Source organism: Dietzia sp. IBK-p2-16D, assembly GCF_057773085.1.
This window is the reverse complement of the sequence record NZ_JBYMTL010000004.1, coordinates 113,696-171,366: the sequence shown is the minus strand read 5'-3', so window position 1 is coordinate 171,366 and position 57,671 is coordinate 113,696. Positions and strand designations below refer to the sequence as shown.

Genomic DNA, 57,671 nt, shown 5'->3' with positions numbered 1-57,671 from the left:
ACCGCAGGTCGAGCTCGTGGTGGTAGTCGAGCAGTTCGATCTCGGACAGGCGCAGCACCTCGGCCCCGCCGATGCGGAGCTTGAGCGGCAGCCAGTTGGGCAGGTTGACCAGGTCCTCGTTGTGAACCGGTACGCCGCCGAGCATGGTGGTCGCGCGGTTGTAGAGGCCGTGGACGTAGGTGCCCGGGTAGTGGACCCCGTCGCTGTCCTCCCATTCGGCGGCGCCGCGGGTGGACATGTACCCGTTGCCGGTCGAGGTGAGGGTCTCGCGCAGGCCCTCCTCACCGGGGTCGAACCCGTCGTAGGACAGCGAGAAGGCCTCGTCCTTGTCGTCCGGGGAGGCTGCTCGTCCGGTAAGTGAGGTGGTCACACGCCCGACACTAACCAGTTCGCCCGCCCGGGGACGACGGTCCGGCGAGACGGTTGCCGAGATCGTCATCCGGACGAGACCCGACGTTCACGGGTCTACGATATGATCCACGTCACAGTCGGGACGGTTCGGGGCCGCGCCGCGATCCCTCTTGTCGACCGTCTCCGTCGGACAGGGGTTCATCATGACCGTTCAGCTCATCGAGATCACCGAGGACGTCGCCGACCGGCTCCAGATCCTCACCACACCGACGGCCTGCCAGGTCGGCGATGCGCGCATGATCATCATCGATCTGCTCGGTTCCGGGCCGTCGTGGCCGTTGTCCGTCCTGGTCGATCACGTCTGTACCTCCTACGAGGCCCCGGACGGCGAACGCCTCATGGTCGACCTGCGTGACCGCGAGGGTCTGGCCGACCATGTCCTACGTGACGAGCCCGCACTGCGCCACGTGACGTGGGTCCGCGCCACGCGGCTGGCACTGCGGGAGCTGACCGACGCCGGCGAGGTGGTGTGGAGCCTGCCCTCCGACGACCCGGACGAGGTCGACCACCCGGAGGTCGAGGTGCTGATGTCCGGCGCCCAGCCGCGCGCTTTCCGCGTCTACGTCGGAGACCCACTGCCCGACGGTTCGGTCTCCTTGCGGTAGCGCACCGCCACCGCGAGCATCACCGCGCCGACCACGATGAACGACAGGACGCGGAACAGCCCCGGCAGGGTGGCCAGGTCGAGGAGGAGCAGCTTGGCCAGCGCGAGTGAGCCCAGGACGAAGCCCAGCCTGCGGGCGTCGGCGATGCGCGCCGTCGCGGTGAGGACCAACCAGGCGGCGCAGCAGATCCACAGCACCGTCACCACCAGGTGCGCGGCGAGGTATCCGTTCCGGGCCGCGCCGGTCAGGCCACCGATCACCACACCGGCGGCGACCACCATCACCGAGAGACCCGCCAGCGCGACGACGGCGCCCACCATCACCACGCGCGTCGATTCGCGGGGCAGGCGGCGGCGCGCCCACCACGTCACGGCGACCGCCAGCGCCGTGATCGCGAACGCGGAGACCACGTCCCAGTAGGTGAACTCCCGGACCGCGAGCCGTTCGCTCAGCGCGAGGTGCGGCCGGTTGACGGCCGCGTAGACGAGGACCGCGATCGCGGCCGCGGCTCCGGCCACCCAGTCCACCCACCGCCGCCCCCACAGGCCGGCCGCCACGACGTAGGCCAGGGCGCTCAGGGTCAGAGCGAACCCGGTCAGTTCCCGTCCGCCCAGTTCCACCCACGTCAGCAGTAGCAGCGCGCTCCCGACGACCCCGGTGACCGCGGAGAGCAGCACGTGGGCCCGGTCGCGGCCGGCACGGCCGGCGAGGACGGCGACGGCGAGGTAGGCCGCGGCGAGGACCAACCCGACCGGCCATCCGGGCCGGAGGAGGTGGGTGGCCGGCAGGAGGGCGAGGGGCAACGCGGTGGGGACGACGACGAGGGCGGCGTTCTCCAGTGCCGGACTGCGGCGGGCGGTGTCGAACCAGGCCACCCCCACGCCCACGGTGGCAAAGACGAGCGCGCTCACGATGAGCGCGATCTGGTCGCCGCGACCGAGGAGGGCCGCCTGCGAGAGGTAACCGGTGAGCAGGACCCCGGGCAGGACGGACCACACCACGCGGACGGCCACCCCGAGGTCGGCCGCGAGCACCGCGGTGGCGATGCCGACGATCGCGACGAAGACCGGCAGTTCGACGCCGGTGGAGATGAGGGGTGCCAGCAGCATCGTGCCGGCGGAGACCAGGCAGGCGAGCAGCCCGGAGGACCACCGCCCGGCGAGGGCCACCCCGCCGAGCGCGAGCCCCCCGACGAACATGTACGCGGCCGGGACGGGGATCCACAGGTAGAGCGTGGTGCTGGCGATGACGTCGAGCATCGCCGCGGCCAGGCCGGTCCCGACCAGGGCGAGGGCCCCGGGGTTGACCGGCGCGTCGGCCGTCGGTTCGGTTGCGGTCGTGGGCTCGTGGCGGGACTGCAGCCGCAGGCCGAGCCCGATGAGCACCGCCGCCAGGACCGCCGCGGCGATGACGCGGGCGAGTGGCGGGAACAGCCCGGCCTGGATGGCCACGACCAGCAGGAACGCGATCCCGGCGAGCATGACCGCTCCGCCGATCGCGGCGATGACGGTGGCGGCGGTGATACGCGGCGCCCGTCGCGGCGTCTGTCGTGACGCGGGCTCCGCGGGCTGCTGCCACGGCCGGTCGGGGTGCGCACGGCCCCCGGGCGGCGCGGGTGCCACGTAGTGCCCGGGGGGCTCGTTCCGCCCCGGCGGACGCCACGGCCCGCCCGGGTGTGGCGGAGCGGGCGTCCCCTGCGACGGGGCGCCCGCCCGCCACGGCGACTCCCCCTGTGGCGACTGCCCGGCCATCGCGGGACCGGCCTGGCGACCGAGCGCCGACAGCCCGGCGCGGACCTCCGCGACGTCCGCGCTGATGCGTCCGAGCCGGGCGTCGAGGTCGGCGAGAGCACGCTGCAGGTCGGGCTGCTGGGGGTTCACCCCTGAATCATCTCCCGCACGGGCCCGGGCGTCCACGGGCTCACCGACGCGGGCCCCGGTCCGCCGCGGTGCCGGCCGCAGCGTGGGCCAGTGCGACGAGGTCGTCCCCCGTCAGACCCGGGTAACCGTGGCACATGCTCCGCCACTGCGCGGGCACGGCCGTCGCGCCCCACCGCGCGCCCAGCAGGCCGCCGGCGATCGCGGCGACCGTGTCCGTGTCGCCGCCGATGCCGATGGCCGTGACCAGTGAGTCGGCGAGGTGACGCCCGGGATCCGCGGCGGGGATCGGCGTGTGGTGGATCGCCGACCAGGCGGACTGCAGTGCTGTCACCACCCAACCGTTGCGGCGGAACCGTTCGGGCGGCCCCTGTTCGGCCTCGTCGATGCAGGACGCCCAGTACTCCCGGTCGGGCTCGTCGAGGTGCTCCAGTCCGCCGCGGAGGTCGAGCACCTGCTCCCGCACGGCCCGGTCGATGGCCAACGACCACAGGACGCAGGCCTGTCCGGTGCGCGGATCGGAGTGGGTCAGGTCACTCACGCCCGCAGCGGCCCGGGCCACGGCGACGGGATCGCCGAGGTGCGCCAGGGCGACGGGGGCCGTGCGCATGAGGGAGCCGTTGCCGGCCGAGTGGTGACTCCGCCGGAAGTGCTCCCCGGCCGCCTCCCGCGCCGCGGCCGCCGTCGGCGCCGGTCCCGCAGCCCGCAGCACGGCGGCGGTCTGGTTGCCGATGTCCGGCGGACCGGAGTCGTACCAGCGGCCGAAGTTCCGGGCGACCTCCGACAGCGGTTCGTCATCGAGCAGGCCACGCCCCCGGGCGGCCACCTCGAGTACGCACCACGCCATGGAGGTGTCGTCTGTCCACTCCCCCGGCGCGAAACCGCCCAGGCCGCCGCCGATCATCCGGGGGCCGTCGGGGCCGAGCGGCGCCGAGCCGTACTCGTAGCCGGCGCCGAGAGCGTCACCCACTGCGGTCCCCAGCATCACGCCGGCGACCCGGTCGCCCCATGCCGATCCTGCGTTGTCCGTCATCACGCCGCCTTCCCTCCGAGCCGGTACGCCAGCTCATCCCTGTTCTGCTCGAGATCCCTCGCGAAGGCGCGCAGCATGCCTTCGAGGTTGTCCGCCGACAGGGGGCGGGTGGGAAGCGTGAGCCTCTGGAACACGTCGCGGCCACTGAGGTACCAGGTGCTCCACATCCCCTTGCCGTTGAGCAGGTCCACCTCGACGGCGGTGTTGCGCCGGCTGTAGACGCCCCGGACCACGAGGGCCCAGGCCTGGATGAGGCCTCCGTCGGGACTGAAGATGACGAACACCCTGGTCCCGGCGACGGTGAAGGACACGTCCCCGTCGTCGTCGATGGCCGGCTCCTGCCCGAACGACGTCCTCACCGCGTCCACCACCGTCGGACGCAGGACGTCCGGGCCACCCCGGACCCCGCCGGCGGCGCGACCGGTCGGTCCGCCCACCTCCTCGGGAGCCGGGCCCGCGAGCCCGAGGGCCCCGGCCAGTTCGACCGCACCGCGACCGTCCGCCCGCGCCGTGAACAGCTGCGGGTGTGGCAGCCGCAGGTCCTCGCGCGCCACGCGGACGATCGCCTCGGCCAGCGCGAACGCCCCGTCGGGGCCGGCGCTGACCACGACCTCCTCCGCCGCGGTACTGCCGGCGATCCCGCGGGTGACCCACATGAACCCCCGCTCGCGGTCCGCCCGGATGACGAGCTGCTGACTCCAACCCTCCGGACCCGGCGGCGCCACCAGCGCCAACGCCTCGCCGTCCCCGACGGCACCGATCCGCAGGATCAGCGTGTCCAGGAACATGCCCCAGGCGCACTCGGTGGCCTCGCTCATGTCGTCGTCTCGTTGCCTTCTCATGACCCCTCCACTTCTTTAGCACTCTCAACGCGCTAAATGTTAGCACGCCGATCGCGCTAAAGTGAAGACCATGTCCGATCTCGAGAAATTCCCCCGGCCCGCCGTGGCCGTGGACCTGGCGATCCTCACCGTGACGGGGGCCGGCGGCACCGACCCCGAGCTGCGGGTCCTCACCCAGCCGCGCACCGATCCGGACGGCCGCGCACTCCCCGGCGCCTTCCTCCGTGAGCGGACGACCGTCGCCGAGACCGCCGACCACGTCCTCCGCGAGAAGGTGAAGATCACCCCGCACGAGACCATCCGCCCCCGCCTGCTGCGACTCTTCGACGATCCGGATCGGGACGAGCGGACATGGGCCGTCTCGGTCGCGCACTCACTCCCCCTGCCCGAGTCCGCGCTGACCGGAGCGGACGGCGAGCTCACGAGGGTCACGGCCGACGGTCGGCTCGACGGCGTCTCCTCACTGCTGTTCGACCACGACGCGATCGTCGACGCCGCAATCCGCGACGTCCGCGAGCGCTACGAGATCCGACTGCGCTACGTCGACGTGGGTCCCGACCCCGACGGATTCCTGCCCGAACCGTTCACGCTGCTCCAGCTGCGCCGGGTGCACGAGGCGGTGATCGGCGAGGAGTTGCACAAGGACAACTTCGCCCGGCGGATGCGGCCGCACCTGGAACCAGTCGTGGACGACGACGGCGAGGTGGCCCTGTCCACGGCCCTACGCGGCCGCCCGGCCGCGCTCTTCCGACGTGCGCGCTGACCTGTCACGCACCACCCGGGACCGCAACACCAGGGTCACGCCGATCGCACTGATGGCCATCCCCACCACCGCGAGGAGGGTGATCGGGACACCGAACATGAGCCACACCCAGACCATGGTCGTGGGCGGGGTGAGGTAGAGCAGCACGCTGGCGACGGTGGCGCCACGGGTGCGGGTGACAAAGACGAAGAGGACGTACCCGCACAGGGTGGACAGGAACACCAACCAGGCCACCGCCGCCCAGAAGTCGGGGTCGGCCACGGGCGCCGCCTGGCCGGTCACCAGTGCCGCCGACATGAGGGTGATCCCCGCGACGACGGACTGCATGGTGATCGACTGCAGCAGCGTCTCGGTGGGCCGCAGACGCTGCGTGAGGACCGTGCCCGTCGCCAGGCTGAGCATGCCCGCCGCGGGGAACAGGTACGCCCACCACGGGGCGGCGCCCGCGTCGAGACCACCCGAGACCACCACCACGACGCCCGCCATCCCGAGGACCATGCCGACCCACATGCCGGCCGTCGTGCGCTCGCCCAGGACCCTGCCCGCCACCGTGGCCACGAGCAGCGGCTGGAGCGCGGCGATGAGCGCCGCGGTCCCGCCGTCGACGCCGCGGGAGACCCCCTCGAAGATCATGAACAGGAAGAACGCCTGACTGAACAGACCCAACACGGCCTGCCGCGTCCACGCCGCGCGATCGGTCAACCGCACACCCAGCGCGAGGCAGACCGTCACCAACAGCACGCCGAGGATCGAGAACCGCCAGCCCAACAACTGCAGCGGGGTGCCACCGGCCCGGATCCCGAGTTCCGCGCCGACGTAGCCCGAACTCCACATGAGCACCAATGCCACCGACGCCAGATGGCCGGCGTTGCGGCGGAGCGCCTCTCGCGCGGGCTGAGCCATCGGCACAGCCTAGGAAATGCGCGACCTCGTCGTCGTCGTACTCCGGCCCCCACCCCCGACCGGGCCGCGGCGCTCGGCTCACCCCTCCGCGTCGACGATCACCGTCCCCGCCTCGAGCCGGGTGTCCGTGGGTCCGGAGACCGTCCGGGTCTCGTAGTCGATCTCCAGCGCCTGGACCGATCCGAAGAGCCCCCCGGGGGACGGCGAGACCGCCCAGCCCAGCGCCCCGACCCCCCGCGCCGCCGGTGAGCCCAGCAACGCCGGCTCCACGACGAGGGTCCGCGACGCGCCGTCGAACCGGAACCGCGGGGCCGCCACCGCCTCCTCCAGCGACTGGCCGAGCAGCGCCCACCGGGTGAGGGTGTTGGCGAGGACACTCAGGATGTTCGCCCCGCCCGGCGTGCCGAGGCCCAGAACCGGCCGGCCCCGGCCGTCCAACACCAGGGTCGGGTTGGACCACGTCACCGATCGCCTGCCCGGCTCGGGCTGGTTCCGCGGGGAGCCCACCGTGTCGAACCGGCTGAGCTGGTCGTTGAGGAAGAACCCGCCGACCTCCGTCCCCGAACCCCAGAACTGGGTGAGGGTATTGGTCATCGACACCACCGTGCCGCTGCTGTCGACGACCGTGAGGTGGGTCGTGTTCCCCGGCTTCTCCAGGTTCTCACCCCTCGGCGCCGGGGGCACCGCGCCACCGACGAGCTCGGCGTTCCTGACCGGGTCGACCAGCTCGTCGACGGGCACCTCGGTGAAGGCCGGGTCGCCCAGCTCCGTCCGCACGGTCCGCTCGCCGATGAGCCACGCCTCGGAGAGGCGCCGGACGTACTCCGTCGACTCCGGGTCCACCTCCGAGATCCCCTGGCTCTCCAACACCTGCAGCATCTGGATGAGCGCGACTCCGGGCAGGGCCGGCGCCCCCGAGACCACCTCGTAGTCGCCCACCGGGCCCTGCGGGGGTTCGCTGCGCTGCACCGCGTACCGCTCCAGCGAGGTCGGGTCGATCCCCTCGATCACGGTGAGCCGGTCCGCGATCCGGCCGGTGTAGAAACTCTCCGGCCCCTCGTTCTGGAGTGTGCGGAGGGTGGCGCCGAGTTCGGCCTGGACCAGGGTGTCGCCGACCCGCAGCGGCACACCACCCGGAGAGAACTGCTCGAGACCTGAGACCGCAGCTGCTCCACCGACGGCGACCCTCGAGGTGAGCGCACCGGTGGCCGGAACGCCGCCCTCGGCCATCCGCGCGGCAGGCTCCAGCAGCTCGGCCCACTCGAGGGTGCCGTGCCGGGCGTGGAGCTCCGCCATCCCGGCGACGAAACCGGGGATGCCCGTGTTGGTCGGTGGGATGACGCCGTCGGCGGCGACGACCTCGCGGTAGTCGAACGCCTCCGGAGCCGCGTCCCGGGTCGCGACCAGAGCCGAGCCACCACCTCCCACCCCAGAGGCGTAGGGCTCGACGACCGAGACGGCGAACGCGGCGGCGATCGCGGCGTCCACCGCGGTGCCCCCGGCCTCGAGCATCTCCATCCCGGCCCCGGCGGCGAGCGGATGCCCGGCGTTCACTCCCTGCTGGGACAGCATCGCGGGTTCGGGTATGCGCTCCGGCTCAACGGAGGCCGGGTTATCCGGGGGACCCCCAGGGCTGTCATCGGTCCCCGCACATCCCGAGAGGGTCAGCGCCGCGGCGACCAGGGACCCGAGGAACCGATGCCCGACCCGCCGGGGTCGCCGTAGACCGTAGGTTCGCATCGCCGCACCCACTTCGCCCTCGCTCGTCAACGCCCGGACGCCGCCAACGCTAGGGGACCATCCCGGCGATGACCACCGTGGTCGGCGGCGCCGGGTGCCGGGTGACGCCCGGTGCCGCGCCGTTCCCGGTGGTATCCGCCGACGCGGAGTGTGAAGGACTTATTATTGTCCGGGTTGGTCGAGATCTCGGCCACCGCTCCCGACCCCCGATTTCCCGAACCCCCGAACCTCCGCTCCCCCGAACCGAAAGCGACTCCATGCCCGACACCCACGTCCCCCTCCGACTCTCCGACGCTCCCCGCGCCGATGACGGGTACTACGGCCCCGACAGCGTCTCCTGGCGGGTGTTCTCGGACCCCGCCTCGGGGCTCGGCGCGAAGAACGCGCTCTTCCTCCAGATGCTCGAGCCGGGCATGATGACCCACTTCGAGCGGGTGTCGTTGACCAGCGAAGGCGCCGATGAGATGGCCGCGAGGTTCGACCGCACGGCCGCCTACCTGCGGGATTCGGTCTTCGCCGACACCGCCCACGCGGATGCGGCGGCCACGCGCGTCGACCACCTCCACGAGCAGGCGAGTTGGACCGACCCCGAGACCGGCGAGGTGGTCAGCGCCAAGCAGCCCGAGTGGATGCGGTGGACGTGGTGGACGTACATCTGGTCCGCGGTGCGCGGCTACCAGGAGTTCGGGCCGGGACTGTCGACCTCCGACGCGAACCGCGTGGTGGTGGAGTCCCACCGCGGCGCGAAGCAACTGCACGTGCCGGGCCCCTACTTCGAGACCTTCGCCGAAGTCGACCAGTACGTCAGCGACGGCCTCAACACCAAGGCGTTGACCATCTTCGCGGCGATGGCCGGCCACTCGCTGCGCCACCCTGACGTAAAGGGGCCGGTGGCCAAGTGGGTCACCCGACAGATCCTCAACGGCGTGCTGTCGCTACTGCCCGAACAGGCCAAGCTGTTCTTCGCCGTGGAGGACCGCAGCGCCAAGGAGTTCGCCCGCGGCGCCCGGTTCACCAAGCTGGTCGCCACGCTGGCGCGGAAGAACCGGACCGCCGAGGACCTCATCGCGCAGGCAATCGGCGAGTCCGTCGCGGCGCCCTATCAGCGGGTGCGGGTCAAGAAGACCAGGGCCGCGGCATAGATCCCCATCCCCACGCTTTTCCAGGAACGCGGTCGGCCCGATGGGCCGGCCGCGTTTATGCTGTGCCCCATTTACATAGTGTGTGACACACACTAACGTGTCCGTCATGGTCGACGACGGAGACACGGCACTGGGCACCCACCTACAGGAGATCCGGCGGGGGTCGGTGGTCCTGGCGAGCCTGTTGGCCTGCCGGACGCCCAGGTACGGGTACGCGCTGCTCACCACGCTGGCCGAGGCGGGCATCGTCACCGAGGCCAACACCCTCTACCCGTTGTTGCGCCGCCTCGAGGGGCAGGGACTGCTCACCTCGACCTGGCGCACCGAGGAACCCAGACCCCGCAAGTACTACGAGACCACCGCGCTCGGCACCGAGACCGCCGAGCGTCTGCACTCCGAATGGCTGGCGCTGGGCGCCGGTTACACCGATCTGCGAAAGGCGGACGCGTGATGTCCACACTGACCGATCGCTACATCTCCGAGGTGGTCCGCCACCTCCCGGAGGACCAGCGCGGCGACATTTCCTCGGAGATCGCCGCGACCATCGACGACATGGTGGCCGCGGAACCCGACGCCGGGAACGGCGCCGGCGAGACGGCCGCGCGCGACTCCGCCGAACGCGCGGTCCTGACGCGCCTCGGCGATCCGGCCGAACTCGCGCGCCGCTACTCGGGCGCTCCCCGGTATCTCGTGGGCCCCGGGATCTATCCGGTCTGGGCACGGGTGCTGCGGTGGCTCCTCCCGGTGGTGGGCGTCATCGCGGCGCTGGCCGGCGGGATCCTCTACATCTCGACCACCCCGGAGCCGGAGCTCGGCGGCCTCATCGGCCAGCTCATCAGCTCCGTGGCCGGCGCCCTGCTGTGGGCCTTCGCGGCGTGGACGCTCGTGGTGGTGATAGTCGAACGGACCACCCCCGAGGGCGGACGGAGCCCGCTCACCACCCCCGCCTGGGACCCGGCACACCTGGACGGGCCCCGGGGCGGGGCAGAGACCCGCGTCGACGCGGTCGTGTCCCTGGTGATGCTGGCCATCCTGGCCGCCGTGCCGTTCGTCCCGTCGACGTTCCTGTACATCGGCCACCTCAACGGCGGCGAACCACTGGTGAACCCCGACATCCCCACCGGATGGCTCGCCGGGTACCTGCTGCTGCTCGGCGCGCTCGCACTCGTTCAGGTGTGGCGCCTGGTGCGGCCTGGCCACACCCGGGTCCGGCTCGGGGTCGAGGTGGCCGTCGACGTGGCCTTCGGCGCCTTTCTCACGGTCCTGGTCCTGGTCCAGGACCAGGTGATCCACCCCGACCTCGTCGCGACGGACCACGGCGGCACGGCGGCCACCGCGATCCGGTGGAGCCTCGTCGCCACGATCTGGGCAGTCGTGGTCTGGGACCAGGTCGAGACCCTGCGCGCCCATCGGCGGGACACCGCGATCGTCGCGTGAGCGCGGCACCCCGGAAAATGACGAACGCCCCCGTCCGCGTGGACGGGGGCGTTCTCACTGTGCGCCCGAAGGGACTCGAACCCCTAACCTCTTGATCCGTAGTCAAGTGCTCTATCCATTGAGCTACGGGCGCATTATTCTTCTGTCGTGCCAGATATCCGGTCACCCGGGTCTCCGGCATGGCGGAGGCGAGAGGATTTGAACCTCCGGTCCCCTTTGAGGAGGACAACTCATTAGCAGTGAGTCCCATTCGGCCGCTCTGGCACGCCTCCTGGAGGCTCTGCTGAGCCAACGAGGAATTACAGTACACACACGCCGGGCCGGTGCGCAAAACGGCCGGACACCGGGCCCGCAGAGGGTGGTCCTACCCTGTAGTCATGTCCCCCGACGTGCGCAGCGACCTCGACGCCATCCCCGCCTATGTTCCGGGCGCCTCCGTACCGGGCGCGGTCAAACTCGCGTCCAACGAGACCACCGCGGGCCCGCTGCCGAGCGTGGCGGCGGCCATCGCCGAGGCCGCGGCGGCCGCCAACCGCTACCCGGACATCACGGCCGGCGCGCTCGTCGACCGGCTCGCGGACTTCCTCGACGTGCCCACCGAGAACGTCACTGCCGGCTGCGGCTCGGTGGCGCTGTGCCAGCAACTGGTCCAGGCGGTGTGCGCACCCGGCGACGAGGTGATCTTCGGCTGGCGCTCCTTCGAGGCCTATCCGATCATCGCCCGGATCGCCCACGCGGTGCCGATCGCGATCCCCAACCGCGCCGACGGTTCGCTGGACCTCGACGCGATCGCCGCCACCGTGACCGCCCGGACCAGGTTGATCTTCGTCTGCACCCCCAACAACCCGACCGGCCCGGCGGTGTCCCGCGCCGAGCTCGCCCGGTTCCTCGACCGCATCCCCGAGCGGGTCACCGTCGCACTGGACGAGGCCTACTACGAGTACATGCGGTCGGACGACCCTGTCGACGGCGTCGCCGAGGCGATGGCGCGCCCCAACGTGGTCTCCCTGCGCACCTTCTCCAAGGCCTACGGCTTGGCCGGTCTCCGCGTCGGCTACCTGGTCGGACCCGTGAGCCTGGTGGTGCCGGTCGCGAAGATGGTCGTCCCGTTCTCCGTGAGCTCCCTGGCCCAGGCCGCCGGGATCGCCTGCCTCGAGGCCGGGGACGAGCTCCGGGCGCGCACTGACGCGGTCGTCGCCGAGCGCTCCCGGGTGCGGGACGCGCTGCTCGGGATGGGACACGCGGTCCCGGACACCCAGGCGAACTTCGTCTGGCTCCCACTCGGGGACGCCTCGGCCGATTTCGACGCCCACTGCCGCGATCACCTCGTCGTGACCCGGTGCTTCGCGGGCGACGGAGTGCGGGTGTCCATCGGAGATCCCGAGGAAAACGACCGGTTCCTCACCGCCGCCCGGCAATTCGTAACCAGAACGTGACGCTTCCGGCGGGGTCCCGTGACCTCGCAACGGCAGCATGGTCCGGGTTTGGGGGAGCGCTTCACGATGTCGCGTTCCCCGCATCGCGGGGAATTCCGGTCCCCGCAGCTGAGGAGACGGTGTGCTGCAGAAGAGTTCATGGAACATGGTGAACTCGGCAGCTGTCCGTACGTCCATTTCGGGGCGCGTGACCCTGATCGCGCTGGCGTTCCTCTCGGCACTGACCCTCGTCACCACCCTCGCCACCCCACCGCGCGCCGATGCCCAGACCGGGCGGACCAGCAGCCCGTGGAGCCCGGCGGCGGAGACACGGTCCGTCCGCATCCTGGGGATCGGCGAGTTCTCCGGCGCCCTGTCCCGCCCCGTGGGATTCCAGGGCGAGCTGCGCGACGGCTCGGGGAACGTCCGCCCGGCCGGCGGCGGGCCGCACCTCGCCGCCACGGTCGAGAAGCTACGCGCGCAGGCGGAGGACTCACTTCTGCTCGCCACCGGCGACTCGATCGGCGGGACCACCCCCGAGGCCGCCCTGCTGGGCGACCGACCGACCATCGAGTTCTTCAACCGGATCGGCGTGGACGGAGCCGGCGTCGGTCGACGCGAGCTCGAGAAGGGTGCCGCCCATGTCCGGTCCCTGGTCGCACCGGGCTGCGTGACCGAGCAGGACTGCCGGGTCGACCCACCGCTCCCGCCGTTCCGTGGGGCGGCGTTCCCGTTCCTGGCCTCCAACGTCATCCCGTCGCCCGAGTCCGCCCCGACCTTCCCGTTCTCCATCCACCGCGTCGGCGACGTCCGGGTGGGGGTCGTCGCGGTGACCGCTCCGTCCGAGTCCCTGCCGGAGACGGCCACCCGCCTGGCCGACCCGCTCCGCGCGATCGACGACACCGTGGAGTCGCTGCAGTTCCTGGGCGTGGAGGCGATCGTCGCCATGGTCCAGTCCGATACCGTCCACGCCAACCTGGACCCCGCGGCCTGTCCCGAGGAGCTCACCGAGATCGACCTGGTCAAGGAGCTCAACCCCGCGGTGGACGCCCTGATCATGGGAGCCTCCGGAGGCCCGGCCACCTGCCGCGTCTTCGACGCCGAGAACGACGAGCGGGTCGTCGTGGCCCCCGCGTCCCACGGCCGGTCCGTCACGGTGGTGGACCTGGCGGTCGACCCGTCGACCGGCGATGTGATCCGGCCCCAGACATCGGTGTTCAACCAGACGGTCAACCTCGACATCGCGCCCGACGCCGGGACCGAGGAACTCGTGCGTCAGGCGCAGGCCGCGGCGGCGCCGGAGGCCCGCGAGGTGATCGGCGCCGCCGACGAGGCGATCGAGCGGGACATGGACGCCGACGGCGAGTCCCCCCTGGCCGACCTCGTCGCCGACGGACAGCTCCACGCCACCCGCGGTCGGGGTGCCGAGCTCGCACTGTCCAACCCCGACTCCCTGCTCACCGACCTCGCCGCCGGCCGGCTCGACTACGCCACCCTGCACACCGTGCAGCCCTACGGTGACCGCCTGTACCTGGTCACCGTGAGCGGGGAAGAACTCCACGCGGCCTTCGACCACTTCGCCGACGACATCGGTCGCAACGGCCCCGCCGTCTCGTCGAACGTGCGCTACACCGTCGACCTCGGACGCCCGCCCGGAGACCGGGTGACGGAGATAGTCGTCGACGACGAGCCCGTCGACCCCCGACGCGAGTACACGGTCGTGGTGAACGAGTTCCTCTCCTCCCCCGAATGGGACGGCTCCGTCCTGGCCGAACGCGGGGATCGCCGCGAGGCCGGGTTGACCGACCTCGACGCACTGCGGCGGTACGTCGCCGAGAAGGGCCCGCTGACGGCCCCCGAGACCGACCGGGTCACCGTCATCGGTTGACGAGACGGCCCGGCCGGTCGGCCGGGGTCGTCCGACACGCCCGAGGGACCGGCTCGGGGGCTCCCCTCAGGGTCCCGCGACAGACAGTCAGTAAGATTGGTTTCACTCTCCGAGACATCTGTCGCGCCCGCCCCGAGCTACGTGCCAACCCGAGGAGAAAGCAAGGCTTTTCGCCTTATCGAATCCTGAGGAAGTGGTGGCCGTGTCGTCGCGAGGACAAGACGTGAGATCGAGACGTGCCGGTGTGGTCAGCGCAGTCCTGGCCGGTGCCGCGCTCGGCCTCGCCGGCTGCATGTCGACGGCAGCGGTACCGGTGGTCGAACCGACCTATGCGGGCTCAGTCCGGTTGGACGAGGTCACGGTCCAGCGATTCGAGTACCCGACCCGGGGTGGCGCCGCGGACCCGCAACAGAACTGGGCGGACCTGTACCTGCCGGCCGGGGCCCAGGAGGTCGATTCCATCCCGCTGGCGGTCCTCATCCACGGAGGGGCGTGGCAGGACCAACTGGGTGCGGACATCTTCGATCCCCTGGCGCGTGAGCTGGCGAGCCGCGGGATGGCGGTCTACAACATCGAGTACCGACGGGTCGGGTCCGGCGGCGGCTGGCCCGTCACGTTCCGGGATGTCGCGGACGCACTCGACCATGTAATCGAGGTCGACCGGCGGTTCCCGCAGCTCACCACCGACGACGAAGTCGTGGTGGGCCACAGCGCGGGCGCACAGCTCGCGGTCTGGGGCGGTACCCGCCATCTGCTCGAGGACGACGAGGTGGGCGCCAGTCCCGCCTTCCGGCCCACCCGCGTGGTCTCGATCGCCGGCCCGCTGGACATGGTCTATGCGGCGACCCACGGTGACGACAGGATCGTCACGGCGATAGGCGGCACACCCTCCCAGGTCCCCTCCCGGTACGCGATGGTGGACCCGCGGCAGAACATCGCACCCGACGTCCCCGTCATCGCTCTGCACGGCACGGCCGACACGATGGTCGCGCCGGAGAACTCGACCCGGTACGTGGAAGCCGTCCGGCGGGCCAACGGTCGGGCGCGCCTCGACCTCATCGACGGCGAGGACCACGTCTCGATCGTCTCGGGCGACTCCCCCGCCTACGCGCGGGTACTGGACACGATCTCGGACGCGTCTGCGGCCGACATCGACCGCGTCGCCGACTGAGCCCCCGCGTCCGGGCGCCCACTGCATGGGCGGAAGTGGAGGGATTTGAACCCCCGGTGCTGTTTAGGCACGCTCGCTTTCAAGGCGAGTGCATTCGGCCGCTCTGCCACACTTCCCCGCCGTCCGCCGCGACACGCACGACCGCGTGGTTCCACGTGGAACCCGCGTTGACGACGCCGTTCATCGTAGTGGACCGCGGGCGGGCGCACCCAGCCCGCCTGCCCTCCGGGCCCAACCCGGCTACCGTCGGAGGGCATGAAGGCGATCTCCTACGACAACGGACCCGACACCCTGCGCCTGACCGAGGTCGACGACCCGGTCGCCGGCCCCGGCGAGGTGCTCGTCGACGTCGCGGCCTCCGCGGTGAACCGCGCAGACCTGCTGCAGACCAGGGGCCACTACCCGCCGCCGCCCGGCGCGTCGGAGATCCTGGGCCTCGAGTGCTCGGGCCGGATCTCCGGGGTCGGCGAGGGCGTCGAGGGCCTGGCGGTGGGTGACGAGGTGTGCGCCCTGCTCGCCGGTGGCGGGTACGCGGAGAAGGTGGCCGTCCCGGCCGGACAGGTCATGCCCGTCCCCGCCGGGGTCTCGCTCCACGAGGCCGCGTCGCTGCCGGAGGTGGCGTGCACGGTGTGGTCGAACCTGGCCATGACGGGCGGGCTCGGCCGGGGCGTCCTCGCGGCGCAGGCCCGATGGGGCGATACCGACCTCGGCGCCCCGCGCGTGCTGATCCACGGCGGAGCCGGCGGCATCGGATCCCACGCGATCCAGGTCTGCCGCGCCCTCGGCGCTCGCGTGGCCACCACCGCCGGCGGGCCGGAGAAGGTGGCGATGTGCCGGGAACTGGGCGCGGACCTGGTGATCGACTACCGGGTCGAGGACTTCGTCGACCGGGTCGGGGAATGGACCGACGACGACGAGCGCGGCCGTGGCGTCGACCTGGTCCTGGACGTGATGGGCGCGAAGTACCTGGAGAAGAACATCGCCTCCCTGGCGCCGGACGGTCGCGTGATCGTCATCGGGCTCCAGGGCGGGGTGAAGGGCGAACTCAACCTGGGCAGGTTGCTGCCCAAGAGGGCCGGCATCCTCGCGACCAACCTCCGGGCCCGCCCGACCGACGGCCCCGGCGGCAAGACCGGCATCTGCCGGGAGGTCGTGGACCAGGTGTGGCCGATGGTCGCGGCCGGGGACGTCACCACCCGGGTCTCCCGCGAGATCCCGCTCGGCCGGGCTTCTGAGGCGCTCGCCCTGCTGGAATCCGGCGAGAGCCACGGCAAGATCCTGCTCACGGTCGACTGAGGGTCGCGCCGGTGGTCTAATCGGCACCGACAGAGGTCGGCGAGACCGATGAGCACGTGGCCGGCCGGGCTGTCACCGCCGATCGAAGGAGCATGCCGTGTCCACTGTCGCAGACCCGGGTGATTCCGCCGGCGCGTCCGCCGACGCCTCGTCCATGACCGCCCGCAGGCGGATCCCTGCGCCGGCGTCGGAGATCTTCGCGCTCCTCGCCGACCCGACGCGCCACAAGGAGACCGAACCCGGCGACTGGGTGCGCGACGCGGTCACCACCGAGCCCATCTCGGGCGTGGGCGACGTCTTCGTGATGAACATGTACATCGACGCCAGGGGCGGCCACTACGTCATGCACAACGTCGTGACCGCGTTCGACCCGGATCGGACACTTGAGTGGGAGCCGGGCCAGCCCGACGACACCGGGGAGGTCTCCACCGGCGGATGGCGCTGGCGCTACGACCTGACCCCCGTCGGCGAGTCGACCGACGTGGCCCTCCGCTACGACTGGTCGGCCACTCCCCCGGAGGTGATCGCCGAGATCGGCGGGATGCCGCCGTTCGGGCCCGGGTTCCTCGAAGCGTCGCTGGCGTCGCTCGAGTCGGCGCTACGGCGCTGACCCCGGCGACGGCAGGCGACCCAACACCTCGAGGGTCTCGTCGCACCAGACCACCCATGCCTGCTCGGCCTGGATGCCCAGCTTGAGCACCTGGTGCTGAAGGGCGCCGCGCACCTCGGCGGGGTCGCGGGACGCGAAGTCCTGCTCCTCGATCTCGCGGTACCGGCGCAGGCTCTCCAGCCGCAGTCGGCGGTGGTGCTCGAGGGAACGCCGCAACTCGCCCGTCCTGCCCGTGGCCGCCGCCGCGCGGGCCCGGACCGCGATGCTCGAGCGCATCGGTTCGGGCTCGTCGTCCTCGCCGATCCACCCCACCAGCAGGTCCCGGCCGTCACCGGTGACGGCGAACCGTCTGGGCTGTCCGCGCCGGGGCGGGCCCTCCTGCGGCAACTCCCGGATGAGGCCGGCGGAGGCCAACCGGTCGAGCTCGCGGTAGATCTGCTGGTGGGTCGCGGGCCAGAAGTACCCGATCGACTTGTCGAACCTGCGGGCGAGTTCGATGCCGCTGCCCTCCCGCTCGGTGAGCGAGGTGAGGATCGCGAACTTCAGCGACACCGGTTCAGCGCATCGCGGGCAGGCCCGCGGTGAGGGCGGCCAGCGCGTCGTCGTACTCGGACCGCAGTCGCTCGACCAGCGCGCGGACGGATCCGATCGAGTCCACCGCGCCCACACCCTGGCCGGCGCCCCAGATGTCCCGCCACGCCTTGGAGTCGGTGGTCCCACCTGAGCCGAAGTCCATCGCCGACGGGTCCGATTCCGGCAGGTCATCCGGATTGAGGCCAGCGGCCTCGATACTGCCCCGCAGATAGTTCCCGTGGATTCCCGTGAAGAGGTTGCTGTAGACGATGTCGCCGGCACCGCTGTCCACGATCATCTGCTTGTAGGCGGCGGTCGCGCGGGACTCCTCGGTCGCGAGAAACGCCGAACCGATGTAGGCGAGGTCGGCACCGGCCGCCTGCGCGGCGAGGATCGAGCGGCCGTGGGCGATGGCCCCGGACAGCAACAGCGGGCCGTCGAACCACTCCCGGATCTCCTGGACCAGCGCGAAGGGCGACTGGGTGCCGGCGTGCCCACCCGCACCGGCGGCGACGGCGACCAGTCCGTCCGCGCCCTTCTCGACGGCCTTGCGCGCGAACCTGTCGTTGATCACGTCGTGCAGGACGATGCCACCGTAGGAGTGGACGGCCTCGTTGACCTCCTCGCGGGCACCGAGCGAGGTGATGACGATCGGCACCTCGTGCTCGACCACGGTGGCCAGGTCCTGCTCGAGGCGGTCGTTGGAACGGTGGACGATCTGGTTGACCGCGAACGGCGCCACGTACCGATCCGGGTTCGCGGACGCGAACGCCTCGTTGCTCTCCTTGACCTGGTCGATCCATTCCGCCAGCACCGACTGCGGCCGCGCGTTGAGTGCCGGGAACGACCCGATCACGCCCGCCTGACATTGCGCGGCCACGAGCTCGGGGCCGGAGTAGATGAACATCGGCGACGCGACCACCGGAACGGTGAGCGGGCCGGCGAGTACGGAGGGAAGGGCCATGGGTAGTCCTTTCGGAACCGGGGCGGGCGGACTTCTCCCCCGAACGTACGGCCACTCCGGCCTTCATGCAACTAGTTGCACAAAGCGGTCGCGAAGTACCCGGGGGTGCGCGTAGCTCAGCGGTCGGACCGGAAGGTCTCCTCGACGACACTGACACCCGAGCCCGCCCGGGACTCCCACTGCCACTTCTCGCGGAACCGGACCCGGCCGTCGGCGAGGACCTCGATCACCGAGTCACAGACGCCGCTCGAGGTCCGGCCGTCCGAGCCGAGGTGGACGTAACGGAACTGCAGCTCAACCCCACTGCGGGTGCCCACCAGGTAGCCGCGGAGCACCTCACCGCCGCGGTACTCGGCCCACACCACGTCGCCTTCCTCGTGGTACGTGAACGTGGTCCGCGACCCCACCTCGCCCGTCCCGGTGTTGGACACTCCCACGAGTACGCGGCCGTCGAGGTCGACGTCCTCCGCGGGATCGCTCCCGGCGTCGCGCCGTCTCACCGAGAACCGGGCCGGTAGATCTCCTGCGCCAACCGCTCCGCGCCCGCCACGAGCTCGGTGACGGTGGCCGGATCGATGCCACCCGCGGCGGGCACCCCGGGATCGTCGGGGCCCGGGCCCTCGTCCGCCGCCACCGAACCCCACGGCGACCCCGCAGCGAGCAGCGACCCGTGCTTGACGTCGTAGTATTCCGACCCCGTCCGCAGCGCCACCCCGGAGGCGCCACGGGCCGCCGCGAAGAGATGCGGGTGGAATCGGGTGGTCAGCCAGACCTGCCCGGGCCTGGCGGGAAGACCCGAGTCCCACAATTCCTGGAACGACACGAAACGCGCGCGGGGCAACCGCAGGTCGGCCAGAGCGCGGCCGACCTCGTCGTCGTCGTCGCCCCGCCCGCCCGGTCCACCGTCGACGGTGGACGCCGCCTCCGCGCGGGCACACAGCATGTCCCACACCACCCGGTCCCCACCGGGGATCGACTCGACGACCGTCATCCGCTCCCCCGGGAACGCCCATGCGGCGAGGGTCCGCGCGACGGTGTCGGCGAGCAGCCCGGGATCGACCAGGTCGGACTGCGCGCAGAGCACCAGGTCACGGCAGGTGTCCGGGTCGGCCGAGTACACCGGGTGGTCACCGGATTCGACGCCACCCGCCGTGCACAGGGCCAGCCAGCCGTCGTCGCCCACGTGGCGGACCGGGACCCCCGCACCCGCGAGGAGGTCGAACGAGTCCGCGTCGCGGACGGTGACCAGGTCGTAGTCGCGCAACGCCCCCGCCAACCGTCCGGCGTCCCCGCACGGCACGAACCCCTGGCCCGTGGCCACCACGCGCGCACCGGACAGTCGGCCGGCCTCACCCGCCGCCGCCACCACGCCCAGGTGGTGGGGCCACTGGTCGTTGACGTAGCCGCCGCCGATCAGGTGGATGACCGACGCGCTGCGCAGCAGATCGACGCCCGAGGCGAGCGCGGGCCGCACCCCGGGATCGCCCACCGCGTGGCGGCAGAACCCGACCGCCGCGTCGGCCTCGGTGTGCTCGGAGGCCAGGCGCCACAGCGTGTCGGTGAAGAGCGCGTCCGGGTGCTCGGAATGGTGGAGGACCGCCGCCTGACCGGGCGTGTGACAGTCCACCACCACGGGTGTGCCGGGCAGCGCGTGCCGCAGGTAGCGCAACCACCCCGCCAACAACTGCTCGTCGCCGTGATTGGGGTGACCGGCCGGGGCGACGAGATACACGGGCCGGTGACTCTCCCGCGCCCGGCCCCACCGCGCGTCCGCGGCGGCGCGCGCGTCATCGAGCCGGCGACGGATCCGTCGCCGTAGACGGTCTGCGGGCGCGGCTCGGCGAGTCGGCGTCATGACGTCAACCCTGCCGCACCCCCGTGACGCGCCCCCACCCGGGTCGGCGGGCGGGCCGGTCAGATCTTGACGAGCATCTTGCCGACGTTGGCACCCTTCATCAGATCGAGGAACGCGTCGACCGAGTTGTCGATGCCCTCGACGACGGTCTCGTCGAAGACGATCTCGCCCGACGCGACCCACGGACCGACCTTCTCCGCGAACTCCTTGAAGAGGTGCGTGTAGTTGTTCACCGTGAAGCCCTGGAGGGTGAGCCCACGGGTGATGGCGTACCAGAGGTTGTCCGGCCCGGGCGTGCGCTCGGTGGCGTTGTACGAGCTGATCGCGCCACACAGCGCGAGCCGACCGCGGTCGTTCATCAGGTCGAGCGCGGCCTCGAGGTGGTCCCCGCCCACGTTGTCGAAGTAGACGTCGATGCCCTCACCGTCCTGGGTGCCGAAGTGCTCGCGCAGGAGCGTGCGGACCGGGCCTTCGCGGTAGTTGATCGCGGCGTCGAAGCCGTAGCTGCTCGTGGCCTTCTCGACCTTCTCCGCGCTACCGGCGGACCCGACCACCTTGGAGGCCCCCATGAGCTTGGCGATCTGGCCCACGGCCGACCCGACGGACCCGGCCGCGCCGGAGACGAAGACCGACTCGCCCGGCTGGAAACGTCCGATGTGCAGCAGACCCACATACGCCGTGAGACCGGTGGTCCCGAGTACCCCGAGGTACGCCGAGACCGGCACACCGTCGATCTCCCGCACCACCCGGAACTGCCGGCCGTCGGCCTGCGCGATGTCCCGCCAACCCAGATCGTGCTGGACCACCGCACCGACGGGGTGGGCGCCGGACCGCGACTCGACCACGCGCCCCACAGCGGCGCCGGTCATCGTCTGATCGAGTTCGAACGGCGGGATGTAGGAGCGCCCCTCGTTCATGCGCCCACGCATGTACGGGTCCACGGAGACGTACTCGTTCGCCACCCGCACCTCACCCTCGGCGAGCTCGGGCAGGTCCACGGAGACCGTGCGGAAGTTGTCGTGGGTCGGCCATCCGCGGGGGCGGCTCGCGAGCTGGATCTGTGTACTGGTCGTCATCTCTACTGTCTACGCGCACTCGCGGCGGGGCTGCCACCGGCCGAGGCTCTAGTAGGCTTCCCGATCGTGCAGGACCAGTCCCTTCCCGATCCCGCCTCGGCGACGCTCCCCGACGAGCGCGTCCGCGGCGAGATCGTCAATGACTCCCACACCTTCCGCCGGGCCGTCGCCGACCTGCGGCAGGGGCTCAGTCAGCGCGAGCTGTGGCTGTCCCTCGGCTGGCAGGACATCAAACAGCGCTACCGGCGGTCCACGCTCGGGCCCCTGTGGATCACCATCGCCACCGGCGTCATGGCCGTCGCACTCGGCCTGCTCTACTCGATCCTCTTCCAGATCCCACTCGCCGAGTTCCTCCCCCACGTCACCGTGGGACTCATCATGTGGGGCTTCATCTCCGGGTGCATCAAGGAGGGCTCCGAGGTCTTCATCGCCAACGAGGGCCTGATCAAACAGCTCCCCAGCGCCCTGAGCGTGCACGTCTACCGCCTGGTGTGGCGCCAGTTCCTCTTCCTGTGCCACAACCTGGTGATCTGGGTGGTGCTCATGGTGGTGTTCCCCCGGCCGCTCGGCTGGGACCTGCTGCTGTCCGTCCTGGGACTGGCGGTGCTCATGCTCAACGGCGTGTGGGTGGCCATGCTGTTCGGCATCCTCGCCACCCGGTTCCGGGACATCGCGCCGCTGCTGGACTCGATGGTGCAGCTGCTCTTCTACATGACCCCCATCGTCTGGACCACGCAGACGCTCTACGAGCAGGGCGGCGAGATCGCCGACCGCGCGCGCATCGCCGAGCTCAACCCGCTGTACCACTACCTGGAGATCGTCCGGGCGCCGATGATCGGCCAACCGGTCGACGCCTACCACTGGTGGATCGTCCTGGCCTGCACGGCCGTCGGTCTCGCGCTGGCGTTCGTGGCGCTGCGCCAGTTCCGCTCCCGAGTCCCGTACTGGGTGTAGGAGGTACAACCCATGAGCTCCGCTGCACCCACCCCCGGTGGCGTCTCCATCGACTGCGTGGACGCCTGCGTCGACTTCCCGATCTTCGACGCCAAGTCGCGGTCGTTGAAGAAGGCCGTCCTGGGTTCCGCCGGTGGCGCGATCGGCCGCAACGCGTCCAACGTCGTCGTCGTCGAGGCCCTGCGGGACATCACCCTCTCCCTCCGCGAGGGCGACCGCGTCGGCCTCGTCGGACACAACGGCGCCGGCAAGTCCACGCTGCTGCGCCTGCTGTCCGGGATCTACGAGCCCACCCGCGGCGCGGCCCGGATCCGCGGCCGCGTGGCACCGGTGTTCGACCTGGGCGTCGGCATGGATCCCGAGATCTCCGGCTACGAGAACATCATCATCCGCGGGCTGTTCCTCGGCCAGACGCGCAAGCAGATGAAGGCCAAGGTCGAGGAGATCGCGGACTTCACCGAACTCGGCGAGTACCTCGACATGCCGCTGCGCACCTACTCCACCGGCATGCGGGTGCGCCTGGCGATGGGCGTGGTGACCTCCATCGATCCCGAGATCCTGCTGCTCGACGAGGGCATCGGCGCCGTGGACGCGGAGTTCATGAAGAAGGCGCGCGTCAAGCTCGCCGACCTGGTCTCCCGCTCCGGGATCCTCGTGTTCGCCTCACACTCCAACGAGTTCCTGGCCCAGCTGTGCGACTCGGCGATGTGGATCGACCACGGCCGGATCCGCCAGCGCGGCAGCATCGAGGAGATCGTCACCGCCTACGAGGGCCCCGAGGCTGGCCGGTCCATCGGCGACTACATCGGCAGGATGCACCATGAGGGCTGACGGCGCGGGCGCCGACGCACGGCGGGTGGTGGCCGTCGTGGTCACGCACCGACGGCTGGAGCAGTTGCGCGCCTCGCTCGGGGTGGTGTGCGGCCAGACCCGCCCGGTCGATCACCTCGTGGTGGTGGACAACGCCGACGAGCAGGCCGTGCGCGAGCTGGTCGAGTCGCAGCCGGTGGAGGCCACGTACATCGGCTCCCGGCACAACCTCGGCGGCGCGGGCGGGTTCGCCCTGGGGATGCTCCACGCCCTGGCCGCCGGCGCCGACCTGGTGTGGTGCGCCGACGACGACGGCCGCCCGGAGGGCCCGGAGGTGCTGGCGACACTCCTCGGTTGCATGGATCGCCACGGCCTGGCCGAGGTCTCGCCGGTGGTGTGCGACCTCGACGATCCCGATCGCCTGGCGTTCCCTCTGCGACGCGGACTGGTGTGGCGGCGGTACCGCTCGGAGTTGTTCACCGGGGACGGCGGCGAGCCGGGCGAGCCGGGCGAGCCGGGCGGGAGCGCGGTTCCGACCGAGGACCTGCTGCCCGGCATCGCGTCGCTGTTCAACGGCGCGTTGTTCACCGCGGACTGCCTGGACCGGGTGGGCGTTCCGGACCTGCGCCTGTTCATCCGCGGCGACGAGGTGGAGATGCACCGTCGGCTCGTCCGTTCCGGTGTGCCCTTCGGCACCTGCCTGACCACCGCCTACCTGCATCCCCAGGGCTCGGACGAGTTCAAGCCGATCCTCGGTGGGCGGATGCACACCCAGTTCCCCGACGACCCGGTCAAGCGCCACTTCACCTACCGCAACCGCGGGTACGTACTCACCCAGCCCGGCAACCGGCGGCTCATCCCGCAGGAACTGTTGCGGTTCGGTTGGTACTTCCTCATCTCGCGCCGGGACCCCGCCGGATTCCGCGAGTGGCTCCGGCTGCAGCGGATGGGCGCGGGCGAGCGGTTCGTCAAGCCCGGCGGCTAACCCACGAAATCCGCTACTGCGAATCCGGATCGGCGATTCCAATCCGACTAGCGGATCCCGAGGCGGGGTAGCGGATTTTGGCAGGATGGGTCCATGACCGACTGGATCGCCCTGCAGGCCCTCGCCGCAGACCTCTATGACGAGGTGCTGCCCGCCGTCACCGACTGGGACGCCGCCACCCCGTGCAGCGACTGGACCGCGCGCGAGGTGCTGGCCCACGTGGTCGACGAACAACTGTGGGTGCCGGGACTGCTGGCCGGCGGCACCGTCGACGAGGTGGCCGACGATCTGGAGGACCGCCTGCGTCGGCTCCGGGAGGCGACCGGGCCGGAGCTGGTCACCGACTGGGACGCGATCCGTCCGCCGGTGGCGGCGGCATGGCGGGGAACCCCGGACGATGACGAGGTGCACCTGTCCTACGGGCTGGCGCCCGCGAAGCACTACCTGGCGCAACAGGTGTTCGACCTCGCCGTCCACGCGTGGGATCTCGCCGTCTCCCAGCGGATCGACCTGCGGTGGGGCGACGAGCTCGACCGGGCCGTGCTCGAGTTCGTCCGGGCGGACCTCGCCGACAACCCGGCCCCGGAACTCTTCGATCCCCCGGTGCCCGGTTACGACGAGCCGGACGCCCCCGCCCGGGACTCGGCGCTCGCGCTCACCGGTCGAGATCCGGGGGCGTGGCCCGTCAGGCCTCTCTGAGTGCGGCCATCGGGCACTTCTCGACCGCTTTGCGCGCCCGCTTCTGGTGCTCCTCGGGGACCTCGTCGACGATGACGCGCACCACCTCGTCGTCGTCCCCCAGCTCGAACACCGCGGGGGCCAGGCCCACGCACACCGCCTGCCCCTCGCAGCGGTCCGGATCCACGATGATCCTCATGACGTGCCTCCTCGTCGACGGCCACCTCCGAATTCGGGGCCGGAACCCTGAAGCTAGACAAAGTGTTGGCTTTTGTCCAGGAATCTCGCGATGTCGCGACAGATCGACACCCACCCCGAACTGACCCGTCGGTAAGTTAAGCTCGCCCCGTGCCGAAGACACTGCTGCACCGCTACACCTCGAGCCCCCGGGCGTTCCCCGTCCTCGCGTCGCTCTACCCACCCCTGCTCGGTTCGGGGATCCGCATCCGTCACGTCGCCCCGGACTGGACACGCGGGGAACTCGACATGCACGTGGCACCGTGGACGGCCAACACCAACGGCACCGCGTTCGGTGGCGCCCTGTTCGCCGCCACCGACGTGCTCTACGGGGCCCTGCTGTCGGGGCAGCTCGGCTCCGGGTACCAGGTGTGGACCAAGACGGCGACGATCGACTTCCGCACCCCCGGCCGTGGCCGACTCCGGTGCGTCGTGGAGGTGCCCCGCACGGAGGCCGACTCCATCCGCGGGCAGCTGACCGAGCGATCCCGCACGAGCATCGTGCACACCGCACTGGTCACCGATGCCCGCGGCACGACGGTAGCCGAAGCCCGGCACACCATGTCGATCGGAAAAAGGGTCCGACGACAGGACTGAGCCGGGCCTCACGGAGGCCGGCACCGGACCCTGACGGGGGGCTCCGATCGCCGGACGCGGGTAGGATGATCCGGTCCCCGGCCCTCCCCGGAAAGGAACCCCCGTTGGGAGCCACCCCGCTCGCATGGTCGTTGTCAGTCGGCCTCATCATCGCCCTGTTGCTGTTCGACTACTTCTTCCACGTGCGCAAGGAGCACATCCCCACGCTCAAGGAGTCGGCCATCTGGTCCGCGCTCTACGTGGGGATCGCCGTGGTGTTCGGGTTCGCGGTATGGATCTTCGGCGGCACCGACATGGGCGTGGAGTACTTCGCCGGGTACATCACCGAGAAGGCGCTCTCGGTGGACAACCTGTTCGTGTTCCTCCTGCTGCTCACCAGCTTCAAGGTGCCGCGCGCGGGACAGCAGAAGGCGCTGCTGTTCGGCATCGTGTTCTCGATCATCGCGCGGACCGCGTTCATCTTCGTCGGCGCTGCGCTGCTCAACAAGTTCGCGGTCCTGTTCTACGTCTTCGGCCTGTTCCTCATCATCACCGCCGGCCGGCTGCTCGCCGAGGACGACGAGGACGACGACGCCGACAACGTGGTGGTGCGCCTGGCCAAGAAGTTCATCCCGGCCACCGACCACTACGACCACGACAAACTGTTCACCATCGAGAACGGCAAGCGGGTCATGACGCCGATGATGATCGTCATGGTCGCGATCGGCGGCACCGACATCATGTTCGCGCTGGACTCGATCCCCGCGATCTTCGGCCTCACGCAGAACGTCTTCATCGTCTTCACCGCCACCACGTTCTCGCTGCTCGGCCTGCGCCAGCTGTACTTCTTGCTCGACGGACTGCTGGACCGGCTCGTCTACCTCAAGTACGGCCTGGCCGCGATCCTCGGCTTCATCGGCGTCAAGCTCATCCTCCACGCCCTGCACGAGAACAACCTGCCGTTCATCAACGGTGGAGAGCACGTGGACGTGGTGGAGATCCCCACGTTCCTCTCGCTGGGCATCATCGTGGGCGTCCTCGTGGTGACGGTCCTCGCCTCCCTGCTCAGCCCGGCCGGCAAGGCGTTGACGGTGCTCGGCAACCTCAAGCGACACTCGCACGACTACCTCAACAAGGACTTCACCGACGACCCGGTCGAGCGCGCGAAGCTGTGGAGCAAGATCATCGAGAACGAGGACAAGCTCAACACCATCGACCGCAAGTACTTCGGATCCGAGGGTGACGTCTGGGAGCTCGAGCAGCTCCTGCGGCGGGTCTGGGACGAGCAGGGACGCTACGAGAAGGCGACCGACTACACCCGCTGACGCTCACGCCGGCGGCCCCGGATTCCACCGGGGACCGCCGGACCACATCCCGTGGGGATCCGCCGCGCCGTGCCCCCGGAGCGGGAAACGGACCTCCGTCGACGGCCAGCGCACCCGCAGAACCGCCGCCGCGCGGTGGCCGACATCGGTGACCGGGGTGACCGGGGTGAGCGACGCGGGAGCGGTCGGCGGCGCGACGCCCGCGGGCGCGGGGGTGCCCGGTGGTGCGGTGTCCGCGGAGCCACCGCGGACGTCGATCACGGCCCAGCCGGCGCCCAGAAGGCGCGCCCGGTAGCGCTCCGCGGATCGTCCGGGTGTCGCCGCCCTCCCGCCCGGGGTGAACACCACGCACCGGGCCATCGGATCAGCCAGGGGCAAATCCACCGTGTAGTGCCCCATTCGAACGGTGTGCCCGTGTCCGAACCCGCCGAGCCCGGCCGCCGCCAGCGTGAGACGGGCCCGCGTCGAGGCGACTGATCCGGACAGCTGGTCCGCGGCCCGGACGACCTCTCTGAACCTCCTCGCGCCCCGGCCCGCCGGATGGTCGGCCACCCCTGTCAACTGGCCCGGCAGCTCGGGCACCATCGCGCACAGCCGTTCCACCGAGACGACCGCCTCCTCGAGGCCCAGGTCCCCCGCGAGGTCCCGGCAGGTCCGCAGCGGGGTGGTGACGCGCAATCCGTCGAGTTCCGTGACGGCTGACGCGGGCATCGAGCCGTAGCGGTACACCCGGCCCGGGCACGACCTGCGGGTGGACGGCAGCCAGATCTCGGGCAACGCATCCGGCGGCGTGGAGTCGTCTCCCCACAGCAGGGCGGCGCTGCGACCGCGCAGGACCCCGTCGGGCCAGGTTCGCGCCAAGGCCACGCTGCGGAGCCGGAGGTCGTCCGGCTGGTCGGCGCGGCGGTACATCCCGTGCCAGATCCGTTGGTACCGCGCGCGGTCGGCGGGGTCCGGTACCGCCCCGGCGAGTTCTGCGGTGGTCAGCGGGCCGCGCGGCAGTGCGCCACGTTCGCCACGTGCGCCCGGGGCGTCCCTGCGGACCCTGCCCGGTGGTGACAGGTCGCCGGCCGCGTCCGTACCGCGCGCTCCCGCATCGAGAACTGTGACATCGGGGGGTCCGGCATCGAGCACTCCGGCACCGTACTTGTCTGGGATCTCCATACCCCTCACTGTGGCGCACGGAACCGCCGGCACCGGGCCGCGAGAGCGTCATCCGAGCGGCCCCTGTGGAGAACGCCACACCCTGTGGAAGCCCATGACCCACCGCTGTTACATGCAGCTAACTAACTCGACTCATCGCCCCCAGAGGATGAATCCGTCACACCGGACCACAGACGGAGGAAAATAAGTGCAGAAGGAAATCGTCGTCCCCGCGGACATGGCCCACCTGGTGGAGCTGTTCAGCTACTCGCCGGCGGTGAAGGTCGGCAACCTGATCTACTGCTCGGGTCAGGTCGGGAGGGACTCGGAGATGAACGTCATCGACAGCAGTCTCGAGGACCACTTCGTGGCGGCCTGGGAGAACCTCGGCACCGTACTCCGGGCCGGCGGGTCGGACTTCGAGCACATCGTTGAGATGACCACCTACCACGTCGGACTCCAGGACCATCTACCCCTGTTCCTCGACGTCCGCAGCCGCTACATCCCCCGGACGGACGTCCCCACGGCGTGGAGTGCGATCGGTGTCAGCGAGCTGACGTTCCCAGGCCAGCTCGTCGAGTTGAAGGCGGTGGCCCTGGTGCCGTGATGGACCGGGGCACCACCCGCGGGGCTACACGCCGTAGAGGCGGGCCCAGTTCTCGCGGGTGGTGAGCTCGGGCTGCGCGGCGCGCCACCGCTCCTGGGCGGCCGGGGCCTCCCGGACGAACCGGGCGAGCAGCGACACCAGACGCTTCTGCAGCTCTGCGGACCGCGCCGGGTCGACCCTGCGGTGGTGCACCCCGGTCTGCGAGGCGTCGGTGACGTACACCTCGTCGAACAGCGAGACGTGCCACCACGCGGCGTCCTCGTACGGGATCGCCACCACGCCGCGGCGCTGCCGACCCAGCTTCTGCATGAGCAGCCGCTTGGCCAGCACCTGGTCCTCGCGGTCCTCGCGCGGGATCCCGACCTTTCGCTGGACACCGATCCCGGCGGGCAGGGCGTCCACGCCGAGCTTGGCGGTCTCCGGATACCGCACGCGCTCGGCACGGATCGCGGCCAACGCGGCCTGACCGCCGTCGTCCACCCCGTGGGAACCGTCGGGCCCGTCGAGGAACGCCTCGATCCCGCGCAGGCGCGTGGCGGCCAGGCCGTACTGCATGGCCGCGACGGCACGCAGGACGCTCCGGGCGAGGTTCTTGGCCATGCCCTTCGGGTCGATCCCCTGCCGGAGGGCGGCGGTGGTCAGCGAGTTGCGCAGGGAGAAGAACTGACCGAAGTCGTCGCCGTCCTTCCAGTAGAAGTCCGCGTGCCACACGGCCGCACCCTGCAGGGTGCAGGTCGGCATCCCCGCCTGGCGGCACCGCAGGCCGTACTCGATGTCGTCCCACTGGAAGAAGTACGGCATCGGCAGGCCGACGCGTTCCACGGCCTCGCCGGGGATGAGGCAGGACCACCACGCGTTGTACTCGGCGTCGATCCGCCGCTCCTGCCGACCCTCAACCACCGACTCGTCACGCAGCGCGAACTCGTCGGCGTCCAGCCCACCCCTAAGCTCGTCGAGCTGCGTGCGCTCGGCCGAGACCAGCAGGTAGTCGGGGTTGAACAAGTAGAGCATCTGGGCGCCCACGAGCATCGGTTCGCGGGTGACGGCGGCGAAGGCGAACAGACGCAGCACCGTCTCCGGCTCCACCCGGACGTCGTCGTCCATGAGCAGCACGTCCACCGGCCCCGGGGCCCCCGGCGTGGTGGCCTCGAACAGCCCGCGGCTGAAGCCTCCGGCGCCGCCGAGGTTGGGCTGACGCAGGTAGTGCAGCCGGTCGCCGAACTCCTCCGCCGCGTGCCGGAACGGATCGCGGGTCTCCACGAGATCGGTGCCCTGGTCCGTGACATAGAGGTCGTCGATCAGGTCCGCGACGAGGGGATCCGAGGCCAGCGAGTCGACGGTGGCCGCACAGTCATCCGCCCGGTTGAACGTGCAGATGGCCACGGCGGCGCGACGGGCGGGACTCGTCGTCGTCGTGCTCCACTCCACCTCCGACACCGTCGCCGGCGCGTCGACGGCGTGCACCTCCAGCCACATCGCGCCGCCGTCGGTGAAGGTGTCCACGGGCACGTGCAGCACCGCCATGCCGTCGCCGTTGTGGTGGACCACCTCCACGGTCCGCACGTGGGAGCCGATGTCGGAGGCGCGGACCAGGACGTCCACCTGGCCGGAGCTCTCCACCGACACCCGCACGGTCAGCTCGGTGACGACGGTCCAGCGCTGCCAGTACGAGGCCTCGAACCGTCCGAAGTAGGTGTTGGTGTCGACGATCGCACCGGCCTCCAGGTACAGCTCACCACGGGTGCGGCGAACCACCCCTCGCACGACCCTCGAGTACAGGTCGTCGTTGACCCACCGGCGCGGGCCGGAGAACAGGGTGCGCTGGAGCAACAGGTCACGGTCGGGCCGGTCGGCCCCGGTGTCGGTACCTGCGGCGGTCACGGTGGTGGCGTCCATGGGGCGATGCGCTCCTGGGAGTCGGTGGTGCGGCGGGGCGTCTATGCGGTGCCGTCCAGGCTAGTCCCCGTGCCCGGGCGCACCGCCTCGACGACCGGTGAGTCCGTGTTCGGGGGCTGATCGGGCGGCGTCACCGGGGGGATCCCGGGTGGGGGCGGCAGGGGCGGGTGGTCCGCGGGCACCGGCAGGACCTCGTACAGGCGGGCACCCGGGTTGGCCTCCACCAGGCGCAGGTTCGGGTTGAGGTGCAGCCCGATGAACCCGCCCGGCCGGCCCGGCCCGCCCACGGACCCCGTCCCGACGATCACCCAGCGCACGTCGTGGCGCAGCATCTCGCGGGTGACTGTCGGGTCGAAGCCGTAGCGGTTGACCGAGGTGTACAGCCTCATCCGGTCGGTGCCCACCTGGGCGTCCGGGTCGTCGGCCAGCGGAGCGCCGAACACGACCGGCACGCCGTGCACCGCGTACACCCAGGCGGTGCCGTCGAACGGGTCGTTGAGAGCGGCACCGCCGTCGTACCGCTCGCCCAGTGCGTCGAGGACGACGCGCTCGTCGGCGGTCACCGACGGCCCGTCCCCGTACCCCAGGTCCCGCAGCTTCCCCGCCAGCACGGCGTGGCCGGACGCCGCGAGCAGCGCGAGTACCGCCACCACCACGACCCCGGTTCGGGCCGCCGGCCGGCGCAGCGACCCGCGCGGCACCAGGGCCCGCACGCCCGCGCCGGCGAGCACCGCGGCGGGCAGGACCAGCAGCGCGGCGAACCGGTAGTAGTCGTCCCACCAGAAGCCGGTGAACGTCCGCACCCAGTCGCCCTGCACCGCCGCGGCCAGGACGTACAAAGTCCCGTAGGCGATCAGCGCGGCGACGGGGGCGGCGAGCGGGCGACGCCGCCGCGGGTCCACCACCGCCACCGCCAGTCCGACGATCACCGCCACGGCCATCCCCACGGAGGCGACCGCCGTGGGGCCGAGATCGAGCACCCCGGCCACCGCGCGCACCACGCCCACCTCCCGTGGCCACGAGAACCCGGCGAGCGCCTCGGTGGTCCCGGACGACACCATCGTCACCGACCAGCCCACATACGCCCCCGCCGGCGCCGCGGCCAGCGCGAAGCCGCCCGACACCGCCAGCCGCGGGCGCACGCCCGGCGCGGCGATCAGCCCCGCGACAGCCTGCGCGGTCAGCGGGATCGCCGCGGCCAGCGCGACCGACGGGTGCACCGACCACGCCCCGGCCATGCCCGCCCCCAGCAGCAGCGCATGTGCCGGCATCCGTGACCGACGGGCGGCGACGGTCTCCCCCAACAACAGCAGCCCGGGGATCACCGCGACGCCCAGGGCGAACGGGAGGACCGGGCCCCAGCCCAACACCCGGTAGGGGAACGCCCACGCCGACGCCGCCACCGCCGCGGAGGCCACCGCCGCGAGCCGGGAGCCGCCGCAGAGCCGCCCCGCCAGGACCGCCGCGCCCAGCACGAACACCACCCCGGTGGCCGCGGAGACGGCGCCCAACGCCTCCGGCAGGCCGCCGCCGGGCAGGCCGACCAGGAGCGAGGCGAACGCGTGGTAGGTGTCCGGATAGAAGAAGTGCGGGTTGGCGGGCTGGCTCACCGGCGCGAGGTCGGTGACGCCCGCCCGCCCGGTCTCGGCGATGAACCGGGTGGCGCCGCCGTGGAAGATCGCGTCCCAGTTCTGGGGGATGGCGCTGAGACCGCGGGTGGCGATGAGGACGTGGACGACCGGGACCGCGGCCAGGGCGACGACGACGAGGTCGACCATTCCCGGGCCCGGCCCGCCTCGGCGGGCATCGTCGTCGTCGTACTCCCCCTCACCGCGCCGCCACGTCCCCCGGTCGGTGACCCGGGCGGCGATACCCACTGCCGACGCGCAAGCCAGCGCGGCCAGGGCCGTCACCCCGGCGGAGATGAGGCCCCAGCGCAGGTCCGCCGCGGCGGTGACCGCGCACCCCACCGCGACCACGGCCAGCGACACCACCGGCCCGGCCGCCACCGCGTCCCGCCACCGGGTGCCGGCGGCCAGGCAGACCACCGCCCCCGGCAACACCACCAGCGCCACCGCGGCGAGCAGGACGAGCGCGACCGTCACGGTGCTCAGCGCACCCGGAAGATCACGGTCCGCTGGACGATGAAGTTGGTCACCGTCGCGACGCCCTGGGCGATGACGTAGCCGACCGTCGTGGCCCAGAAGGTGCCCCAGCCCAGGTCCTCGAAGACGGGCACCAGCACCATGAACAGGCCCCACTGGACGCCGAACATCACCGCGTACAGGCCCATCGTGGCCACGAACCGGGCCCGAGACGGCTCCGCCTGGAACGTCCAACGCCGGTTGAGGGCGTACGCGGTGAGCGTGCCCGCCACGAACGACAGCGCCTTGGCCGCGCCGTGGCCCAGGCCCGCGAGCATGAGCAACTGGAGGAGCCCGTAGTCGACGATCGCCGAGAGCACACCGGTGAGGAAGAACCGGATGACCTGCGTCTTCAGGTCGGTCGGGCGGGCCGGGTCGGACTCGTGCCGCGACTCCAGCGGATCGACGGCACCGCGCAGGGAGTCCAGCACGGTATCGTCCGGGACCTCGGAATCTCTGGGGGAGGAACTCACCAGCACAGGGTAGGCCCCGGCCCGAGCCCGTGAACATCGACACAGCGTCTTGTGCGGCGTCCGTGCCCGTGCCACACTTTCCTGATCGCGGGCACACCAGCCCGCTTCTGGTCGAACCGGGGACGGCACATCCGCCGACTGCGTTCGATACCGCTGGAGCGATTCGCTGCCGGCCACCCCATCTCACACGGCGCCCACACCACAAGGTCCGCGCCATCCCCGGGTAGCCGTCGTCGCCTCCACCCAACGCATCCGGGCAGGTCCCGTCATCCCGTCACCAGGTGACGTGACGGTTCCGCAGCCCGCTTCCCGATCAGGAGGAATCCCCATGTCGCAGTTCCGGAACCCCGCCATGAACAACGCGCCCACCGCGTTCTCGTACACGCCGACCGGCCGGGCCATCCCGCCGTCGTCGCCGCTGCGCACGCCGAACCGTCGCCCGGCCTCGCCGTCGTACACGCCCACCGGTCGCGTCGTCCTGTCGACGCCGACCACCCGCGGCTCCGCCTGAGCCCGAGCCCACCGCACCGCTCTCGCGCGCGGCGTCCGCCGTCGGCCCACCGGTCGGCGCGTGGGTGTCGCGCGCGGGTCGTCTCCCGGCTACAACCGGTCGGCGGCCACGAGCCTGGTGATCACGACCAGGGCGATCGCGCCGCACGCGAGGATCCCCGTCGAGACGAACAGTTGCATGACGCCGGCCTCCCACGGTCGGGCGCCGCCGAGCACCATGCCGACGAACGCCCCGGGGATCGTGACCAGTCCGATGGTGCGCGTCTGGTCCAACGACGGCTGCAGCGACGTGGCGGCGGACTCGCGGCACACCATCATCCGGGCGGGGATGTCGGTGAAGCCGAGCGACAGCGCGGCCTCCACCTCCCCGTGGCGGGTGACCAGTTCGTCGTGCGCGCGGCGACCCGCCAGACCCGCCACCGCCATGGCGTTGCCCAGGAGGATCCCCAGCACCGGGATGATCGACAATCCGTTGGGGCGGACCACCCCGGCGGCGAGCAGGCCGAGGACGATCAGCACCGGCGGCACCGCCACCGGCACCGCGCACCACAGTGCGTCGCGGATGGTCACCCGCGCCGACCCGGTCTGCGGAGAGCTGCGCTGTGCCAGCCGACGGGCCGCAGCCCACGAGGCGACGGACGCCATCACCACCGCGAACGCCACCACCAGCCACAACCGGTCGGCCACGTACCCGATCACCAGTGAGAGCCCCACGAGCTGCACGGCCGCGCGGATCGCCGTCCACGGGATCTCCCACTCCTGCCCGGTGCTCCCCACCCACGCCGCCGACGCGCCGATCACCACGAACAGGACGACCGCCACCGCGAGCGCCGGCCCGATCTCGATCATCGTCGCCCCCACGGGTCAGAGCCTACGACCGCCCGGGCGGAACCGGGAGGGGTCCGCGGGCGGGGTTGACGGGTCGACGATCCGGTGGCCGTGTCCGAGGGTGGCGATACCGTACGCGTATGAGGTCGCGGCGTCCCCTCCGTCCCGGCCGCGCAATCGCCGCGGCAGTCGTCTCGTCGGCCTGCGTGTTGGCCACCGTCCCGTCGGCCGCGGCCGATCCGCTGGCGGCGTTCCGACCGGTCCCGGCGCACGAGCGGACGCCCGAGCGGTACCTGCCCAGCCCGTCTCCGGACCCCTGGTACTCCGCACCGCCCGAGGTCGATCCCGCCACCGCCCCGGGCACGATCCTCGACACCCGAGCGGTGACGATCCCGCCGCACAACGTCCGCAACTTCGGCCGGGGCTGGCAGATGCTGGTCCAGAGCCGGGACTCCCATGACCGGCCGCAACAGATCGTGTCCACCCTCATCGAGCCGGCCACACCCTGGGACGGGCCCGGTCCGCGGCCGCTGGTGTCGTTCAACGTCACCATCGATTCCCTGGGCCTGACGTGCATGCCGTCGTACACGCTGCCGAACAAGCTGAACCTCGAACTGCCGCCGTTCCTCCAGATCCTCGCCGACCGCGGATACGGGCTCGTCGTGACCGACTTCCAGGGGCCCAAGGCCGCGTACGCGGCGGGCCGGGCCAACGGTCGGGCGGTTCTCGACGGGATCCGGGCGGCCCGGGCGTTCGTCCCGCCCGGTGACGCCGGTCCGCTGTACGGGGAGTCGCGGGTCGTGCAGGTCGGATACTCCGGCGGCGGAATCGCCACCGGCTGGGCCGCGCAGCTGCAACCCGTCTACGCACCCGAACTGACCGATGTCCTGGTGGGGTCGTCGGTGGGTGGCGTGCCCGCCGACTACTCGGAACTGTTCGACACGATGGACAGCAACATCGCCTCGGGGCTCTACCGGGCCGCGGTCCTGGGGATCGCCCGCGAGCACCCCGAGCTATATCCGCTGCTTAACGACGCCGGTGACGTGGCCGCACACGGGCTCCGCGACGCGTGCGCCGCCGCAAACACCGCAGGCGGACTGCTCCCCGTCCCGCTGAAGACGCTGACCCACACCGATCCGCGCACCGATCCGGCCGTGTCGGAGGTCCTGGCCCGCAACCGGCTGGGTACCGCCGACCCGGCGCGGGGCGCGGACCCCCGCGAGGTCCCGACCGGCCCGGTCCAGGTGTGGCACGGGGACGCCGCCGCGCCGATCGGTCCCGGCCCCGGTTCGTCGCAGGGCCCCGGTGACTCCTTCGTCCCCGAGTGGACGGCCCGGCGACTGGCCGACGAATGGTGTGCCGCCGGCGCGGACGTCGAGTACACGCCCGTGCCGGGCGAACACATTCTCGCCGCGTACACGGCGGTGGGCCCGGCGCTCGACTGGGTCGACGACCGCGCCCGCGGCGTGCCGTTCACCTCCGGCTGTCGCTAGCGGTGAGGCCGCAGCGTGCGTAACGCCGGGGGTGCCCCGAGCGACGATGGAGTATGAGAGTTCCATTACGGGCACGGGCGGGCGCGACTCTGGTCACAGTCGCATTTGCCGTGGGTGTGGGCGTCGGTACGGCCGGCGCCACCCCACCTCCGGAGAGTCCATGGGGTTCGGTCGGCGTCGCGGCGCTGGGGTCCTACGAGGCGGGCGCGGGTTCGCTCGACGCGGGATCGGCACTGGCGGGTTCGACCCGCGGCGGAGCGCTGGCGCCGGGGTTACAGCTGTACCGGGTGGCGGGTGTCGAGACGTTCTGTGTGGGCATCCTCGGCTACTACCGGACCTCGTGCCGGTGGGAGCGTCTCGAACGGATCGGGGCTCCGGCCGACGCCCCGGGTGCCAAGTACGCGGTCGCCGGCGTCGCCCTCCCCGAGACCGTCTACCTGGACGTCGAGGCGGGCACAGGCTGGGCGGGGGCGAACCCCCGCGAGTACGAACTCAGCCCCGGCAGCCGGCTGACTTCGCTGGACCGTCTGGCCACACTGCGCGCCACGCCACAGGTCCCCGTTCCGGGAGTGCCCGGGACCCTCGCCGGCGCGGTCGCCTTCGGCGAATACCCGTGGCCCTTCGGACCGATCACCCCGCCCCTACCCGTCAGCCGATAACGCGTAACCGTGGTCACGCCGGACCGTCAACAGGTGGGTTCGACACGGCTGAGCGGTACCCTCGACCGTGTGAGCACCGCCCATAACTCCGCCCCGGCCCAGTCCTCCCTGGACACCGAACTCAAGCGCCTCACCGGCTGGGGGCGCACTTCTCCCGCGATGAGCCACGTGCTCACCCCGCGTTCGGTGGAGGAGATATCGGCAGCCGTGGCCGCGGTCAACGACGCCAACGCCTCGAGTCCGGCCCACCTGCACCGCGGTGTGGTGGCCCGCGGGCTCGGTCGCTCCTATGGCGACAGCGCCCAGAACTCCGGCGGCCTCGTGCTGGACATGAGCCACTTCAACCGCATCCACGAGCTCAACGCCGAGAAGGCACTAGCCGTGGTGGACGCGGGCGTGAACCTCGACCAGCTCATGCGCGCCGCCCTGCCGTTCGGACTGTGGGTCCCGGTACTGCCCGGCACGCGTCAGGTCACCGTGGGCGGGGCGATCGGGCACGACATCCACGGAAAGAACCACCACTCGGCCGGCTCGTTCGGTAATCACGTCACGCGCATGGAACTGCTCGTCGCCGACGGCCGGGTGCTGACCCTGGAGCCGGGCGGCACCGCCGACGACCCGGATGGCACCCTGTTCTGGGCCACGGTCGGTGGCAACGGGCTGACCGGCGTGATCCTCAAGGTGTGGATCGCCATGACGCGCACCGAGACCGCCTTCTTCTTGGCGGACTCCGATCAGACCGGCTCGCTCGACGAGACGATCGCCCTGCACACCGACGGTTCCGAGTCGAAGTACACCTACTCATCGGCATGGTTCGACGCGATCAGCGCGCCCCCGAAGCTCGGCCGGGCCGCCGTCTCCCGCGGATCGCTGGCCACCCTTGCCGAGCTGGAGGAGTACGCGCCCAAGCTGGCGAAGAACCCGCTGGCCATGGACGCCAAGCCGCTGATCACCTTCCCGGACGTGTTCCCCAACGGCCTGGCCAACAAGTACACCTTCGGCCCCATCGGGGAGGTCTACTACCGGCTCGGCGGCACGTCCCGGAACCAGATCAAGACGCTGCCGGCGTTCTACCACATGCTGGACCTGTTCTCGGAGTGGAACCGGGCCTACGGGTCCAAGGGGTTCCTGCAGTACCAGTTCATCGTCCCGCCCGGCGCGGTCGAGGGTTTCAAGGAGATCATCGGCGACATCCAGCGCTCGGGTCACTACTCCTTCCTCAACGTCTTCAAGCTCTTCGGGCCGGGGAACCAGGCGCCGCTGTCGTTCCCGATGGAGGGCTGGAACGTCTGCGTGGACTTCCCCATCAACAGTCGTCTCAACGCGTTCGTCAACGAACTCGACGCCAAGGTCATGTCCATGGGCGGGCGCCTGTACACGGCCAAGGACTCCCGGGTGCCGGCCGAGCGCTTCCACGCCATGTACCCCCAGATCGACTCCTGGATCGCCACCCGCCGTGGGATCGACCCGAACGGCGTGTTCGTCTCCGACATGGGGCGTCGCCTCGAGTTGATCTGACGGGGGCGGTGGCCGCCCGCTCCCACTGCAGCGGGTCAGCCCCGAAACGTATCGGATCAGCCCCGATAAGGGTCTATACACACAGCCGGAATCGGGTGCACACTGAGGTGACACCCGGACGGCACGGGTCGCCCGGACCACGCCCCGGGAGTCGTCATGAGCCGTCACCACCACCGCCTCGCGCGGACCGTTGCCGTCGGCACCGTCGCCGCCCTCGCCCTCACCGGCACCGGTGTGGGCGGAGCGGGCGCGGACCCGATCACGGACAGCCTGGAAGCCCTCCCCGGGGCGCTGATCGGCGGGCCCTCTACCCTCGAGTGGGTCCCGTCGGGGCGGGCGATCCCGGTCACCTACACCAACGGCACGACGTCCCCCCAGACCTGCTGGTTCCGGTCGGCTGACGCGGCCGCCGTCCGGGCCGTGGAGGGCCTGGCGAACCCGGTCTCCGCGATCCCGCAGCTCGCTCGGGTCGTGGTGGACGTGGGCGACGGGGTGATCGGAGCCTCGACTGAACCCGACTCCCCCGTGTCGGTGGCCCCGGGTGTCTCGACCTCGTGGATCAAGCCGCTACTGCCCGGGCGCGCATACGGGATCTACGCGCGGTGCACCCTCGTCGACGAGCCGCAGACCATCGAGGTGACCTTCACCTACTACCCGTGAGCCGAGAGAGCACGCGGCTCCGTCGGGGGGTCTCGGTAGACTCCTGCCCATGATCAATGCCGTCGGCGTCCCCCAGACCCTGCTCCTCCTCGGTGGAACCTCAGAGATCGGCCTGTCCATCTGTGCCGAGTACCTGCAGCAGGGCCCGATGCGCGTGATCCTGGCCTGCCTGCCCGGCGACCCGGGGGTCGAGGACGCGCGCGCCGAGATGACGGCCGCCGGTGCGAGTGCGGTGGAGGTCGTCGACTTCGACGCCGCCGCCACCGAGTCCCACCCGGCCGCGTTCGAGCAGATCTTCGCCGGCGGGGACGTGGACGTGGCCATCGTCGCGTTCGGCCTGCTGGGAGAGAACGAGGAACTCTGGTCCGACCAGCGCAAGGCCGTCCAGATCGCACAGATCAACTACACCGGCGCCGTCTCGGTCGGTGTGCTCCTCGCCGAGCGGATGAAGGCCCAGGGTTACGGCCGGATCATCGCCATGAGCTCGGCCGCCGGGCTCCGGGCCCGCCGTTCCAACTTCGTCTACGGCTCCACCAAGGCCGGCCTGGACTCCTTCTACACCGGCCTCGGTTACGCGCTGGCCGAACACGGGGTCGACGTCCTGGTCATCCGCCCCGGCCAGGTCCGCACGCGCATGTCGGCACACGTCAAGGAGGCGCCGCTGACGATCAACAAGGAAGAGGTCGCCCGCATCGCGGTGAAGAAGGCGGGTGCGGGCAAGGGTGCGGTCTTCGCGCCGGCCGCGTTCGGCGGGGTCATGGCCGTGCTCACCCACGTGCCGCGCCCCATCTTCCGCAAGCTCCCCTTCTAGGGATGCCGGTGGCGCTACGGGGACTCGGTCTGGCCGGCGCGGCGACGCTGCTGGCCGCCGTCGTCACCGCGGTCGTCCTCGCCGGGTTCTCCCTCGTCTCGTTCCCCGCCTACGGCAACTCCAACGTCCTGCGGGCGCTCACGGTGGTCGGTCAGGCCGCGGCTGTCGCCCTGGTGGTGCTGGGGATCCTGTCCGCGCGCGCCGGCGAGCGGCCGGGGGGCCGAGCCGCTCTGGTCCGGCTGGGCAAGCTCGCGGCCCCCACCGGCTCGGCGTTGCTCGTGGCCGCCACGCTGGGGATCCCGCTGGCCGCCTCGCGGCTGTACCTGCACGGCGTGAGCGTGGACCAGGAGTTCCGCACCCAGTTCCTCGGTCGTTCGGCCACCTCGCTCGGGCTTCCGGACATGGCGTACGCCGACCTGCCCTCGTTCTACCCGTCGGGCTGGTTCTGGCTGGGCGGGCGTTTCGCGAACCTCGCCGGACTCGAGGGGTGGGCGGCGTTCAAACCGTGGTCGATCCTCTCGTTGGCGGTCGCCGCGGCGCTGGTCACGGTGCTCTGGACCCGCCTGCTGCGGACCGATCTCGGCGCCGCGGTGGGACTGGCCTCGACCTCGATCGTGCTGGCCTACGGAAGCCCCGAGCCCTACGGCGCGATCGTGGCGCTGTTCCTCCCGCCGGTGCTGATCCTCGCCTGGCACGCGGTCAACCCCACCGCGCGGCACGCCGGTCGCGGCGCGGCCCTGGCCACGACCCTGTTCCTGGGCGCATCGGCCAGCACATACACGCTGTACACGGGCCTGGCGGCGGGCACCGTCGTGCTCATGGCACTGGTCGCGACCGTCGCGGCCTCGGTCGCCCGCCGCCGTGCCGGCGGGCCCCATCCCACCCGCGGATCCTTCCCGCTCTGGCTGCCCGCGGCCCGGCTCGCGGTGATCGGCTTCGGCTCCATCGCGATCGCGCTCATCGTGTGGGCGCCTTACCTGCTCGCCGCCCTGCGCGGCACCCCCGAGGACTCCGGGACCGCGATGCACTACCTGCCCGACGCCGGCGCCCGCCTTCCGCTACCGATGACCGCGGGCGGCCTCACCGGCTGGGTGTGCCTGGCGGGACTGGTGTGGATCGTCGCCCGGGCGTGGACCTCGCGCCGGGCGCAGGCGCTGGGCCTGGGCGTGGTGGCCGTCTACCTGTGGTGCCTGGCCTCCATGGCGATCACCGTCCTGGGCACCACCATGTTGGGTTTCCGGCTCGAGCCGGTGCTCATCGGACTGCTCGTGGTGGCGGGTGTCTTCGCGATCGCCGACGTCGCCGGCCTCGCCGTGCGCGCGGCCGGGCGTCAGAACGGCGCCGACCGACCCGCGGCGGAGGCGGCCGATCGTCGTCGCCGGGCCACCGCGGTGGTGGGCGTCGTGGCCTCCCTGGCCGCACTGGCCCACGCGCAGGGCATCCCCGATCACCTGCACGAGGAGATCCGCCTCGCCTACACCGACACCGACGGTCACGGAGAGCGGGCGGACCGTTACCCGCCCGGGCCCGAGTCCCACTACGCCCGGGTAGACGAGGTCATCCGGGAGGCGTTCCCGGACCGCGACCGCACCGACCTCGTCGTCGTCAGCACCGCCGACGCCTTCCTCGCCTACCACCCGTACCTGGCCTACCAGGCCGTCACCTCCCACTACGCCAACCCCCTGGGGCGGTATGCCGACCGCAACGAGGCCATGGTCCGGTGGCAGGACGCCACCAGCGGCGCCGAACTGCGCGCCATGATGGACGAGACGCCGTGGCGCGGTCCCGACGCGATCGTCGCCCGCCCGTCGGGCGACGGGTACTCGCTGCGCCTGGCCGAGGACACCTACCCCAACGACCCCAACGTCCGGCGGTTCGGCGTCACCATCCCGGCCGAGGCCGTGGAGGGTCCCCACTTCGCGGTCCACGACGTGGGACCGTTCGCCGTGATCGTGGTGCGGTGATCAGGCGGTGACGATGCGGGGTTCGGGTGATGGTCGCGGGTCCGGTGACGGCGCGGTCGAGGGAGCCGTGACACGGGGCGACGACGATGACGGGCGCGACGACGAGGTCGGCGACGCCGGTCGTGGGCGTCCCCTCGGTCTGCACCCCTACCCGGGCATGGACCGCGACCGCCGGTGGGCGATCATCACCGGGTTCCTCGGAGCGTTCCTGGCGATCCTCGCCGGGGTACTGCCGGTCAACCAGGACACCACCCGCGTGCAGTGGACCGCCGGGCCCGACTACGCCTCGGTCACCGCACCGCTGGTCTCCGGGCGACCGCTCGACCTGACCATCACCGCTCCCTGCGCGCCGCTCGCACAGGTGCCGGAGAACACCATCGTGTTCTCGACCCTGCCGAAGGACGCCCCCGGGCGGATCTCCGACGGACTGGTGGTCCAACGGGCCGAGAACGCCGCGGGCAACCCCGTGATCGAGGTGGCGGTCCGCAACATCACGTTGCTGTCCGTGCCCCTCGCCACCCTGCGCGATCCCGCGTGCGAGACGCTGAACGTGCGTGCCGAGACCGGGATCCTCGTGGCCGAGTTCGCCGGTCTCGAACGGGACCCCGACGACGCGGATGACGCGGTGCGGGCCGCCGTGCCCGGCACCATGCGTCCGCAGGTCACCGGCGTGTTCACCGACCTCACGGCCGCGACCGCACCCGACGGGCTCGGCGAGTCGACGGTGGAGGTGACCGTCGACTCCCGCTACTCCTCCAGCCCCACGCTGCTCAAGCTGGTGCTGATGGTGATCGGCGTCCTGGCGACCCTCGCCTCCGTGGTGTTCCTCCACCGTCTCGACGGTATCGACGGGCGGTCGGGCCGGCGGTTCGTGCCGCGGTCGTGGTCGCGGTTGTCCGGGGTCGACGGCGTCGTGATCAGCGTCCTGGCCTTCTGGCACCTCGTGGGCGCCAACACCTCCGACGACGGCTACCTGCTGACCATGGCGCGCTCCGCCGGACCCAGCGGATACATGGCCAACTACTACCGCTGGCTCGGCTCCCCGGAGTCCCCGGTGGGCTGGTACTACGAGATCCTGCGGATCTTCGCCGAGATCTCCACCGCCAGTCCATGGATGCGCTTGCCCACCCTGGTGTGCGGGATCCTGTCGTGGCTCATCATCAGTCGCGAGGTCGTTCCCCGACTGGGTCGCCTCGCCCGCACCTGGCGCGGCCCCCGCTGGACCGGCGCCGCCCTGTTCCTCGCGTTCTGGATGGCGTTCAACAACGGGCTGCGGCCCGAGCCGGTCATCGCGCTGGGCGCACTGCTCACGTGGTCGCTGGTGGAGCGGTCCATCGCCACGCGCCGACTCGTGCCGGGCGTCGCGGCGATCGGTGTGGCCGCGTTCTCCCTCGGTGCCGGCCCCACCGGGTTGATGTGCGTGGCGGCGCTGGCCGCCGGTGCGCGCGAGTTCGTCCGGATGGTGCGCCGCCGAGCGCAGGTGGTCGGCTGGGCACCGATCCTCGGGCCCGTCCTGGCCGTGGGTCTGGCGTTGCTCTACACCGTGTTCGCGGACCAGACCCTGGCCGCGGTCCTCGAGGCCACCCGGATCCGCACCGAGCTCGGCCCGAGCCTGCCCTGGTACGGGGAGAAGGAACGGTGGGAAGCGTTGTTCGGGGTCTCCGCCGACGGCGGCGTGGCCCGGCGCTTCCCCGTCCTGCTCATGCTCATGTGCCTGGTGCTGGTCTCCGCAGTGATGCTGCGGCGCGGACGGATCCCCGGTGCGGCCGCGGGACCGTCCCGGCGGTTGCTCGGCGTGATCGCGGGATCGCTGCTGTTCCTGGTCTTCACGCCCACCAAGTGGACCCACCACTTCGGGGTCTTCGCCGGGCTGGCGGGAGCGCTCGCCGTGCTCGCCGTCATCGCCCTGCGCTCCTCGACGGTCTCGCTGAGCCGGAGTCGCTGGCTCGTGTGGGCGTCGCTGTGCCTCGTCGTCGGACTCGCCACCGCCACCAACAACACCTGGTGGTACGTGTCCGACTACGGCATCCCCTTCTCCGACACCTTCCCCGCCGTCGGCGGGGTCCAGGTGCAGTACGTCGCGTTCATCGGCGGATTCGTGTGCCTGCTCATCGCCGGCCTCATCCACTCCGGGATCCTGCCCGACGACCCCGGCGCCGCACTGCGCGTGCGGATCCGGCGCGCGGTGCCGTTCCTGCGTACGCACGCCGACACCCCCGCGTCGCGGCGGCGCGACGGGGGCTCCGGCGCCACGGCGCGTCCGCGCCGGGGAACCGGCATCGACGGCGCCCCGCTGACCGTCGTCGCGTTCTCCATCGTCGTGTTCGAGCTGGTCTCCGCGGTCACCGCCGTGTTCGCCCAGACCCCCGCCTACACGGTGGGCCGCGGCAACATGCGGGCACTGGCCGGCGAACCGTGCGCGCTGGCCGACTCGGTGCTGGTGGAGGAGGACTCCAACGACGGCCTGCTCCGAGCGGTCGGGGCGGGCCCGGAGATCTCCCTCGGCGCCGGCGTGGTCAACGGGTTCGCCCCCAACGGCCTGCCCGACTCCATCACCGTCGAGAGCACCGAGGCCTCCGGCTCCCTGGCGACGTCCGAGAGCGGCGAACGCGACCCCGGCGACGGCGTGGACGCCGGCACCACCGGCGGCCGCGGCGCCGTCACCGTCAACGGCTCCACCGTGGCCTTGCCCTTCGGCCTGGACCCGGACACCACCCCCGTCCTCGGCTCGTACCGACGCGGGCCCCAGGTCGCCGCCGAACTCACCAGCGCCTGGTACCAACTGCCCGCCCGCAGCCCCAACCGACCCCTCCTGGTCATGGCCGCCGCCGGCCGCATCGGAGGCGGGGACCTGCGGATCGAGTACGGGCGCCCCGGTCGGGTCGGCGCGACGGGGCCCACGGACTTCGAGGTCATGGGGTCCATGGCCCCCATCGACATCGGGCCCGCGCCCGCCTGGCGCAACCTGCGCATCCCCCTCGAATCGATCCCCGACGAGGCCGAGGTGGTCCGCGTGGTCGCCGACGACGGCAACCTCGACCCCGACTGGTGGCTCGCCGTGACCCCGCCTCGGAACCCGCGACTGCGCACCCTCGACGAGGTCATCGGCCACACCGACCCGGTGCTCGTCGACTGGGTGGTCGCACTGGCCTTCCCGTGCCAGCGGCCGTTCGTGCACAACGGTGGCGTGGCGGAGATCCCCCGGTACCGCATCCTCGCCGACCGGGAATCCTCCTCCGCGGCGAACTGGTGGCAGAGCGCCGGCGGCGGCGGACCGCTGCTGTGGACCACCCAGACCGTCGAGGCGATCACCGTCCCCACCTACCTCGACCACGACTGGTCCCGCGACTGGGGTTCGCTCCAGCGATTCGAGCCACTGGACCCGCAGGCGAGTCCCGCCGAGCTGGTCCGCGGGAGCGAGATGAGGTGGGGCTGGACCACGCCGGGTCCGATGAACTGATCGTCGCCTAGAATCGGTGGTCGTGTCAGATTCCTCACCGGACCCGTCCCCGGAAACTCCCCCGGCCACCGGCCCGGTGGCAGGCTCGGTCGCCTCCGACGCCCGCGTCGGACGCCTGCGCCTCATCGCCATCGTCAGCGGACTCCTGGGCACCCTGTGCTTCCTGTCCCTGCCGTTCCTGCCGGTCGCGCAGACCACCTCGACCGTCCAGTGGCCGCAGAACGGGTCGGTCGGCTCGGTCACGGCCCCGCTCATGGCGCACTCTCCGCAGCGGTTCACCGCCACCGCGCCCTGCGCCCTGGTCGCGGACCTGCCGCAGGACGGGGGCATCCTCCTGTCGACCGCTCCCGCCGGCGGCGAGGAGGCCGGTGAACGCGCCCTGTTCGTGCGCGCCTCCGCCGACACGGTCGACGTGGTCTCCCGCAACCGCGTGATCGTCTCCGCCCCGCGTGACCGGGTGGAGGCCGGTGACTGCACCCGGCTCAGCGTGGTCGCCGCCCCCACCTACGTGGAGGCCGCGTTCGAAGGCCTCGACGATCCCGCAGCCGCCCGCCGGGTGGACGCCGACGACCTGCGCCCGATGGTGGTGGGCGTCTACACGGACCTGCCCTCGGACACCGCCGTGCCCGCCGGCCTCGAGGCCACCGTCGAGGTCGACTCCCGGTTCACCACCGACCCCACCCCCCTGAAGTGGGCGGCGATGGTGATCGGCCTCCTGGCCACCGCCGTCGCGCTGTGGGCCCTGCACGCACTCGACCAGACCGACGGTCGGCGCGCCCGCCGCTTCCTGCCGCGCGGGTGGTTCAGGATCCGGCCGCCCGACATCGCCGTCATCGGCACGCTCGCCATCTGGCACTTCATCGGCGGCAACACCTCCGACGACGGCTACATCCTGTCGATGGCCCGCGCCGCCGATCCGGCCGGCTACATGGCCAACTACTACCGCTGGTACGGGGTCCCGGAGTCTCCCTTCGGCTCGCCCTACTACGACCTCCTCACGCTGTTCTCGCAGGTCTCCACGGCCAGCCCGTGGATGCGTCTGCCCGCCCTCGTGGCGGCCATCCTGTGCTGGCTGGTGATCAGCCGTGAGGTCCTGCCCCGACTCGGCCGCGCCGCGCGAACCACCCCGGTCGTCATCTGGAGCGCCGCCGCCGTCTTCCTCGCCTTCTGGATGGCGTTCAACAACGGACTCCGGCCCGAACCCGTCATCGCGCTGGGCGCCCTGCTCACCTGGGTCTCCGTCGAACGGGCGATAGCCACGCGCCGGATGCTGCCGTTCGCGATCGCGGTGATCATCGCCTCGTTCTCGCTGGCCACCGGCCCCACCGGACTCATGGCCGTCGCCGCCCTCATCATGGGTCTGCGCGCTGTCGTCCGCACCGTCGTGGTGCGCGGGGCCCGGATCGGGTCGTATCTCGCACTGATCGCCCCGGTGCTGGCCTCCGGCACGATGGTGCTCATCGTGGTCTTCGGCGTCCAGAGCCTCGCCTCCGTCCTCGAGGCCATCCGCGTCCGCGGCGAGATCGGGCCCAACCTGAACTGGTTCGAGGAATTCGTCCGCTACTACTACCTGATGATCCCCACGGTGGACGGCTCGCTCGCCCGCCGTCTGCCGGTGCTGCTGGTCCTGCTGTGCCTGGCCCTGGTCATCGGCACGATGCTGCGCCGCGGGAAGGTGCCCGGCGCCGCCTCCGGTCCCGTCTGGCGCCTGGTCGGCGTGGTCGTGGGTACGGCCTTCTTCATGATGTTCTCGCCGACCAAGTGGACCCACCACTTCGGTGTGTACGCCGGTATCGGCGGGGCGATCGCCGCGCTCGGCGCCCTCGCCATCTCCGCGTCCGCCGTCCGGACGGCCCGCAACCGGACGCTGTTCCTCGGTGTGATCCTGGTGGTGGTCGCGCTCGCGTTCGCCGGACCCAACGGCTGGTGGTACGTCTCCAGCTACGGCATCCCGTGGTGGGACAAGGCGCCCAGCGTCCGGGGGATCGACGCCGCCAGCGTGCTCCTCGCCCTGGCCGTGCTCACGTTCGCCTTCGCCGGCTGGCAGCACCTCCGCCGCGACTACACCGGCGACCGGGCGCCCCGGACCTCCGAGGGCCGCCGCCGCGTGCGGACCTTCGCCGCCGCCCCCATCGCGGTGGTCGCGGGTCTGCTGGTGGTCTTCTCGATCGCCTCGTTCGCCAAGGGCATCCACAAGCAGTACCCGGCCTACAACATCGCCGCCGGCAACCTGTCCGCGCTGGCGGGCGACCCCTGCATGCTCGCCGACCAGGTCCTCGTCGAGCCCGACGCCAATGCCGGCATGCTGGACCCGCTCGACGCCACCCCCCTGCCCGACGGGTCGATCGACCCCCGGGACCGGGCCGCGGCCATCGAAGCCGGGGAGAACACCGCGTTCACCCCGGACGGCGTCGCCCCGGACCTGTCCGCGGACGCGGTGGTGGCCGATCCCGGCGCCGCCAACACCACCTCCGAGCCCGGCGGCGGGCCGTCCGTCAGTACCGGCGAGAGCGCAGGCACCGCCGGTGGCCGCGGGGCCGAGGGCGTGAACGAGTCCACGGTGGCCCTGCCGTTCGGACTCGACCCCGCCACCACCCCGGTGCTCGGTTCGTTCTTCGTCGGCCCGCAGCGTGAGTCGAGTCTCGAGACCGGCTGGTACCGGCTTCCCGAGAACCGCGAGTCCCACCCGCTGATCGTCATCTCGGCGGCGGGTCGGATCGGCCGCTACGACGCCGACGGTCTCTACAAGTACGGCCAGGAGGTCGTGGTCGAGTTCGGCCGGTCCGGTGACGCCGGGGTCGACATGATCGGCGAGCCGGTCGTGCCGTTCGACATCGGACCCGCCCCCACGTGGCGCAACCTGCGGGTGGACATGCAGGACGCCCCCGCCGACGCCGATGTCATGCGGGTCCGGGTCGACGACAACGACCTCACCCCCGAGCAGTGGGCGGCCATCACTCCGCCTCGAGCGCCCGAGCTCGTGACGGTCCAGGAGATGGTCGGGTCGGAGTCGCCCGTCCTGCTCGACTGGGCGGTGAGCCTGCAGTTCCCGTGCCAGCGGCCGTTCGCGCACTACGCGGGCGTGGCCGAGCTGCCGGAGTTCCGGATCATGCCCGACCGTCCGCTCGCCGTGAGCGCCACCAGCACGTGGATGGCCTACGAGTCCGGCGGCCCGCTGGGCTGGGTCGAGACCGCTCAGCGTGCCCGTACGATCCCGTCGTACCTGCGGCATGACTGGAACCGCGACTGGGGGTCCATCGAGGCGTACACCCCGCTGGGCACCTACCAGGAGACCCCGCCGGCGCCGGCGGAGGTGACCACCGGGACCGAGACCCGCTGGGGTTGGTGGGAGCCCGAGGGGCCGATCCTGGTGACCGACCCGGAGCCGTGACCGGCGTCGGGTGACGGGCGCCCATCGCCGGTCGCGCCGACCGTCACCCGCACCGGGCTAGGGCTGGGGCAGGGGCCCGCCGAAGGCTAGAGCCGACGGCGAGCCCCACAGTCCGCCGGCTTACGCGGGCTCTCTGCACGGCTACGGCGGGGTTGTGCTGGGAGAATGGACCACTTAGGACGCATAGGTCAACGCCGCAGCGCGGGCGGGGCGTCGGTGGGGCCGTGGGCGGGCGGGGCCGGTGGCCATCGGCCGGATGGCGGGGCCCCGCCCGCGTCGATCACATCGGGGCGATTGGGTGCTTACGCGGCGGCTCGTTGCGGATCTTGTCCCTCAGCTGGTTCAGCGCACCGCGCAGCACGAGGCGGGTTTGCGACGGCTCGATCACCGCATCGATGTACCCGCGCTCGGCGGCGGTGTACGGGGTGGCGATGAACTCGTTGTACATGTCGATCAGCTGCTTGCGGAGCTTCGGCCCCTCCTCGGGACCCGCCTCCTCGATCTGACGACGCTGCAGCAGATCGACCGCGCCCTCGGCGCCCATCACGGCGATGCGCGCGGTGGGCCAGGCGAAGTTCAGGTCACCGCCCAGGTTCTTGGACCCCATCACGGCGTACGCGCCCCCGTAGGCCTTGCGGACGACGAACGTGACCTTGGGAACCGACGCCGCCACCACTCCGAAGCCCATCTTGGCCCCGCGGTGGATGATGCCGAGCTTCTCCTGCTGCACGCCCGGGAGATAGCCGGGTGTGTCCACCACGTAGACAAGCGGGATCGAGTACGCATCGCACAGCGACATGAACCGCGCCGCCTTCTCGGAAGCGTCGATGTCCAATGCGCCGGACAGGTGTAGCGGCTGGTTCGCGATGACCCCGACCGACTCGCCGTCGACCCGGGCGAAGCCCGTGATGATGTTGGACGCGAACTGCGCGGAGGTCTCCACGAACTCGCCGTCGTCGAACATCCGCAGGAGCACGTCGTGCATGTCGTACGCGGCGTTGTCCGAGTCCGGGATGATCGTGTCGAGGTGCAGGTCGGACTCCGTCGGCTCCGGCTCGAGGCCCGGGTTGATCCGGGGGGCCTTCTCCGCCGCCGAGGACGGCAGGTAGCTCAGCAGGTTGCGCACGTACATGAACGCGTCGTGCTCACTGACGGCCACGTGGTTGACGTTGCCGTTCTTGGCCTGCTGCAGGGCCGAACCGAGTTCGTCCATCGTGACGTCCTCGCCGGTGACCTGACGGATCACGTCCGGGCCGGTGACGAACATGTACGCCTGGTCCTGCACCGCGATCACGAAGTCGGTCGTCGCGGGGGCGTAGACGGCGCCGCCCGCGCACTTGCCGAGCATGATCGAGATCTGGGGGACGTACCCCGAGGCCGGGTACTGCCGACGCGAGATCTCGGAGTAGTAGGCCAGCGACGTCACGGCGTCCTGGACGCGGGCACCACCGGAGTCGTTGATGCCGATGATGGGGCACCCGACCTTGATCGCGAAGTCCATGATCGCGCAGACCTTCTTACCGAAGCCCTCACCGACCGACCCGCCGAACACCGTGTTGTCGTGCGCGTACACGGCCACCGGGCGGCCGTCGATCGTGCCGCGTCCGGTCACCACTCCGTCGCCGAACGGGTTGTCCGGGTTGCCGGGCGCCTTGGCGAGCTGCCCCATCTCCACGAAGCTGCCGGCGTCCAGCAACAGTGCGATGCGCTCCCGGGGCGGGGTGTGCCCCGCGGCGTCGCGGCGGGCCTTGGCCCGCTCGCTGCCCGGGTCCATGGCCTGCTCGGTCTTGACCCGCAGTTCCGCGAGCTTCTCCGCGGTGGTCTTCGCCGTCACGCGTCTGATCCCTTCCGTACACCCGCGTCGAGCTCGGTGAGCCGACGCGCCAGATGCTTACCGACGGTACCGACCACCGGTTCGTCGACCATCGCGAGGTGGTCCCCCTCGAGCTGGACGACCTCCAGATCGGCCACGATCCGGGCCCAACCGCCGTCCGGGTCGATGTGGGCGTAGCGGGGCTCGAGCTCGATCGCCCCGTCGTGCATACGTTCGGCCCGGTAGAGCACGAACGGCACCTCCGCGCCGATACCGGCCCAGGAGGACAGGTCCGCGCTCTGCAGGATGCGGTTGTCGACGAAGCTGGCCCGCTGGTGCTCGATGACGCCACCGCCCATGACGCCCGCCTCGGCACCCAGTGCCCCGAGCAGCATGTCCAGGACGCCGTCCTCACCGTGCTCGGCGAGGAAGTCTCGCGGGACCTCCACGTCGAGCCCGTAGGTGCGCTTGGCGAACTCCGAGTACCGCCGCCACCGGGCCTCGGCCTCATCGAGGGTGTCCGGGATCGGCTCCGACGGCTGCACCGTGTCCAGCAGGACCACCAGCGCCACCTCGTCGCCCGCGGCCCGCAACTGACGGGCCACCTCCACGGCCAGCGCGCCGCCGAAGGACCACCCACCCACCGCGAGGGGGCGGCCGGCGGCGATCTCTCGGATACGGTCCAGGTAGCTCGCGGCCCGCTCCTCCAGCGGCCCCTCCACGCGCTCGACGCCGTATACCGGGGTACCCGCGCCCAGGCGGTTCACCAGCGGCTCGTACACGAAGGACGACCCGCCGGCGGCGTGGAACATGAACAGCGGGGTCCCGTCGGCCGATCCCTCGGCCAACACGCGGATGTTGCCCTCCACCGCGACCTCGGTGAACGGACGCAGCAGGTCCGCTACCTCAGCGATCGTCGTGGCACCGGCGACCTGCGCGGCGGTGATGTCGCCGCCCGAACGGGCCGAGAGCCGCTCGGCGAGGGCGGTCCGGGTGTCCTCGTCGATCGCGGGCAGCTCGCCCGTCACGCCGGGTGCCGCGGCGCCGGTGACCACGGCCCACGCGCCGAACGCCATGCGCTCGGTGTCGTCGCGGGGTGCGATGGAGACCGCGGGGCCATCGGGGCCGGAGCCCGCGTCGGACACCGACGCGTCGCCGCGCAGAGCGGCCACGTCGACGGCGCCCTCACCGCGGGCCTGCTGGGCGGCCAGGTCGCCGACCTGCTCCGGGTTCTCCACGGCGAACCGCACCATGTCCGCGACATCGTCGAGCGACGCGTCGCGCATCGCCTGCAACTCGAGCGGCGGGATGGAGAACTCGTGCTCGACGCGGTTCTTGATCCGCACCGCCATGAGCGAATCCAGGCCGAGATCCAGCAGCGGGAGTTCCCTCGGCAGGTCGTCGGGGCTGTACCCCATCGACGACCCGATGATCCGGGCCAGTCGGTCGCCGATCGACTCGCCGGACTCGGGGTTCCAGCGGTGGTCGGCCTCGTCGTCGTCCTCGTCGTCGTCGACCACCGGGGCGTCGGACTCACTCGACACGTAATGCTGCTCGGCCGCGGAGTCCGGGGCGACCGGTGCGCCCCCGGTCACCGCGCACTCGGCGACCAGAACGAACGTCGCGGGTGCGTCACCCGTCTGGGCGTGGACCTGCACCGACGCGCCGCCCGGGTGCGGGGTCATGGTGGTGGTCACGGATCCGGCGGCAGGCAACACACCGGGCCGGTTCACGGCGGTGAGGGTCGCCCCGTCGAGCACGGACGACGCGGCGGCGGTCATCAGCGCGTCGACGCTGGGCACCACCTCGGCGCGGACCTGCCAGGCGTGACGACCGTCGGGCAGCGCGACGTGCGAGCCCGGCATGCGGCCCTCGCCCGACCCGCCACCGGCGGTGACGCGGGGCCACAGGGTGCGGCGCTTCCAGGCCGTCCCGGGCACCGGTGCGTACCGGTCCGGGCCGGTGACGTACCCGTGGATCATCTCCACCACGCTGGGCATGTCGATCGTGTGACCGTGGACGTACAACTGCGCGATCGCGTGGAGCAGGGTGTCGGCCTCGGACTCCTTGCGCTTGAGCGCGTGCAGGAGGTTGGGCTCCATGAGCCCGGCGTCGAAGCAGGTCGCGGCCACGGACATCGCCGCCACGGGGTTGGGCGCCAGCTCGAGGAACGTGACGTACCCGGCCTCCACCGCCTTGCGCACCGCGTGAGTGAACCACACCGAGTGACGCATGCCCTTGACCCAGTACTCCTCCGCGTGGACCGGCTCGTGTCCGGCGCGGTAGAAGGTCTCGCGGTCGACCGAGGAGAACAGGCCGGAGGTGAGCTCGTGCGGTTCGAGACCGGCGATCTCGGCGGCGAGTTCGCCGAGGAGCATGTCCACGTCCGACGTGTGGCCGGCGCCGCGGACCTGCAACTGACGGGCGAACTTTCCCTGCTCCTCGACCCAGGCCACGAAGTCGGCGACGGGCTTGGCGCGGCCGCCGACCGTGGTATGGGTGGGCGCCGCGTAGACCGCGGGCTCGATCGAGGCGAACTGCGGGTTGTCGGCGATGATCCGGGCGATCTCCTCCGCCGAGTACTCGACCAGCGCCATGGCGCCGGCCTCGTCGTCCGACACCTGGCCCTCGGCGTCGCCCATGAGACGCGACCGCACGCAGATCACGCGCACCGCGTCCTCGAGGCCGAGCCCACCGGCCGCGTAGGCGGCCGCGACCTCGCCCATCGAGTGCCCGATCACGGCCTCCGGCTTGGCACCGAGGGCCCGGAGGGTGTCGATCAGCGCCACCTGGATGGCGAAGATCCCGACCTGCGAATTCTCGAGCTCGTAGGTCTGGGAGTCGTCGAGGATGATCTCGGTGATCCGGTACCCGGCCTCGAAGTCGATGAGCTCGTCCACCGCGTCCAGGCAGGAGGCGAACAGCGGGTTGGACAGGTACAGCTCCTTGGCCATCTTGCGGTGCTGGGAGCCGAAGCCGGAGAACACCCACACGTCGCCGGTGCCGGCGGGGGCGTCGGCACTGAACACGCCGGGCCCGGGATCGCCGGCGGCCAGGGCCCGCAGGCCCGCAACCAGTTCGGCGCGGGTGTGGCCCACCACGGCCCCGCGGGACCGCCCGTGGTTGCGGGTGGCCAGGGTACGGGCGACGGCACCCAGGTCGATCGAGTCGTCCTGGGTCTCGAGCCAGTCGGCGATCTGGCCGGCGGTGGACTTGCGCCGCGACGGCAGGGAGCCGGAGACCACGAGCACGGTCGCGGGCGCACCGGCCACGGAGGTGCCGGTGGTGGCCAGCTCGTCGGCGTTTCGATCCACCGCCTCGGCCACGCAGCGGGCGACGTCGTCCGCGTCGGCTGTATCGGCCGCGCTGGCTGCGTCGGCTGCGCCGGCTGCCGCGGCGCGCGCGGCCGCCGGCTGGTACTCGGCCACCACGACGTGCGCGTTGGTACCGCCGAACCCGAACCCGGAGATGCCGGCCAGGGCGCGGCCGCTGTAGCGCGGCCACTCGGAGGTCTCGGTGACCACGCTCAGTCGAGCGGCGTCGAAGTCGATGTACGGGTTGGGGCCCGCGAAGTTGATCGTGGGCGGCAGGGCGTCCTTGTTCATCCCGAGGATGATCTTGGCCAGACCGGCGGCGCCGGCGGCGGACTCCATGTGTCCGAAGTTGGTCTTGGCCGAGCCGAGCAGCGTGGGCCGGTCGGCCTCGCGCCCGCGACCGAGTACCTGGCCCAGGGCGGTGGCCTCGATGGGGTCGCCCAGGATCGTGCCGGTGCCGTGCGCCTCGATGTAGTCGACCTCGCGCGGGTCCACACCGGCGTCGGCGTAGGCCTGGCGCAGGACGGCGACCTGGGCGTCGGGGTTGGGGGCGGTCATGCCGTTGGAGCGGCCATCCGAGTTCACCGCGGACCCCTTGATGACGGCGAGGATGTCGTTCCCGTCCCGTTCGGCCTCCGAAAGGCGCTTCAGGATGAACACTCCCCCGCCCTCCGCACGGCAGATGCCGTTGGCGTCGGACGAGAACGCCTTGATTCGCCCGTCCGGACTGAGCGCGGCGCCGGTCTTGGCGAAGCCCATGGTGGCGGCGGGCGCGAGCATCATGTTGACGCCACCGGCCACGACGAGATCCGACTCGTGCAGTCGCAGGGAGTTGACGGCCTCGTGGATCGCCACCAGCGACGTCGAGCAGGCGGTGTCCAGCGTCATGGACGGGCCGCGGAAGTCGAACGTGTAGGACACCCGGTTCGAGATGATCGAGTTGGACGCGCCGGTGACCGCGTAGGGGGAGGCCGCAGCGGAGTCCGAGGTGAGGAACACCTGGTAGTCGCTGGAGGACGAGCCCATGAAGACGCCGACCTCATGGCCCTTGAGGTCACTGGCCGGCAGGTGGGCGTTCTCCAGGGCCTCCCACGTGAGCTCGAGCGCGAGCCGCTGCTGCGGGTCGACCATCTCGGCCTCACGGGGGCTCATGCCGAAGAACTCGGCGTCGAAGTCCCGGACCTCGGCGTCGTCTAGCCAGCCACCGCGATCGGGCGCCTCGGAGAGGACCTGCTGGACATAGGCGTCGCCGGACCATTCGGACCAGCGGGTCGCCGGACGGGGGGCCGTGGCGTCCCGGCCGGAGGCGAGCAGTTCCCAGGTCGCCTCCGGGGTGTCGGCGCCGCCGGGGAACCGGGTGGCGAACCCGATCACGGCCACGTCGAACTCCATGCCCGCGCCGCGGTCACGGAACGTGTGGAAGTCGGTGGGCTCGTCGGTCTCGACCGGCCCGTTGACCACGTACTCGGCCAGCGAGGCGATGGTGGGGTGCTGGTAGGCGACGGTCGCGTCGAGCGGCCGACCGATGAGGTCCTCGAGATCGGCGGACAGGGACACCGCGTCGCGGGACGACAGTCCGTACTCCTCCAACGAGCGGTCGTCGGTGACCTTGGAGATGTCGAGACCCGTGGCCCGGCAGACCCAGCCCCGCATCCACTCGCGGAGCTCCACTACCGTCATCTCGCTCTGTGCCATCGTCGTGGCTCGCCTTTCCCTCGGGTGTCGTCCGGTGTGTCCCGTCGCGGCGGGGCACCCGTGGTGCCTTGAACCGGCCCGGTCGCCGGACGCTACTGCGTCGGCAGATCCGGGAAGGCGGACTGCTGATGGCCCCCGCGGAGGGTGCCGTCCACGTACGCCGCCTTGCACGCGCGACGCGCGATCTTGCCGCTGGACGTGCGGGGGATGGATCCGGCCGGGACCAGCAGCACGTCCTGGGCGGTGACGCCGTGTCGTGCGGAGATCGCCGAACGGACCGCGTCCGCGATCGGTCCCGGGTCCGCCTTACCGGCGCCGGGTGCGCGCTCGCCGACCACGACGAGCGTCTCCGAGGAGTCATCGGCGGCGATGTCGGCGCCGTTACGCGCCTCCATCGGCAACTGGTTGGCCGGCACCGAGAACGCGGCGACGAAGCCGGGGCGGAGTGCGTCGGACGCACCCTGCGCGGTGTTCTCCAGGTCCTGCGGGTAGTGGTTGCGGCCCGCGACGATCACGAGGTCCTTGACGCGCCCGGTGATGTACAGCTGACCGTCCACGTAGGCGCCGTAGTCCCCGGTGCGCAGCCACCGCGCGTCCTCGGGCACGGTCCCGAACTCGCGGACCGTCCGGGACCCCTCGTCCAAGCGCTCCACCAGCCGGTTGCCGAACGTGGCGTCGGACTCCTCGGGGCGCCCCCAGTAGGCGCGCCCGACGTTGGTGCCGTGCAGCCAGATCTCGCCCACCCGGCCCTCGGGGAGCTCGCGACCGGTGCCGTCGTGCTCACCGGTGGCCTCGTCGATGTTCGCGTCGACGATGGTCGCCCACTGGCTGGGGGCGACGTATCCACAGGCGACCTGCGGGATGGCGTCCTCGTTGCCCTCCACCTGGGAGGGGTCCAGGACCGTCATGACGCCCCGGTTGAGATCGGTCCGGTCCACGTGGATGACGATCGCCTCGTCGTCGCGGCGCGGCGAGGAGACGAACAGGGTCGCCTCGGCCATACCGTAGGACGGCTTGATGACGGTCGGCGCGAGTCCGTAGGGCGCGAAGGCCTCGTTGAAGGCACGCATGGAGGCCGGGGTGACCGGCTCCGAACCGTTGATGATGCTGGTCACGCCGGACAGGTCGAGGGTCTCGCCCTCCCGGGGAAGGCCCCGGCGGGCGGCGTGCTCGAACGCGAAGTTGGGGGCGGCGGCGAACACCCCGTCGCCGTCCGACATGGCGCCCAGCTGCGAGACCCAGCGGCCCGGGCGCTGCACGAACGCGCGGGGACTCATCACCGAGATCGTCGCCCCGCCCATCGCGGGGAGGATCACCGTCAGCAGGCCCATGTCGTGGAACAGCGGCAGCCAGGTGACGCCGCGCGACGCGCGGGTCAGCCCGAGCCCGTCGAACAGCTGCATGACGTTGGTGACCACGTTGCGGTGGGTGATCTCGACTCCGGCCGGCACCCGGGTGGAGCCGGAGGTGTACTGCAGGTAGGCGATGTCGTCGGCACCGAGTTCCGGCCTGGTCCAGCCCGAGCCGAGCTCGGCGGGGATGGCGTCGACGGCCACGGTGCGCGGACGCTCGCGGGCCGGCAGGGAACGGAACAACGTGCGGACACCGGCCGCGGATTCGGTCGAGGTGAGGATGACCGCGGGCGCGCAGTCCGCCAGAACGGCGTGGAGTCGGTCGTGATGACCGGGCTCGTCCGGGTCGAAGAGGGGAACGGCGATGAGCCCCGCGTGGATGGCCGCGAAGAAGGACACGATGTAGTCGAGACCCTGCGGCGCGAGGATCGCCACCCGGTCACCCGGCTTCGCGACCTGCTGCAGGCGGGCGGCGATGGCGTAGAGCCTGTCACCGAACTGCGACCACGAGAGTTCGTGCACCTCACCGTCGCGGGAGGACGAGTAGTCGATGTAGCGGTAGATCAGCCCGTCCTCGGCGGGATCCTCGCGGGCGGCGGAGACATTGGCTTCGACGAAGTCGACAAGGGTGGTGCGATCAGGGATGACGATCGCCCCGCTGGCGTCGTGGTACTGCTCGAACTCCACGTTGCTCCGTTCCGATCCGTCTCACGTTGGTCGACGTCGTCGACCACGGAAATGCCGGGTGCACTGACGACAAGCTTGGTCGATCCT

General features: G+C 71.4%; 46 protein-coding genes and 3 tRNA genes (1 of these 49 cut by a window edge). 26 read left to right on the top strand and 23 right to left on the bottom strand.

The genetic code is table 11. The annotated features are described in order from the left end of the window. On the bottom strand, positions 1–370 hold the 5' end (the start) of the coding sequence (locus tag AC3DE3_RS10600; protein WP_260486445.1) for a glycoside hydrolase family 65 protein. 2,072 nt of this gene lie to the left of the window's left edge; the window shows 370 of its 2,442 coding nt (coding positions 1–370); its start codon is at positions 368–370; the stop codon falls past the left edge of the window. 184 nt (positions 371–554) lie between these two features. On the opposite strand from AC3DE3_RS10600, the gene AC3DE3_RS10595 reads away from it, so the two are divergent. After that, positions 555–1,016, top strand: coding sequence for a hypothetical protein (locus AC3DE3_RS10595; RefSeq protein WP_260486444.1), 462 nt, complete (start codon positions 555–557; stop codon positions 1,014–1,016). Here AC3DE3_RS10595 and AC3DE3_RS10590 read toward each other — a convergent pair. Genes AC3DE3_RS10590 through AC3DE3_RS10580 form a run of 3 tightly spaced genes read right to left on the bottom strand, consistent with a single transcriptional unit; the run spans position 971 to position 4,768 of the window. Further along, positions 971–2,896, bottom strand: a complete 1,926-nt coding sequence (locus AC3DE3_RS10590) for a DUF2339 domain-containing protein (RefSeq protein ID WP_488369927.1) — start codon at positions 2,894–2,896, stop codon at positions 971–973. The genes AC3DE3_RS10595 and AC3DE3_RS10590 overlap by 46 nt on opposite strands. A 40-nt stretch (positions 2,897–2,936) precedes the next feature. Beyond that, positions 2,937–3,926, bottom strand: coding sequence for an ADP-ribosylglycohydrolase family protein (locus tag AC3DE3_RS10585; protein WP_488369926.1), 990 nt, complete (start codon positions 3,924–3,926; stop codon positions 2,937–2,939). Next, on the bottom strand, positions 3,926–4,768 hold the full coding sequence (locus tag AC3DE3_RS10580; protein WP_260486441.1) for a T3SS (YopN, CesT) and YbjN peptide-binding chaperone 1: 843 nt from the start codon (positions 4,766–4,768) through the stop codon (positions 3,926–3,928). Before AC3DE3_RS10580 ends, AC3DE3_RS10585 begins: the two co-directional genes overlap by 1 nt. A gap of 70 nt (positions 4,769–4,838) precedes the next feature. Here AC3DE3_RS10580 and AC3DE3_RS10575 point away from each other — a divergent pair, with 70 nt between their 5' ends. Next, positions 4,839–5,531 (top strand): NrtR DNA-binding winged helix domain-containing protein, encoded by a 693-nt coding sequence (locus AC3DE3_RS10575; protein ID WP_488369925.1) that lies wholly within the window; start codon positions 4,839–4,841, stop codon positions 5,529–5,531. Here AC3DE3_RS10575 and AC3DE3_RS10570 read toward each other — a convergent pair. Together AC3DE3_RS10570 and AC3DE3_RS10565 are read right to left on the bottom strand one after the other, a co-directional pair. Continuing rightward, a complete protein-coding gene (locus tag AC3DE3_RS10570) occupies positions 5,490–6,434 on the bottom strand; it encodes a DMT family transporter (RefSeq protein WP_488369924.1) in 945 nt (314 codons plus the stop codon). The two genes, AC3DE3_RS10575 and AC3DE3_RS10570, sit on opposite strands and share 42 nt — an antisense overlap. A gap of 78 nt (positions 6,435–6,512) precedes the next feature. Then, positions 6,513–8,006, bottom strand: coding sequence for a gamma-glutamyltransferase (locus AC3DE3_RS10565; protein WP_488369923.1), 1,494 nt, complete (start codon positions 8,004–8,006; stop codon positions 6,513–6,515). 425 nt (positions 8,007–8,431) lie between these two features. Here AC3DE3_RS10565 and AC3DE3_RS10560 point away from each other — a divergent pair, with 425 nt between their 5' ends. The 3 genes from AC3DE3_RS10560 to AC3DE3_RS10550 all read left to right on the top strand — a co-directional run bounded on the left by AC3DE3_RS10560 (position 8,432) and on the right by AC3DE3_RS10550 (position 10,753). After that, a complete protein-coding gene (locus AC3DE3_RS10560; protein ID WP_260486437.1) occupies positions 8,432–9,316 on the top strand; it encodes an oxygenase MpaB family protein in 885 nt (294 codons plus the stop codon). Between the two features lie 106 nt (positions 9,317–9,422). Beyond that, positions 9,423–9,767: a PadR family transcriptional regulator gene (locus AC3DE3_RS10555; RefSeq protein ID WP_260486436.1), complete on the top strand. Its 345-nt coding sequence runs from the start codon at positions 9,423–9,425 to the stop codon at positions 9,765–9,767. Then, positions 9,767–10,753 (top strand): HAAS signaling domain-containing protein, encoded by a 987-nt coding sequence (locus tag AC3DE3_RS10550; RefSeq protein ID WP_488369922.1) that lies wholly within the window; start codon positions 9,767–9,769, stop codon positions 10,751–10,753. The genes AC3DE3_RS10555 and AC3DE3_RS10550 overlap by 1 nt, the downstream gene beginning before the upstream one ends. A gap of 60 nt (positions 10,754–10,813) precedes the next feature. Here AC3DE3_RS10550 and AC3DE3_RS10545 read toward each other — a convergent pair. Together AC3DE3_RS10545 and AC3DE3_RS10540 are read right to left on the bottom strand one after the other, a co-directional pair. Then, positions 10,814–10,886 (bottom strand) — tRNA-Arg (locus AC3DE3_RS10545). A gap of 47 nt (positions 10,887–10,933) precedes the next feature. Further along, positions 10,934–11,025: transfer RNA gene (locus tag AC3DE3_RS10540), tRNA-Ser, on the bottom strand. 105 nt (positions 11,026–11,130) lie between these two features. Here AC3DE3_RS10540 and AC3DE3_RS10535 point away from each other — a divergent pair. From AC3DE3_RS10535 to AC3DE3_RS10525, 3 genes are all read left to right on the top strand, one after another. Then, positions 11,131–12,189 (top strand): histidinol-phosphate transaminase, encoded by a 1,059-nt coding sequence (locus AC3DE3_RS10535; protein ID WP_488369921.1) that lies wholly within the window; start codon positions 11,131–11,133, stop codon positions 12,187–12,189. Between the two features lie 121 nt (positions 12,190–12,310). Further along, positions 12,311–14,056: a bifunctional metallophosphatase/5'-nucleotidase gene (locus AC3DE3_RS10530; RefSeq protein ID WP_488369920.1), complete on the top strand. Its 1,746-nt coding sequence runs from the start codon at positions 12,311–12,313 to the stop codon at positions 14,054–14,056. Between the two features lie 292 nt (positions 14,057–14,348). Beyond that, positions 14,349–15,227, top strand: a complete 879-nt coding sequence (locus tag AC3DE3_RS10525; protein ID WP_488370039.1) for an alpha/beta hydrolase family protein — start codon at positions 14,349–14,351, stop codon at positions 15,225–15,227. A 30-nt stretch (positions 15,228–15,257) separates the two neighbouring features. Here the strand turns inward: AC3DE3_RS10525 and AC3DE3_RS10520 are convergent. Next, positions 15,258–15,343: transfer RNA gene (locus AC3DE3_RS10520), tRNA-Ser, on the bottom strand. Between the two features lie 139 nt (positions 15,344–15,482). On the opposite strand from AC3DE3_RS10520, the gene AC3DE3_RS10515 reads away from it, so the two are divergent. Continuing rightward, positions 15,483–16,523 carry an NAD(P)H-quinone oxidoreductase gene (locus AC3DE3_RS10515; protein WP_488369919.1) on the top strand — a complete coding sequence of 347 codons (1,041 nt, stop codon included), beginning with the start codon at positions 15,483–15,485 and terminating at the stop codon, positions 16,521–16,523. Between the two features lie 97 nt (positions 16,524–16,620). Beyond that, on the top strand, positions 16,621–17,133 hold the full coding sequence (locus AC3DE3_RS10510) for an SRPBCC family protein (protein WP_396118809.1): 513 nt from the start codon (positions 16,621–16,623) through the stop codon (positions 17,131–17,133). Here the strand turns inward: AC3DE3_RS10510 and AC3DE3_RS10505 are convergent. The 5 genes from AC3DE3_RS10505 to AC3DE3_RS10485 form a co-directional block, all read right to left on the bottom strand. Further along, positions 17,122–17,685, bottom strand: a complete 564-nt coding sequence (locus tag AC3DE3_RS10505; protein WP_260486431.1) for a PadR family transcriptional regulator — start codon at positions 17,683–17,685, stop codon at positions 17,122–17,124. The two genes, AC3DE3_RS10510 and AC3DE3_RS10505, sit on opposite strands and share 12 nt — an antisense overlap. Positions 17,686–17,689: 4 nt before the next feature. Beyond that, on the bottom strand, positions 17,690–18,670 hold the full coding sequence (locus AC3DE3_RS10500) for an NAD(P)H-dependent flavin oxidoreductase (RefSeq protein ID WP_260486430.1): 981 nt from the start codon (positions 18,668–18,670) through the stop codon (positions 17,690–17,692). Positions 18,671–18,786: 116 nt separating this feature from the next. Continuing rightward, the gene (locus AC3DE3_RS10495) at positions 18,787–19,170 is read right to left on the bottom strand and encodes an avidin-fold protein (protein ID WP_488369918.1); all 384 of its coding nucleotides are present in this window, start codon (positions 19,168–19,170) and stop codon (positions 18,787–18,789) included. Next, a complete protein-coding gene (locus AC3DE3_RS10490) occupies positions 19,167–20,525 on the bottom strand; it encodes a polysaccharide pyruvyl transferase family protein (RefSeq protein ID WP_488369917.1) in 1,359 nt (452 codons plus the stop codon). The genes AC3DE3_RS10495 and AC3DE3_RS10490 overlap by 4 nt, the downstream gene beginning before the upstream one ends. Positions 20,526–20,584: 59 nt before the next feature. Further along, on the bottom strand, positions 20,585–21,601 hold the full coding sequence (locus tag AC3DE3_RS10485; RefSeq protein WP_260486427.1) for an NADP-dependent oxidoreductase: 1,017 nt from the start codon (positions 21,599–21,601) through the stop codon (positions 20,585–20,587). 66 nt (positions 21,602–21,667) lie between these two features. Between AC3DE3_RS10485 and wzm the strand changes: the two genes are divergently transcribed. From wzm to AC3DE3_RS10465, 4 genes are all read left to right on the top strand, one after another. Further along, entirely contained in the window at positions 21,668–22,555 is an 888-nt protein-coding gene (gene wzm, locus AC3DE3_RS10480) for a galactan export ABC transporter permease subunit Wzm/RfbD (RefSeq protein WP_488369916.1), read from the top strand. A 12-nt stretch (positions 22,556–22,567) separates the two neighbouring features. Next, on the top strand, positions 22,568–23,386 hold the full coding sequence (wzt, locus tag AC3DE3_RS10475) for a galactan export ABC transporter ATP-binding subunit Wzt/RfbE (protein WP_260486426.1): 819 nt from the start codon (positions 22,568–22,570) through the stop codon (positions 23,384–23,386). Further along, the gene (gene glfT1, locus AC3DE3_RS10470) at positions 23,376–24,350 is read left to right on the top strand and encodes a galactofuranosyltransferase GlfT1 (RefSeq protein ID WP_488369915.1); all 975 of its coding nucleotides are present in this window, start codon (positions 23,376–23,378) and stop codon (positions 24,348–24,350) included. The genes wzt and glfT1 overlap by 11 nt, the downstream gene beginning before the upstream one ends. Before the next feature lie 93 nt (positions 24,351–24,443). Then, entirely contained in the window at positions 24,444–25,049 is a 606-nt protein-coding gene (locus AC3DE3_RS10465; RefSeq protein WP_260486424.1) for a TIGR03086 family metal-binding protein, read from the top strand. Here the strand turns inward: AC3DE3_RS10465 and AC3DE3_RS10460 are convergent. Then, positions 25,036–25,227 (bottom strand): ferredoxin, encoded by a 192-nt coding sequence (locus tag AC3DE3_RS10460; protein WP_260486423.1) that lies wholly within the window; start codon positions 25,225–25,227, stop codon positions 25,036–25,038. The two genes, AC3DE3_RS10465 and AC3DE3_RS10460, sit on opposite strands and share 14 nt — an antisense overlap. A 149-nt stretch (positions 25,228–25,376) precedes the next feature. Here AC3DE3_RS10460 and AC3DE3_RS10455 point away from each other — a divergent pair, with 149 nt between their 5' ends. Then, on the top strand, positions 25,377–25,862 hold the full coding sequence (locus AC3DE3_RS10455; RefSeq protein WP_260486422.1) for a PaaI family thioesterase: 486 nt from the start codon (positions 25,377–25,379) through the stop codon (positions 25,860–25,862). A 104-nt stretch (positions 25,863–25,966) separates the two neighbouring features. Next, entirely contained in the window at positions 25,967–27,166 is a 1,200-nt protein-coding gene (locus AC3DE3_RS10450; RefSeq protein ID WP_488369914.1) for a TerC family protein, read from the top strand. Positions 27,167–27,169: 3 nt separating this feature from the next. On the opposite strand, the gene AC3DE3_RS10445 is transcribed toward AC3DE3_RS10450, so the two are convergent. Next, positions 27,170–28,330, bottom strand: a complete 1,161-nt coding sequence (locus AC3DE3_RS10445; protein WP_488369913.1) for a hypothetical protein — start codon at positions 28,328–28,330, stop codon at positions 27,170–27,172. Positions 28,331–28,517: 187 nt separating this feature from the next. Here AC3DE3_RS10445 and AC3DE3_RS10440 point away from each other — a divergent pair, with 187 nt between their 5' ends. Further along, positions 28,518–28,916 carry a RidA family protein gene (locus AC3DE3_RS10440; protein ID WP_488369911.1) on the top strand — a complete coding sequence of 133 codons (399 nt, stop codon included), beginning with the start codon at positions 28,518–28,520 and terminating at the stop codon, positions 28,914–28,916. Between the two features lie 24 nt (positions 28,917–28,940). On the opposite strand, the gene AC3DE3_RS10435 is transcribed toward AC3DE3_RS10440, so the two are convergent. Genes AC3DE3_RS10435 through AC3DE3_RS10425 form a run of 3 tightly spaced genes read right to left on the bottom strand, consistent with a single transcriptional unit; the run spans position 28,941 to position 33,435 of the window. Then, entirely contained in the window at positions 28,941–30,812 is a 1,872-nt protein-coding gene (locus AC3DE3_RS10435) for a glycosyltransferase (RefSeq protein WP_488369910.1), read from the bottom strand. 41 nt (positions 30,813–30,853) lie between these two features. Continuing rightward, entirely contained in the window at positions 30,854–32,917 is a 2,064-nt protein-coding gene (locus AC3DE3_RS10430; RefSeq protein ID WP_488369909.1) for a DUF6541 family protein, read from the bottom strand. 5 nt (positions 32,918–32,922) lie between these two features. After that, the gene (locus tag AC3DE3_RS10425; protein ID WP_488369908.1) at positions 32,923–33,435 is read right to left on the bottom strand and encodes a GtrA family protein; all 513 of its coding nucleotides are present in this window, start codon (positions 33,433–33,435) and stop codon (positions 32,923–32,925) included. A 322-nt stretch (positions 33,436–33,757) separates the two neighbouring features. Here AC3DE3_RS10425 and AC3DE3_RS10420 point away from each other — a divergent pair, with 322 nt between their 5' ends. Further along, on the top strand, positions 33,758–33,940 hold the full coding sequence (locus AC3DE3_RS10420; RefSeq protein ID WP_488369907.1) for a hypothetical protein: 183 nt from the start codon (positions 33,758–33,760) through the stop codon (positions 33,938–33,940). Between the two features lie 89 nt (positions 33,941–34,029). Here AC3DE3_RS10420 and AC3DE3_RS10415 read toward each other — a convergent pair whose 3' ends face one another. Further along, the gene (locus AC3DE3_RS10415; protein WP_488369906.1) at positions 34,030–34,800 is read right to left on the bottom strand and encodes an ABC transporter permease; all 771 of its coding nucleotides are present in this window, start codon (positions 34,798–34,800) and stop codon (positions 34,030–34,032) included. A 107-nt stretch (positions 34,801–34,907) separates the two neighbouring features. Here AC3DE3_RS10415 and AC3DE3_RS10410 point away from each other — a divergent pair, with 107 nt between their 5' ends. The 8 genes from AC3DE3_RS10410 (at position 34,908) to AC3DE3_RS10375 (ending at position 48,723) form a co-directional block, all read left to right on the top strand. Next, positions 34,908–36,260 carry a lipase family protein gene (locus tag AC3DE3_RS10410; protein ID WP_488369905.1) on the top strand — a complete coding sequence of 451 codons (1,353 nt, stop codon included), beginning with the start codon at positions 34,908–34,910 and terminating at the stop codon, positions 36,258–36,260. A gap of 110 nt (positions 36,261–36,370) precedes the next feature. Then, positions 36,371–36,919: a hypothetical protein gene (locus tag AC3DE3_RS10405; RefSeq protein WP_488369903.1), complete on the top strand. Its 549-nt coding sequence runs from the start codon at positions 36,371–36,373 to the stop codon at positions 36,917–36,919. 69 nt (positions 36,920–36,988) lie between these two features. Next, positions 36,989–38,437, top strand: coding sequence for a decaprenylphosphoryl-beta-D-ribose oxidase (gene dprE1, locus AC3DE3_RS10400; protein WP_488369902.1), 1,449 nt, complete (start codon positions 36,989–36,991; stop codon positions 38,435–38,437). A gap of 156 nt (positions 38,438–38,593) precedes the next feature. After that, positions 38,594–39,097: a hypothetical protein gene (locus AC3DE3_RS10395; RefSeq protein WP_488369901.1), complete on the top strand. Its 504-nt coding sequence runs from the start codon at positions 38,594–38,596 to the stop codon at positions 39,095–39,097. A 49-nt stretch (positions 39,098–39,146) separates the two neighbouring features. After that, positions 39,147–39,908: a decaprenylphospho-beta-D-erythro-pentofuranosid-2-ulose 2-reductase gene (dprE2, locus tag AC3DE3_RS10390; protein ID WP_260486411.1), complete on the top strand. Its 762-nt coding sequence runs from the start codon at positions 39,147–39,149 to the stop codon at positions 39,906–39,908. 2 nt (positions 39,909–39,910) lie between these two features. Continuing rightward, positions 39,911–41,872 (top strand): arabinofuranosyltransferase, encoded by a 1,962-nt coding sequence (locus AC3DE3_RS10385; protein WP_488369899.1) that lies wholly within the window; start codon positions 39,911–39,913, stop codon positions 41,870–41,872. 67 nt (positions 41,873–41,939) lie between these two features. Beyond that, entirely contained in the window at positions 41,940–45,332 is a 3,393-nt protein-coding gene (locus AC3DE3_RS10380; protein WP_488369898.1) for an arabinosyltransferase domain-containing protein, read from the top strand. A 22-nt stretch (positions 45,333–45,354) separates the two neighbouring features. Next, complete coding sequence (locus AC3DE3_RS10375; protein WP_488369897.1) at positions 45,355–48,723, top strand: arabinosyltransferase domain-containing protein; 3,369 nt, start codon at positions 45,355–45,357, stop codon at positions 48,721–48,723. A 280-nt stretch (positions 48,724–49,003) separates the two neighbouring features. Here the strand turns inward: AC3DE3_RS10375 and AC3DE3_RS10370 are convergent, their stop codons facing one another. The 3 genes from AC3DE3_RS10370 to fadD32 all read right to left on the bottom strand — a co-directional run bounded on the left by AC3DE3_RS10370 (position 49,004) and on the right by fadD32 (position 57,584). Next, positions 49,004–50,497 (bottom strand): acyl-CoA carboxylase subunit beta, encoded by a 1,494-nt coding sequence (locus AC3DE3_RS10370; RefSeq protein WP_488370038.1) that lies wholly within the window; start codon positions 50,495–50,497, stop codon positions 49,004–49,006. Between the two features lie 56 nt (positions 50,498–50,553). Beyond that, positions 50,554–55,545 (bottom strand): polyketide synthase Pks13, encoded by a 4,992-nt coding sequence (gene pks13 / locus AC3DE3_RS10365; protein WP_488369895.1) that lies wholly within the window; start codon positions 55,543–55,545, stop codon positions 50,554–50,556. A 92-nt stretch (positions 55,546–55,637) separates the two neighbouring features. Next, positions 55,638–57,584 carry a long-chain-fatty-acid--AMP ligase FadD32 gene (gene fadD32 / locus AC3DE3_RS10360; RefSeq protein ID WP_488369894.1) on the bottom strand — a complete coding sequence of 649 codons (1,947 nt, stop codon included), beginning with the start codon at positions 57,582–57,584 and terminating at the stop codon, positions 55,638–55,640. Positions 57,585–57,671: the final 87 nt, after the last annotated feature.

Coding starts and splice junctions, on each gene's coding strand:
- AC3DE3_RS10585 (WP_488369926.1), bottom strand. CDS start 3,926: ATGACGGACAACGCAGGATCGGCATGGGGCGACCGGGTCGCCGGCGTG.
- AC3DE3_RS10515 (WP_488369919.1), top strand. CDS start 15,483: ATGAAGGCGATCTCCTACGACAACGGACCCGACACCCTGCGCCTGACC.
- AC3DE3_RS10580 (WP_260486441.1), bottom strand. CDS start 4,768: ATGAGAAGGCAACGAGACGACGACATGAGCGAGGCCACCGAGTGCGCC.
- AC3DE3_RS10500 (WP_260486430.1), bottom strand. CDS start 18,670: ATGGCCCTTCCCTCCGTACTCGCCGGCCCGCTCACCGTTCCGGTGGTC.
- glfT1 (WP_488369915.1), top strand. CDS start 23,376: ATGAGGGCTGACGGCGCGGGCGCCGACGCACGGCGGGTGGTGGCCGTC.
- AC3DE3_RS10370 (WP_488370038.1), bottom strand. CDS start 50,497: ATGGACCCGGGCAGCGAGCGGGCCAAGGCCCGCCGCGACGCCGCGGGG.
- dprE2 (WP_260486411.1), top strand. CDS start 39,147: ATGATCAATGCCGTCGGCGTCCCCCAGACCCTGCTCCTCCTCGGTGGA.
- AC3DE3_RS10410 (WP_488369905.1), top strand. CDS start 34,908: ATGAGGTCGCGGCGTCCCCTCCGTCCCGGCCGCGCAATCGCCGCGGCA.
- AC3DE3_RS10445 (WP_488369913.1), bottom strand. CDS start 28,330: ATGGAGATCCCAGACAAGTACGGTGCCGGAGTGCTCGATGCCGGACCC.
- AC3DE3_RS10565 (WP_488369923.1), bottom strand. CDS start 8,006: ATGCTGTCCCAGCAGGGAGTGAACGCCGGGCATCCGCTCGCCGCCGGG.
- AC3DE3_RS10575 (WP_488369925.1), top strand. CDS start 4,839: ATGTCCGATCTCGAGAAATTCCCCCGGCCCGCCGTGGCCGTGGACCTG.
- AC3DE3_RS10465 (WP_260486424.1), top strand. CDS start 24,444: ATGACCGACTGGATCGCCCTGCAGGCCCTCGCCGCAGACCTCTATGAC.
- AC3DE3_RS10550 (WP_488369922.1), top strand. CDS start 9,767: ATGTCCACACTGACCGATCGCTACATCTCCGAGGTGGTCCGCCACCTC.
- AC3DE3_RS10460 (WP_260486423.1), bottom strand. CDS start 25,227: ATGAGGATCATCGTGGATCCGGACCGCTGCGAGGGGCAGGCGGTGTGC.
- AC3DE3_RS10525 (WP_488370039.1), top strand. CDS start 14,349: ATGTCGACGGCAGCGGTACCGGTGGTCGAACCGACCTATGCGGGCTCA.
- AC3DE3_RS10490 (WP_488369917.1), bottom strand. CDS start 20,525: ATGACGCCGACTCGCCGAGCCGCGCCCGCAGACCGTCTACGGCGACGG.
- AC3DE3_RS10560 (WP_260486437.1), top strand. CDS start 8,432: ATGCCCGACACCCACGTCCCCCTCCGACTCTCCGACGCTCCCCGCGCC.
- AC3DE3_RS10555 (WP_260486436.1), top strand. CDS start 9,423: ATGGTCGACGACGGAGACACGGCACTGGGCACCCACCTACAGGAGATC.
- AC3DE3_RS10485 (WP_260486427.1), bottom strand. CDS start 21,601: ATGACGACCAGTACACAGATCCAGCTCGCGAGCCGCCCCCGCGGATGG.
- AC3DE3_RS10435 (WP_488369910.1), bottom strand. CDS start 30,812: ATGGACGCCACCACCGTGACCGCCGCAGGTACCGACACCGGGGCCGAC.
- AC3DE3_RS10595 (WP_260486444.1), top strand. CDS start 555: ATGACCGTTCAGCTCATCGAGATCACCGAGGACGTCGCCGACCGGCTC.
- AC3DE3_RS10385 (WP_488369899.1), top strand. CDS start 39,911: ATGCCGGTGGCGCTACGGGGACTCGGTCTGGCCGGCGCGGCGACGCTG.
- AC3DE3_RS10420 (WP_488369907.1), top strand. CDS start 33,758: ATGTCGCAGTTCCGGAACCCCGCCATGAACAACGCGCCCACCGCGTTC.
- pks13 (WP_488369895.1), bottom strand. CDS start 55,545: ATGGCACAGAGCGAGATGACGGTAGTGGAGCTCCGCGAGTGGATGCGG.
- AC3DE3_RS10535 (WP_488369921.1), top strand. CDS start 11,131: ATGTCCCCCGACGTGCGCAGCGACCTCGACGCCATCCCCGCCTATGTT.
- AC3DE3_RS10570 (WP_488369924.1), bottom strand. CDS start 6,434: ATGGCTCAGCCCGCGCGAGAGGCGCTCCGCCGCAACGCCGGCCATCTG.
- AC3DE3_RS10395 (WP_488369901.1), top strand. CDS start 38,594: ATGAGCCGTCACCACCACCGCCTCGCGCGGACCGTTGCCGTCGGCACC.
- wzt (WP_260486426.1), top strand. CDS start 22,568: ATGAGCTCCGCTGCACCCACCCCCGGTGGCGTCTCCATCGACTGCGTG.